The sequence below is a fragment of the Falsarthrobacter nasiphocae genome (assembly GCF_031456275.1).
GTDB classification, from domain to species: Bacteria; Actinomycetota; Actinomycetes; order Actinomycetales; family Micrococcaceae; genus Falsarthrobacter; species Falsarthrobacter nasiphocae.
The window spans coordinates 968,514-1,025,682 of record NZ_JAVDUI010000001.1 but is presented as its reverse complement, the minus strand read 5'-3'; the positions used below and the strand labels follow the sequence as shown (position 1 = coordinate 1,025,682).

Here is a 57,169-nt window from a genome sequence, read left to right as displayed (position 1 = left end):
CCATCCGCAGCACCTAAGCGGACGGTGTCGGCCTTTCTCGTCGCCTCCCGGCCACCCGAGTGATTCCACCGCTTGCGAACAACCCGCAAGAGCGCGGGGCCGGTTGCGTAGAGTCAAAGCCAACGTCAGAGCAAGGAGTGTGCCGCGTGTTTGAACGCTTTACGGACAGAGCCCGCCGGGTTGTCGTGCTGGCCCAGGAAGAGGCCCGCACCCTCAACCACAACTGCATCGGAACCGAGCACATCCTGCTCGGCCTGATCCAGGAGGGGGACAGCATTGCGGCCAAGGCCCTGGCCTCGCTGGACATCACCCTCGAGGCCGTGCGGGAGCAGGTCCAGGACATGATCGGCCCCAGCCAGCAGGGCGCGGGCGGCCACATCCCCTTCACCCCGCGTGCCAAGAAGGTCCTGGAGCTCTCGCTCCGCGAGGCCCTCCAGCTCAGCCACAACTACATCGGCACCGAGCACATCCTCCTCGGCCTCCTGCGTGAGGGCGAGGGCGTGGCCGCGCAGGTCATCGTCAAGCTCGGCCACGAGCTCGGGCAGGTCCGCCAGACCGTCGTCCAGATGATCCAGGGCTACCCGGGCGGCAAGGAGACCGCGGGCGTCGGTGCAGGCGCAGGCGGCGGCCGCGCAGAGGGCCAGCCCGCAGGCTCCACGGTGCTGGACAAGTTCGGCCGCAATCTCACCCAGGCGGCGCGGGACCACAAGCTGGACCCCGTCGTCGGCCGCGAGCACGAGATGGAGCGCGTCATGCAGGTCCTCTCGCGCCGCACCAAGAACAACCCCGTCCTCATTGGCGAGCCGGGCGTCGGAAAGACGGCCGTTGTCGAGGGCCTCGCCCAGGCGATCGTCCGCAACGACGTCCCCGAGACGCTCAAGGACAAGCACCTCTACACGCTTGACCTGGGCTCCCTCGTGGCCGGCTCGCGGTACCGCGGTGACTTCGAGGAGCGCCTCAAGGGCGTCCTCAAGGAGATCCGCACGCGCGGTGACATCATCCTCTTCATCGACGAGATCCACACCCTCGTCGGTGCCGGCGCGGCGGAGGGCGCCATCGACGCCGCCAGCATCCTCAAGCCGATGCTGGCCCGCGGCGAGCTCCAGACCATCGGAGCCACCACGCTGGACGAGTACCGCAAGCACATCGAGAAGGACCCGGCGCTTGAGCGCCGCTTCCAGCCGATCCAGGTCGCGGAGCCGAGCGTCGAGCTCACGTTCCAGATCCTCCAGGGCGTGCGTGACCAGTACGAGGCGCACCACAAGGTGACCATCACGGACGAGGCCCTCGAGGCCGCGGCCTCCCTCGCCCACCGGTACATCTCGGACCGGTTCCTCCCGGACAAGGCCATCGACTTGATCGACGAGGCCGGCGCCCGCCTGCGCATCCAGCGCATGACGCCGCCCGCCGAGCTCAAGGAGATGGACAAGGAGATTGAGGCCGTCCGCAAGAAGAAGGAAGCGGCCATCGACGAGCAGGACTTCGAGGGCGCGGCCAGCCTGCGTGACGAGGAGTCCAAGCTCACGAAGGCGCGCGCCGAGCGCGAGGAGGAGTGGAAGAACGGCGGCTCGGACCAGTCCGCGCTCGTCGACGCCGACCTCATCGCCGAGGTCCTCTCCAAGTCCACCGGCATCCCCGTGGTCAAGCTGTCCGAGGAGGAGTCCTCGCGTCTGCTCGGCATGGAGGACGAGCTGCACAAGCGCGTCATCGGCCAGGACGAGGCCATCAAGTCGATCGCCCGCGCCATCCGGCGCACGCGTGCCGGCCTCAAGGACCCCAACCGCCCCGGCGGCTCGTTCATCTTCGCGGGCCCCACGGGCGTCGGCAAGACCGAGCTCGCCAAGGCCCTCGCGGAGTTCCTCTTCGGGGACCAGGACGCGCTCATCACGCTTGACATGTCTGAGTACGCGGAGAAGCACACCGTCTCCAAGCTCTTCGGTGCCCCTCCCGGATACGTGGGCTACGAGGAGGGCGGCCAGCTGACCGAGAAGGTCCGTCGTCGCCCGTTCTCCGTGGTCCTCTTCGACGAGGTTGAGAAGGGACACCAGGACCTCTTCAACTCCCTCCTCCAGATCCTGGAGGACGGCCGCCTGACGGACTCGCAGGGCCGCGTGGTGGACTTCAAGAACACGGTGATCATCATGACCACCAACCTTGGAACGCGGGATGCCTCGCGTCCGGTCCAGACGGGCTTCCAGTCCTCGACGGACTCGACGACCAACTACGAGCGCATGAAGGCCCGCGTCAACGAGGAGCTCAAGCAGCACTTCCGGCCGGAGTTCCTCAACCGCGTGGACGACGTCGTCGTCTTCCCGCAGCTGACGGAGGAGGAGATCGTCCAGATCGTCGACCTCTTCATCCGCCGCCTGGCCCGCCGCCTCGCGGAGAAGGACATGACCATCTCGGTGACGAACGCCGCGAAGATCCGCCTCGCGAACCTCGGCTACGACCCGGCCATGGGTGCCCGGCCCCTCCGCCGCACCATCCAGACCAAGATCGAGGACCAGCTCTCCGAGAAGATCCTCTTCGGAGAGATCCTCGAGGGTCACCACATCTCCGTGGACGTCAAGGGAGAGGGCGACGACGCCGAGTTCACGTTCAGCTCCGAGCCCCGGACTGCGGAGAACGACGCCGAGTCGGTTGAGGCGCCGGAGGTCGTGGAGCCGATCGACGAGTTCGAGAAGGACACCACGCGGGTGCCGCGGTCCTCGGGCTCGTCCGCATTCCAGGCGCCGGGCGGGCTGTCCGCGCGGGCCGTGGAGAACGAGCGCGGCCCGGGCACGCTGTAGCGGTTCTGGCGCAGCGCTGCGCGGCCGGTAGCGCTCCGGTCTGCTGGGCGTCGTCGGCGCAGCGCTGAGCAAGGCGGGGTCCCCTGTGATGGGGGCCCCGCTTTTGCGTGTCCTCCCGTCCCTACTTGGCCCCCGTCGCGGGGCGGGTTTCGCACGCCTGGCGCGGGATTCTCGCTTCAAAGTCGCCGCCCAACGGGGTGGTGAGGAGGTGGGCGAGGGGGCAGGGGGTGTTGTTGTTGACAGGTTGCAAAGACGAATGATATAAGTTCTTCATCACGAACCTCTCGTGCACGTTCGAGAGGGTGTTGGTGCGAGGGTCGGGTGGCGCAGCTCGGTCGTAGGAGGGGGCTTTGATGACCTTCATGGGCCGCGGAGGCCGGAGGGGTGGCCCGGTGGCATGTGCCCTGGCCGTATTGATGCTGACTGGATGCTCACAGCCGGTGCCAGTGGAGACGAGTCAGGTGAGCAGGGATGCCGTTGTGGATCTCATGAACAGAGACCCCGAAGTGGGGGCGGCTATCAATGTTCTGACGAGCGAATGCGCCCTCAAGTATGGGTGGACTCATGGGGTTCACCTTCAGCATGGCGGCGGCCCCTCGTCAGTGACGGGCGTCCCCGACGTCTGGCGAAGCTCCAAAGAGGCTGAGAGGTGGGGCTACTCCAGTGCTGCGGATGACGATACACCGCGGCCTCAGATGAGTGAATCCCAGGAGAAATCCATTATGGGGTTCTCGTCGAGCGGGCCATCTCAGGATGATGAGCCGAAGACGAAGGTTGCGCTCCCTGGCGGGGCGGTCGTCTCGACGGCGAGTACGGGGTGTCATGCCGAAGCGCAGAAGAAAGTGTATGGCTCCCTGGAGGATGCCCTTCGCCTGACGAACTTCATAAACGAAGTTCTGCCATCCGGACAGAAGGACCTCAGCAAGTATGAAAAGGTGCTGAGAAAGGCGGCGCCAGAATATCAAAAGTGCATGTCCGAGGCAGGCTTCGACATCAAGTTCGGCCAGGCGAGGGATTGGGCCGAGAAGAACGTATCCCCGAAGCGGAAGCCTGGGGAGCGTCCCGCCGGACGTGAGCTGGAGCTGGCGCGTGCTGACGGTGGCTGCCAAGAGAAAGTTGGGCTGGCTCAGAAGCTCGATGAAGCCTACTTCGAGGTGGCCGGGGCGTGGGTTCGGGACAACGAAAAGCGCATCCTGGGCCTGAGGGAGAAGAAGCAAGCGGCGCTTGAGCGGGCCCGGACTGTCTTGGGGTCGCGGTGACGCGCGGCTCGGGTGATTTTCGCGCAGGCCATCACCTCTGCCGGAGGGGTCATCCCGGATGTGGTCCATTCGGATTCAGGCTCGGCCGTGCGCTCAAATTTGTTGACTGAGTTCCTCGCGGTCCTGGGAGTGCGGAAGAGTTTCACTCGTCCGCGAGTCAGCAATGACAACACCTTCAAGGAGTTCGAGTCCGCACGATGAAGTGCCGTCCCGGCGCTCCCGCGGTCTTCCATGGCCTTGCGGATGCCCGGGAGTTCGTGGCTGGGCACGTGAGTTGGTAAGACCGGGAGCATTGCCACCGCGGGGCAGCGCTGAGCAGGCGGGGTCCTCTGTGAAGGGGCCCCGCTTTTGCGTGCCCTCCCGTCCCCCGTTGAGGGGCGGGTTTCGCGCGCTTGGGGCGTGATTCTCGCTTCAAAGTCGTCGCGCAACGGGGTGGGGAGGAGGTGGGCGAGGGGGATGCGGGGCGTTGGTGTTGACTGGTTGCAAGAACGAATGATATAAGTTCTTCATCACGAACCTCTCGTACCTCGTCGAGAGGGGGCATGAGTCCGAGGTTGGGACATGTCGCTCGGCCTCAGGAAGGAGGCAATCGTGGCCTTCATCAACAAGGGAGTCAAGGCAGCATGTGCAGCCATGCTGGCGACCGGCCTGGCCGTTGGGGCATCCACTCCTGCATCGGCCGACTACTTCGAGGCCTTCGATCACGTGAACTACCGGGAGCTGCTGGTTCATGTCGAGGGAAATCCCACCGTGATGTGGGTTCCGCAGAACCGGACCTCCTCGATCAAGAACCAGCGTGATAATACGATCTACGGTCGGAACAACGTCATGTGGGGCGTCTCGACGATTGAGATGACTGCAAATCGCTACGCAGATTACGCGAATCTGTGGGAAGCGAGCGACAAGATCGACTACTTCACCACGTGGTGGGGCTAAGTCACATGAGAAAGAAAGCGCAGGCCGTGGTGGCCATTCTCGCAGTGACAATGTCCGCAACGGCCTGCGCGGCCTTCAAGCAGCCCCTTGATGAGCCGCTTCGTTCGCAGACACGGACCCTCCTGTTGCCTCCGCCGGAGCTCAGTGCGGCACTCGAGAAGTCCCTCAACGAGTGCGCCCGGAAGGAGGGGTGGAGCAAGAAGATTCCCTTTAGCGGTCCCGTGCTCGGTTCCATTGCTGGGTTCAGCGGCATCCTTCCCGAGGAGAAACTCGCCGTCAGGATTGGATACCCGAGCACCGTACGCGAGGAATCAAGCTCGACCGAGGGCATGACGGCTGAACAAAGACGGAGGGTCATTGGCCCCGATGATCCCGCGAAGAAAGTATCCGTGAGGCTGGAAAGATTGGAGGTGAGTGTCGATAGCGAAGGCTGTGTGGCCGAGGCACGCAAGGCCGTGTACGGAGACCTCGTAACCTCCATGCGTATCGAGAACTTCTTTAACGAGGCTCCCCGCACCGCGACAGACGCAATGAAGAGGGCGGAGAAGTCCTTGAAGTCGGCCGCCTACGGGTACGAGAAGTGCATGAAGGCAGCGGGCTACCCGGTCAAGCTCGGCGAGGCGCCCAAGCTTGCCGCTGAGAAATGGGGCCAGTACCGGGCTGATGGCGCGCCCGTCCACGAGGAAGAGAAGGCCATGATCCGTCAGGACGTCGCCTGCCAGAAGGCCGAGAACATCCGCGAGGACGTGGACAACGCCGTTCTCGACGGCCTGGGCTCGTGGGCCCGGGGCAACGAGGAGAAGATCGTCGAGCTGAGCACTCTCACGCAGGAGTCTCTTGAGCGCGCCCGGAAGATTCTGAGCGAGTAAGCCGGGCCTCCCAAGGAATGTGAGCCTCCCCGGCGAGAACAAGGAGAGAACGAGACGCCCACATGAGCACCTCCCGCACACGTACCGCCACGGTGACGCTCCTGCGGATCGTGACCGTCCTGGCCGCGCTGGCCGCCGGGATCGGGCTTGTCCTCATCGGAGTCGGTGCCGTCACGGCAGATCAGTCGGGGCAGCGCCGTGAAGACGCGGCCCCCCGTGCCATCGTGGACACGGTTCAGCGCGCCCAGGTGGTCGAGTCCGTTGCCGCGGACGCCAAGACTATCGACACAGGCGCAGAGCCCGTCCCGTCGCCCGTCGAGGGAAACGCCGTGTTCACCGCAACCGGCGCGGCGGCCGGAAGCGAGGCCAGCCTGGGCGCCGTGGTGGCCGAGGTCAACGGCAGGCCCGTCGTCGTCCTCACAGGGGAGGCGCCCCTGTACCGGACGCTCAAGCAGGGGGACCGGGGGCAGGACGTCGCGCGCGTTCAGGACTCGCTTGCGCTGCTGGGGCGCGCCTGGGGCGTGGAGAGGGGCGTCTTCGGCCCGGAGACGGCCCGCTCCCTCGGGCGCCTGTGGCGGGACATCGGGTACCTTCCCGTCCGCGCGGACGGGTCCGTTATTCCGGCCGCAGAAGGCGACGATGACGCAGCCCTCGTGCGGGGCGAGGCCTTCATGGCGGCCTCGCTGCCCATGCGCGTCCTCACCCAGTGCGGCGTGACTCGGCAGGCCGTCCAGGGCGCGCTGTGCACGGTGGCATCCGGTGGGAGGGAGCTCGTCGTGAACGTGCAGGCCTCGGAGGCGGCGCGGGTCAAGGGGACGGAGAAGGTTGTCATCACGAGCGGGTCCAAGCGCTGGGAGGGGCGTCTCAATGGGCGTGCCGGGACTGTCCCTGACGCCCCGGGCGGCGGTGCGCCGTCCCAGAGCGGCCCGGCATCGCAGAACGGCACCGGGCCTCAGGCCGGCCCGCAGTCCCGGGGCGGTGGGCCAGGGGGGAGCGGCGGAAGCGGGCAGCCCAGCACCCCGCCGGAGAGTGGCCAGCAGAACGGCGGGGGCGCGTTGCCGCAGGCGCCGTCGTCGGCCGGATCCAGCGGACCCGCAGGCCCCGCGACGTTCCGCGTGACCCTCAAGGGGACGGACGCGCCGCCGCCCGCGGGCGGGACGCTCACGGCCACAATCACCATTGCGGAGTCCCCGGCCGACTCGCTCGTCGTGCCGTCCACGGCCGTCCGCCGCGAGGGCGAGCGAGCGTGGGTGAGGACCGAAGCCGGCCAGGACGAGGAGGTCCGCGTCGGGCTGTGCACCGCAGGCCGATGCGCCGTCGAGCCGCGCCGCACGGGAGGCCTGAAGGCGGGGACCCGGATCGTCGTGGGCGAGACACTCCCGCCGGCCACCGAGCCGAAGAGCGAACGGTGACCTCCGAGATCACCCTGCGCGGCGTGTGGAAGCGGTACCCGCCCAGCACCGTGGCGCTCCGAGACGCGGACGTCGACGTGAACGCGGGGGAGGCCCTCGCCATCGTGGGGCCCAGCGGATCGGGGAAGTCCACGCTGCTCGCCATGCTGGGCCTGCTCGAGGCGCCGGATGAGGGGCAGCGCACCATCGCCGGGGTGGACACCGCGGGCGCGTCCGAGCGGGAGCTCACCCGGCTGAGGCGCGAGCACCTCGCGTTCGTCTTCCAGGCGTTTCACCTCGTGGACCACCTCTCCGCGCGGGAGAACGTCGAGCACGCCCTCGCCATCCGCGGGGTGCCGTCTCGGCTGCGGCGGGCGCGGGCCGAGCAAGCCCTGGACTCTGTGGGCCTCTCACACCGCCTGGACGCCCGGCCGCCCACCCTCTCTGGGGGCGAGCGGCAGCGAGTGGCCATCGCGCGGGCCCTCGCCGCGCAGCCGCGAGTCCTCCTCTGCGACGAGCCCACGGGCAACCTCGACACCGCCACGGCCTCCGCCGTGCTGGAGCTGCTGCTCGCGCAGGCGGGCTCGGGCCTGGCCGTCGTCATTGTGACCCACGACCCGGGGCTTGCGGCCAAGTGCAGCCGAGCCCTTCGGGTTGTGGACGGGCAGGTGGGCCATGCTTCGTGAGGCGTGGATCAACGTGTGGCGCCGGCCCGGACGGACCGTGTTCAGCGTGCTGACGGTGCTCATCGGCACCGCCACGCTCGTGACCATGCTCGCCGTGACGCGCGGGTCCGCCCACCGCTCCGCCGAGCACCTCGCCGGGCTGAGCAGCGGCTCCCTCATCGTCAGCGTCCCGGGGCACCTGGGCGGCTGGGAGGAGGACGAGTCCCGCGCCGTTGGGCGGCTGCGGCAGTTGCCCGGGCTCCGCGCGGCCGGCACCTACATGCCGATGTTCGAGGGGCAGCGCCGCGACGTCAGCACCCAGACCAGTCAGGGGCAGACCGGCCACATTGTCACGAGCGCCGAGGGCGTTCAGGCGCGCGGCGGGCGTCTCGTGGCCGGCGGGTGGCCCTCAACCGCGTCACTTCGGGCCGACGGCCGCCAGGTCCTCGTGGGGGCGGGTGCGGCGCGCACGCTCGGCGTGTGGCCGGAGCCGGGGCGGAACCGCCTGCTTGCCGAGGGGCGCTGGGTCACCGTCACGGGGGTTGTTGAGGGGCGCGGGGAGGCCGCCCTCCTCGGCGGCTCCGTCCTCTGGCCCGTGGGCAGTGAGATCATGGCGGACGTCACCACGGACCGCCCCCTCCTCATCGCTGCCGACGACGACGGGCCCGCCGATCACGACCTCGCCGTCTCCGCGTGGCCGTACGAGCCGGAGGCCGCCCGCGTGACCCGGCCCGTCTCGGCGTCGTCGCTCAAGGCGAAGCTGCTCGGGGAGAGCCGCGACATGGTCCTCATCACCGTGCTGGTTCTCTGCGTCTCGAGCGCGGTGAGCGTGTACTCCACCATGCAGTCAGCGGTGTGGGAGAGGCGGCGGCTCATTGGCCTGGACCGGGCCTTGGGGGCCTCGAGGTGGCGCGTGGGCCGGCTGTTCCTGGCCGAGTCCGCCATCACGGGCGGGCTCGGGACGGTCCTCGGGCTCGGGGTGGGGCTGCTTGCGGGGGAACTCGTGGCGCTGGTGCAGGGGTGGCCGCACTTGCAGCCCTGGTGGATCGCGCTGCTGCCGCTGGCAGGGGCGGGCCTGGGGGCGGTGTCCGGGATGCTGCCGGCGGTGGCCTCGACGCGGGTGGACCCCGCCCGCCTCCTCCGGGAGTAGCGACCCTCCACGGGTACCTCGGTGGCCATGGAATAGAACAGCCTCGCGGTCAGTTGAGTGGCGACATGAAGGCATTTGGATTCCTCAGTTTTGGCCACTACGGAACGGGCTCGGGTCCTGGCGATCCCGATGCCAAGCAAGCGTTGCTGGATGCAGTTGAGATTGCAGAGGGCGCCGACGAGATGGGCGTCAACGGCGCCTATTTCCGCGTCCATCACTTCGCCCGCCAGGCGGCGGCCCCCGTGCCGCTGTTGAGCACGATTGCTGCCCGCACGAAGAACATCGAGGTCGGCACCGGCGTCATCGACCTCCGTTACGAGAACCCCCTCTATCTGGCCGAGGAGCTGGCTGCGCTGGACCTCTTGAGCGACCAGCGTCTGGCGATTGGAGTGAGCCGTGGCTCACCCGAGCCGGCCCTGCGCGGCTGGGAAGCGTTTGGCTACACGGGATCCACCGATCCTCGCGGTGCCGACATCGCCCGCCCGAAGTTCGAGCAGCTCATGCGGGCTGTGCGCGGAGAGAGGATCGCCGATGCGGACCCGCAGCAGTACGGCCAAGGGGTGCGCCTGCGCTTGGAGCCGCATTCACCGGGGCTCGACGAGCGCATCTGGTGGGGTGCTGCCTCGAGGGAGAGTGCAGAATGGGCTGCCCGCGAAGGCGTGAATCTCATGAGCTCCACCTTGCTCACCGAGGCCACGGGCGCGGCGTTTGCGGACCTCCAGGCGGAGCAGCTCGAGCGCTACCGCCAGGCGTGGAAGGAAGCAGGCCACACGCGTACGCCGCGAACGAGCGTCAGCCGCAGCATCTTCCCCATCGTGTCCCAGGAAGACCAGCTGATGTACGGGCAGCTGCGGCGAGACACCCGCGATCAGGTGGGCGTCATCGACGGGTTCAAGAGCACGTTCGGCAAGACGTATGTCGGCGAGCCGGACGAGCTCATTGAGCAGCTCAAGGGCGACGTGGCCGTCATGTCGGCGGATACCCTCATGCTGACCATCCCCGCTCAGATGGGCCCCGAGCTGAACCTCAACCTGCTCGGCAACTTCGCCGAGCACGTTGCCCCGGCGCTCGGCTGGGAGCCGAACACCGAGGGTCCCGTGACGGGCTACCCGATCAGCTGACAGCGGCGCCAGGCACGGGGCCTGTCCTGCCCGCGGCCTCACCCTCCCCGCAGGGGCGTCGTCGTCTCCCTCCCCCGCACGGAAGACCGAGCCACCCGCGCGGGAGAGGCGCTCTATCCCCGGACGGCGGACTTGAGCGCCTCCAGGTGGCGAGTGCTGACGCGGTCCGCGTGCTCGGCGTAGTCCTCATGGCGCTTGAGCCAGGCGGCGACGTAGGGGCAGACCGGGACGATCCGGATGCCGTCGGCGATGGTCTGGTCCAGCGCTCCCTTGACGAGCACTGAGGCGAGGCCCTGTCCGCTGAACTCGTCCTTGACGGACGTGTGCGGGAAAATGCGCTGCGTCACGCTGTCGTGCTCGACGTCGACAAACTGGGTGAAACCCGCCGGCTGTCCTGAGCCGTCCACATGGATCTCAAAGGCCGGGAGGCCTTCCTGGTGGCCGACGCTGACGAGCGGATTCTCAACAGTGGGGGACATGATGTTCTCCGTTTCGGTGGGGATGAGAGACGATCAGGTGTCAATGCAGCCAGGCTGGGTTCCGGACGCCGGGGACCCGCCCTATGACTCGGACCCGCCCTATGACTCGGACCCGCCATAGGACTCGGCCGGAACCGGGTGGTGAGACAGGATCGAAATGCGGTTCGTCGCGTTCATCGTGATGGCCAGCCACTGGACGGCCCCGTACTGCTGAGGTGTGAGGAAGCTGTAGCCGAAGATCTGGGCGAAGTCCCGGTCTTCTGCGGGGTGAAGCGTGGTGACGGCCTCGGCGAGGCGCAGCGCCGCCTTCTCCACGTCCGAATAGAGGTCGGACTCCTCCCACGCGGCGAGGAGGGCGCGGCGTTGATCGCTGACCCCTGCCGCAATGGCCTTCTTCGTGTGGACGTGAAGGCAGTAGGCGCAGCCGTTGATCTGGGAGACGCGGAGGCACACGAGCTCGACGAGCTCCGGGGAGAGCCCCGCCGCCCGCGCGTCGTCCCCCGCTGCCTTCGAGAGGGCCCCGATGGCCTTCCACGCGGCCGGGTTGGACTTGTCGAGGTAATAGGACAGCGCACCAGGGGAAGACGGTTGGCTCATGCCAAGAATCCTAACGGCCGGGAAAGGGAGAATCCGCCCCCGGCAGCTCGTCAGAGTGCGGGGGCGGGTGCTTGGACTGAAAGCACTCGGCCCCCAGCGCCGAAGCGCCAGGGGCCGAGGATCCGCGTGATGACGGGGGAGAGCCCCCTGCTACCGCCGCATGATCTTCCGGGCCAGCCAGTTTCCGAAGAACTGCACGATCTGCACGAGGACGATGATGATCGCCACCGCAACCCACGTGAGCTCCGTGTTGAACTGCTGGTATCCGTACATGATGGCGAAGTTGCCGAGGCCGCCGGAGCCGATGGCGCCGGCCATCGCGGACATGTCCACGATGCCGATGAGCAGGAACGTGTACCCGAGGACGAGCGGGCCGAGCGCCTCGGGCAGGATCACCTTGCGAATGATCTGCCACGGCTTGGCGCCCATGGAGCGGGCTGCCTCGATCACGCCGGGGTCCACGCTCATGAGGTTCTGCTCAACGATGCGAGCCACCGCGAACGTCGCGCCGATGGTCATGACGAAGACCGCGGCGTTCGGGCCAATCGTCTTGCCCACCACGGCCTCCGTCAGCGGCCAGACGGCCACGAGCAGGATGATGAACGGGATGGGCCTCACCGTGTTGATGATCAGGTTGAGCACCAGGTGCAGCCCGCGGGCCACGGGGGACCCGCCCAGGATGCCCTTCGGGCGGAGGCAGTACAGCAGCAGGCCGACGATCAGGCCCAGGATGCCGGCGAAGAGGAGCGTCCGGGACACCATGTACAGGGTGTCCTGGAGCGCGTCGAGCAGCGCCGGACGCATCTTGTTCCAGTCCGTGTCATTCGCGGCCAGCGGCACCCAGGTGGAAAGCGCGGTGGTAGTCAGGGAGGCCGTCATGCGGAAAGCTCCTTCACATCGGTCTCGGAGGCGAGGTTGGCGATGAGGCGGTCAATGGCCGCATCGTTCCCCGTGAGGGCCACGGTCAGGGAGCCATAGGACCTCTCCTGCAGTGCGGAAATACCGCCGTAGACCACCTCAAAACGAACCCCGTCCGCGCCGGCGTCGGACAGGATGGTGCCCACGCGGGAGCCGTCCCGGATGGTCACGGTGACCAGACGCCCATCGAAGCGCCTGCGCAAGTGCGCGAGCTCCTCGGCGTTCGGCTCGGAGTGCTCCACGGTGGAGACGAAGGAGCGGGTCGTGGTGGTCTGCGGGTTCGAGAAGATCTCGAACGTGCTGCCGGTTTCCACGACGCGGCCCTTCTCCATGACGGCGATCCGGTCCGCGATGGTGCGCACGACGTCCATCTCGTGGGTGATGACCACGATGGTGATGCCGAGGCGCTCGTTGACGCGCTTGAGGACGCGCAGCACCTCCGCGGTCGTCTCCGGGTCGAGGGCCGAGGTGGACTCGTCCGCGAGGAGGATCGCCGGGTCATTGGCGAGGGCGCGGGCGATGCCCACGCGCTGCTTCTGGCCGCCCGAGAGCTGCTCGGGGTAGTTCTTGGCGCGGTCGGAGAGGCCTACGAACTCGAGGAGCTCGGCCACGCGGGCCTTGCGCTTGGCCTTGGGCCACCCGGCGAGCTCCAGCGGGAACTCGACGTTGCGCTCCACGGTCCGGGACGTGAGGAGGTTGAACTGCTGGAAGATCATGCCGATGTTCGGGCGGATCTTCGCCAGCTGCCCCTCGCTCAGCCCCACGACCTCCTGGCCGTTGACGAGGATGGAGCCGCTCGTGGCGGGCTCAAGACCGTTGATGAGGCGGACGATTGTGGACTTTCCCGCACCCGAGTAGCCGATGATCCCGAAGATCTCGCCCTTCTCGATGCGCAGGGACACGTTGTCCACCGCCGTGACAAGGTTCTTGCCGACCCTGAACTGCTTCGTCGCGTTGGTGAAGACAATGGCGCCCTCGGCGGCGGGCTCGGTGCCCGCCGCCGAGGAGTTGAGAACTGACGACACTGCGCCTACTTCTTCGCGTTCTTGAGCGAGTCCTCGTACTTCTTGAGGACGTCGATCATCTCGGCCTGCGAGTTCTTCGCCTCGACCGAGGTGCCCTTCGACTCCTTCTTCACGGCCTCCTGGACGCGGGAGTCGTGGTAGAGCTCGGCAATCTGCTTGTAGGTCTCGTTGTCCTTGTCTTCCGCGCGGGAGACGAAGCCGTTGACGTACGGGACGGCCGAGGGATCCTTGGGGTCGTCCTTCGCGAGGGCCTTGTTCGGGTCCAGGTTCGCGCGGCCCAGGAACGTGTTGTTCACGACGGCGGCGTCGAGCGAGCTCAGCTGGAGCACGGTCTGGGTGGCGTCAACCGGGGTGACCTTGACCTTGGACTTCGCCTTGTCCACGTCCAGGGTGCTCGGCGCCGTGGTCTCGGAGGTGAGGGTGACGAGGCCCTGGGCCTTGAGGAGGTTGAGCGCGCGCGCCTCGTTGATGGAGTCGTTGGGGATGGCCACCTCGGCGCCCTGCGGGAGGTCCTTCACGGACGTGTGCTTCTTGGAGTACAGGCCCAGCGGGACGATCTCGGTGGGGCCGATCGGCGTCAGTGTGTCGTTCGCATTGACGTTGTAGTCCGCGAGGTACGCGATGTGCTGGAACCAGTTGAGGTCAATCTGCTTCTGCTTCAGCGCCGGGTTCGGCTGCGTGTAGGTCTGGAAGGGCTTGTAGACAATGTTGATGCCCTTCTCCTTCGCGACCTCCTTGAGCACGTCCTGCTGGGGGTTGATGTCCACGATGCCGATCGTGACGGTCTTCGAGTCCTTCGAGCCGCTGGCGTCGCCCGAGGATTCGGAGGGCGAGCAGGCCGCGAGGCTGAGGGCGATGGGGGCTATAGCCGCCGCAGCGATGAGCTTCTTGAGTTTCATGATGTTCCTTGATGTGACGGTCAGCCGCCGCCTGTGTCCACAGAGACGGCTGGAAGTGAACGGTGAGCCGCATCAGTACTGTGGCGGCTCGCAGAGGAAGGGCCCTTCATGTGTGATCGAGGCTGTTCTCTGCGAGGAACCGCCGTACTTGCCGGAGCGCAATCCGCGCCGGCCGGATCTTCATCTGGGGCACCCCACTACGGGAGAGGGTTGCCGCCCGACTAGCCAGAGCTTTGCGTCGGGTCTCTTGATCCTGCTTTTCCTATATTGACCCAGAGGCGGGCGCGTTCACAAATCCGGCCGCCCGCAACCCATACTGGGAGGCATGGCCGCGAAATCCCTCACCCCACCGCACGGACCCGACGCACAGCCGGACGTGGTCATCCGCCGCGCGAGGACGGGGGACGTCGCGGGGATCCGCGCCCTCGTCGCACCGCTCGCGGCTGAGCGCGTGCTTGTGGCCAAGGAGGCCGTCTCCTATTTCGAGTCCATCCAGGAGTTCCGGGTCGCCGAGGACGCCGAGGGGCTTCTTGCCTGCGGCGCCGTCCACGTCATGTGGGAGGACCTCGCTGAGGTCCGCACGCTGGCGGTTGACGGGCGGGCTCGCGGCCAGGGCCTCGGGGGCCGCCTGCTTGAGTCTCTTCTCGACGACGCGCGCAGCCTTGGGGTCACCCGGGTTTTCTGCCTCACCTTTGAGGTGGACTTTTTCGCTCGCCATGGCTTTGAGGTCATGAGCAATCAGGACGACGTCGATCCGGCCGTTTACGCGGAGCTCCTCCGGTCTCACGACGAGGGCGTGGCCGAGTTCCTGGATCTGGCGCGGGTCAAGCCCAACACCCTGGGCAACACTCGGATGATTCGCCGCCTCTCCTGAACGGGTGCTGCGATGCGGTCCCTGGCAGTGGGCTGGCCGCACCCCGGGGATTCACCGGGGTGCTTGCGGGAATCGTCGCCACGGGTCTAGGTTGAAGAACAAGAGCGCTGACCGGACTGGCGCCGCCGGAATCATCACGGTGATTCAGGTCTTTCTTCAACAGAAGGAGACGCACATGGGTTTCGAAGACATCAAGAATGGTGCCAAGGACGCGCTCGGAAACGCCGCCAACGGCGAGGGCGGTCTCAACGGAGCTGTCGACGGTCTGCAGGAGCAGCATGGCGACAAGCTCGGTGGCCTCAACGAGAAGGTCGACGGTCTGCAGGAGCAGCACGGCGACAAGCTCAACAAGGCCGGGGACTTCCTCAAGGACAAGCTCGGCAACAACGAGTAGTACTCCGTGCCGTGAGAGCGGCGTCCCGGTGCAGGCCGCGCACAGTCACGCAGCGGCTCACCCACTTCTTTTCGTGCAGCGGCGGTTCCCGTTTGGGGGCCGCCGCTTTCACGTCCCCATGGGGTCCGGCCCTCGGCCTTGCCTGACCTCCGGCCCGGCGAGCGTTTCGGCCTTCGCAGCCCCGTTGTCACGGGGGTTCGGCGCGCAGGCACTCGCCACGCCTACAGCGTCACCCGGTCCCCGTCCTGCGTCACCATGCCCTCCCTGATGAGGTCCTCGAGGCATTCCTCCACGCGGCTTGGCTCAGGGGAGGGCTGGACCGAGCCCACAACGGCTTGGATCGTCGTCGTCCGCGCGTCCCCGTCCTCCCGCTCCCGCAGATGCCCGACGATCGCCCCGCGGATCTGCCGTTTCGTCCCCGCCCACGGCTGGCCCTTCGGGGTGTAATGCGGCTCGGGCCGCCCCGCCGCAATCCACGCGCAGTCGTCGAGGAGAGGGCAGTCCCCGCACCGCGGCGAGCGCGCCGTGCACACCAGCGCCCCCAGCTCCATGACGGCCGCGTTGTACCTCGGCGAGAGCCCGCTCTCCTCTGACGGGAGGAGCTCGGCGGCCAGCGCCATCTCCCGGCGCGTGAGGCTCGGCTCCGGCAGGGCGTGCCCCGTCTCCCAGCGGGCGTGGACGCGCCGGATGTTCGTGTCGACGACGACGGCCTGGCGGCCAAACGTGAACGCCGCGACGGCGGCGGCCGTGTACTGGCCCACGCCGGGGAGGGTGAGGAGCTCCTCCTCGGTGTCGGGGACCTCGCCGGCGTGGTCCTCGACCATGGCCACGGCCGCTGCGTGGAGGCGCCGGGCCCGCCGCGGGTAGCCGAGACGGCCCCAGGCCCGGACCGCCTCAGCCTCGGGGACGGACGCGAGGTCGGCCGGACGGGGCCAGCGCGTCATCCACTCCGCCCAGATGGGGGCCACGCGGGCGACGGGGGTCTGCTGCGACATCACTTCGCTGACGAAGACGCCCCACGCGGTGGTGCCGTCGTGGCGCCAGGGAAGGTCTCGCTCGTGGTCGTCGAACCAGTCGAGGAGGCGGCGGTGGAAGGAGTCGAGGCGGGCGGCTGTCGGGGTCACCGTTCAAGCCTATGCGGGAGGGGCTCTGAAGAGGCGGCCAGGTTGGCCGCATAGACTCGTGCGGAGAGCCGCCCGCCCGGAGGAAAGCAGATCCATGCCCCGTTTGTCGCCTGCCGTGTACCGCCGCCGACGCATCGCAGCCGTCATTGTGCTGCTCCTGCTCGTGGCCATCGTGTGGGGGATTGTTGCGGGCATTGTGGCGCTCGTTCGCGCGGCGGGGAACAGTGCGCCCTCGTCTGCGCCGGCCGCCGGGCCCACGGCCTCCGCGACTCCGTCCGCCCCGAGTTCTGCCAGCGCGGCGCCGAGCGCGAGTGGAGCCGAGTACCCCCTCTGCTACGACCAGTTCGTGCAGCTGGAGGCCAAGCCGGACAAGGAGGCGTACGGCCCCAAGGACATGCCCGTGTTCGAGCTGAAGATCACCAATATCTCGAGCGAGGCGTGCGTGGTCAACGTGGGCACCAAGGTCATGGACTTGAGCGTCCTCAACGGCTCCCAGAAGGTGTTCTCCACGACTGTCTGCCGCAAGGACGCGAAGGACCTGTACAAGAACATCCAGCCCGGGAAGTCGGAGACGGCGCGTTTCACGTGGAATCGCGGCAAGTCTTCGGGCTCGTGCTCGGCGACGGCCGCTCCCGCGGACCCCGGCACGTATCAGCTGGTGGGGACGCTCGGGAAGGTGTCCTCGGCGCCGAAGACGTTCCAGCTCAACGCCCAGTAGCCCGGGTCTGGCGGTGGCGGGCACCCCCGGGGCTCGCAGGCCGCGAGCTGGAGGGTGGCGCTCAGTTGAGGCGAGGGGCCTAGTAGTGCTCGAAGAAGTTGAGCTCTGCCATGCGGGAGAGGGTCTCCCGGACGATCCTGGCCCGTTGCTCCCCGACGCCGTCCACGCTCATGAGCTCCTCGGTGGAGGCTGCGAGGAGGCCCTGGAGGCCGTCGAACCGGGCCACGATCCGGTCTGATACGCTCCGCGGCAGGTTGCGGATCTGCCCGAGGATGCGGTGCCCCCGGGGCTGAACGAGCCTGTCGAGCGACTGCACACTGGACTCGACGCCCAGGATGGCCGCGACCTTGCTGAGGTCCACGAGCTCGGCGCTTGTGAGCTCGGCGAGTGCGGCGAGCTGATCCGCGATGACCTTGGCTGTGGCCTTGGCCGCCGCGGCCTCGGCCTTGGGCGAGGCGGGCTCCTGGGGGGCCTTCGGGGCTGCGCCGGCCGTGGTCGGCTGGGCGGAGCTTGAGCCCTCCGCCCCCGGGTGGGCGCGGTCATGAATGTCCAGGCCTGCGTAGTCCCGTAGGAGGAGCTCGGTGTTGCCCTCGGTGCCGGAGGCGAGCTCCTCGAGCTGGAGCGTCACGAGGCGGCCTTCCGCGCCGAGCTCGAGCGTGTACGTGGAGATCTCGTGGATGATGCGGCGCACCATCTCCTGGCGCTGCACGGCGGTGGCGAGCTCCCGCACCGAGACGGTGGCCTCGAGCTCCTGCTGGGTGAGGTGGTGCATGACGGACTCGAGGCGCTCGCGGTACCGCTCCAGGGTGTTGAGGGCCTGGTTGGCGCGTTCGAGGATGAGTTCGGGGCGGTCCAGTGCGTACCGGGTGCCGTCTGTGAAGAGGGAGATGATGTTCATCGACGCGGAGACGGTGATGACGGGCATGCCCGTGGCCAGGGAGGTCTGTTCCGCCGTGCGGTGCCGGGTGCCCGATTCCGTGGCCGTCGTGGCGGACTGGGGCAGGAGATGGACGGCTGCGCTGCGGATGCGGGAGCCGTCCCGGCTGAGGACGATTCCGCCGTCCATCTTGGCGAGCTCTCGGAGACGGGCGGGGGTGAATTCGGTGTCGATGACGAACCCGCCGTGGGAGATGCTGTCAATCTCCGGGCCTTCCCCCAGCACGATGAGTGCTCCAGTCCGGCCGCGCAGGATGCGTTCGAGCCCCTCCCTCAGCGGAGTTCCGGGGGCGACTCGCTTGAGGGTCTCACGGAGGAGGGAGTCTCGCTGGGTGGACTCATTCGCAGATGGCATGGGGACTTTCTTGGGGTGGTTCGTGCGAGCCGGGGCCGCTTGTCCGAGGCGCAAAGGCCTCCCCGTCATTCTAGGCTCCGGGCGGTGACGGCCAGAACAATTTGGCGGGGGCTAGAACAACAGCTGCATGGCCTCAGACAGCGTGGAGACCTCCTTGACGGCCATGCCCGGCGGCAGTGTGCCTGGTCCGTCCGGGCTGGCCGGGACAATTGCGTGTGTGAAGCCGATCCGCGCGGCCTCTTGGATGCGCCGGCTGATGCCCGGCACGGGACGCACCTCCCCGGCGAGGCCGACCTCGCCGAACGCGATCATCCGCTCGCGCAACGGCGTGTTGGTCTTGGCGGAGGCCACCGCGAGGGCCACAGCGAGGTCTGCGGCCGGCTCCGAGAGGCGCACGCCACCCACCGTGGCCACGTAGGCGTCCTCCTTGGAGAGGGACATCCCCGCCCGCTGCTGGAGCACGGCGAGGATCATGGACACGCGGGCCCCGTCCATGCCGCTCGTGGCGCGGCGCGGCTGGGCGGTGGGGCTCTCCGCCACGAGCGCCTGGACCTCCGCGACAAGTGGGCGCCGCCCCTCCAGCGTCACGCAGACGCACGTGCCCGGGACGGGCTCCCGCGTGCGGGAGACGAAGAGGCCGCTCGGGTCGGTGATCTCGACGATTCCGGTGTCCGAGAGATCGAAGCACCCGACCTCGTCCGTGGGGCCGTACCGGTTCTTGACCGCCCGGAGCAGGCGGAGGCGGGAGTGGCGCTCTCCCTCGAAGTGCAGGACAACGTCCACGAGGTGCTCCAGCAGGCGCGGGCCCGCGATGGAGCCGTCCTTGGTCACGTGGCCCACGAGGAGCGTGGTCATGTCCCGCTCCTTGGCCGCGCGAATGAGGGAGGACGCCACCTCTCTCACCTGCGAGAAGCCGCCCGCGGAGCCGTCCACCTCCGTGGACGCGAGGGTCTGGACCGAGTCCACCACGAGCAGGGAGGGCGACACCGCTTCCACGTGCCCGAGGGCCTGGGAGAGGTCTGTCTCCGCCGTGAGGTGGAGGGTGTCCGCGTGGGCAGAGATTCGCTCGGCCCGGAGCTTGACCTGGGCAGCCGACTCCTCACCCGTCACGTACAGGACTTTGCGAGGGGCGTCTCCGGAGCCGCGGGCCGCCCGCGCGGCGACATCCAGGAGCAGGGAGGACTTGCCCACCCCAGGCTCACCGGCCAGGAGGAGGACCGCGCCAGGGACGAGGCCGCCTCCCAGGACGCGGTCCAGCTCCCCGACGCCCGTGGCGACGTAGTCCGCCGCCCGGGCGTCCACCTCCGCGATGGGCAGGGCAGGGGCGCGGACCTTGGCCGCGGCCGTGGTGCGCCCGACCGTGGCGGCCGTCTCTTCAACCGTGCCCCAGGACTGGCACTCAGGACAGCGGCCCACCCACTTGACGGTGGACCAGCCGCACTCGGTGCAGGTGTAAGCAGTGGAGGGCTTGGAGCCCCGCGAGGTCTTCGATGCCATGACTCAAGCCTTCCATGAGGGGTGGACACGATCAGCGTGCACGGTGGCGGGGAGCCGAGATCCCCCGCTCAGCGCCCACGGAGCCCAGACGCGAGCCCCGCAGAATCCAGGCGCTGTCTCTGCCGGGCGGCGAGGCCCGCAGCGCAGGGCCCTACGGCGCGGGCGGCAGGTCCGGCAGGTGCTCCCGGGCCTCGTCGTGGCTCAGCCCGCTCGCCTCAAGGAGGTCCACGATCATCGGGCGCAGAATGAGCACAAGTGTCTCGCCCTCGAGGGACCGGATGCCGAGCTGCTCCGGCGAGAGGCGGCTTGCGACGTCGTTCAATCCGAGGCGAGCACGCCGCATCTGACGGTTCCGCACCCCAGCCGACGCCTCCCCGAGCCCGAGGGCGAGGGCCTCCACCGACTCGGCCGTGAGCTCGATGATGTGACTCAGCTCCCCCTCCGTCTCCGGGGGCATGGACGCGTGGGTGATGGCCGACGACAGGCGCCGTGCGAAGATCCGCGCGTTGCGGATCGCGAGGTCCAGGTAGTTCAGCGACTCCCTCAGCTCCTGGATCTCCGTACGGTGCCGGAGGTACAGGGGTGAGATCCGGGAGATCTCGCGTGCCTGGGCCACGGCCTTGTTCAGCTTGTCGAGGGTGGGCTGCATGCCCCTGGCGCGAATGAGCGCGTGCCAGGCCATCCTGGAGTCTGCGTATGCAAGCGCGCCCGCGCACTCCCGGAGCACGCCCGCGAACTCGTTGAGCGCGTCCCGGACCTCCGAATGGGACTGCTTCCGCGGGTCCTGCGGCCAGAGCGCCACGATGATGAGGGCAAACGTGCCTCCGACGACGGCGTCGAGACTCCGCGTGAACGGGCCGCCGTCGGGCGCCGGAAGCAAGATGACCAGGAGGGACTGGAGACCCATCTGCGTGGTCAGGATCGAGGAGGGGTCCAGGAATCGGGCCAGAAGAATGGAGATCATGAGGACAAGCGCCGCCACCCAGAGGCCCGTGCCGGCCACCGTGTGGAGGAGCTCGCCGATGAGGATGCCGAGCGTGCAGCCCGCGCTCACCTCGATCACCCGCGAGATGTGGGAGTCGACGCCGAACCCGAGCGCGATGAGCGAGCTCGTCGCCGCGAAGAGCGGCCCGGAGTGGCCCAGGACCATGTGCGCGAAGAAGTATGCGGAGACGGCGCAGATGGTCATCTGCACCGCGGGCATGAATCCCCTCTGCATGCGGCGGACGCCTTGCGCGGCCCATCGACGGGCGGCCTCCGGGGCGCGGTGGACGCTCGCGAGGAAGCCCTCTGATCGGGGAGCGGTGGCGTCCGCAGTGGAGGGGTGCACGGAACCAGTCTAAGAGACCCGGATGTGGAGAGGGAGGGTACCGTGCGACGGCCTCAACCCGAGGAGGCGCGAGGAGTTCACCCAACGTTCACCCGCCGCGGTTCGCCCATTCACCTGACTCCCATAGCTTCAAGAGGTAACGCTCGGGGCACATGGCGCTCCGTGTAGGTCACTCACAAAGGATGTTTTCGTGAAGGCAATTCGTTTTGGCCGTGCTGCGGCTGTTCTCTCCGTCGCCGCCGTCGCGCTGACCGCGTGTGGTTCGGACAACCCCTCGGGCACGTCCAACGGCAACACCGCCCCCTCCGGTTCCAACGTCTCCGGCCAGATCAAGGGCATCGGCGCATCCTCGCAGAAGGCCGCCATGCAGGAGTGGATGACCCAGTTCCAGTCCGCCAACTCCAGCGCCAAGGTCGACTACTCGCCCGACGGCTCCGGTGCGGGCCGCAAGGCGTTCATCGCCGGCGGCGCCCAGTTCGCGGGCACCGACTCCTCCTTCAAGGACGAGGAGCTCGCCTCCGTCAAGGCCACTTGCGCCTCGGGCATCATCGAGGTCCCCACGTACATCTCCCCGATCGCCATGGCGTTCAACGTCCCGGGTGTCAAGGAGCTCAAGCTGGACTCGGCCACCGCGGCCAAGATCCTCCGCGGCGACATCACCAAGTGGAACGACCCGGCGATCGCCAAGCTCAACTCGGATGCCAAGCTCCCGGACCTCGCCATCACGCCGGTCCACCGCTCCGATGACTCGGGCACCACCGAGAACTTCACGGACTACCTCAACAAGACGGCCCCGGATGTCTGGAAGGACGAGAAGGCCCAGGCGTGGCCCTCCTCCCTCAAGGGCGAGGCTGCCAAGGGCACGGACGGCGTCATCTCCACGGTGAAGTCCACCGAGGGCGCGGTCACCTACGCTGACGAGTCCGCTGTGGGCGACCTCGGCGTCGTCGCGTTCAAGGTCGGCGAGGAGTTCGTCAAGCCGAGCGCCGAGGCCGCCACGAAGGCCCTGGACGCCTCGAAGCCGAAGCACGAGGGCTCCAAGACTGACCTCGCGCTCAAGCTCGACCGCACGACAACCGCCTCGGGTGCCTACCCGGCGATCCTCGCCTCGTACCAGGTGTTCTGCTCCACGTACAAGGACGCCAAGACGGCTGACACCGTCAAGGCCTGGGCCAAGTACGTTGTCTCCGAGGAGGGCCAGAAGGCCGCCGCGGACGCAGCCGGCTCCGCTCCGATCTCCTCCGAGCTCTCCAAGAAGGCCACCGCCGCTATCGACACGATCAAGGCGGGCTAGCAGCCCCCTCGCAGCAGGGGAACGCCGCGGTGCACGCGATCATCGCAGGGCACCGCGGCGTTCCCCGTCTGTCGCAGCGGCCCTCGGGTGTCGCCCACTTCGACCGAAAGTTACTCCTGTGTCTTCTACGACAGCATCGACGCGCCGACAGCCCGCCTCCGGGCGGGCCGGGGACAAGGTCTTCAGCGGCCTGTCTCTCGGCGCCGGCATCCTCATCCTCATCGTTCTGGCCTGTGTCGCGATCTTCCTCGTCGTCCAGGCCTGGCCCGCCCTCATAGCCCCCGCGAGTGCGTCCACGGGCGGGGCCGGATTCCTGGCCTACGTGTGGCCGTTCGTCGTTGGCACCGTCGTGGCGTCGCTCATCGCGCTGCTCCTCGCGACGCCCATCGGCATCGGCGTGGCTCTCTTCATCACCCACTACTCCCACCGTCGCGTGGCCAACGCCCTCGGGTACGTCATCGACCTGCTGGCCGCCATCCCCTCCGTCGTCTACGGCGCGTGGGGCATCGCGTTCCTCGCACCGAACCTCAAGGGCCCCTACGAGTGGCTCGCTGAGAACATGGGGTGGATCCCGATCTTCGCGGGCCCTGCCTCTCAGACGGGCCGGACCCTCCTCACAGCGAGCATCGTCCTCGCCGTCATGGTTCTGCCGATCATCACCTCGATCTCCCGCGAGCTGTTCCTTCAGGTTCCGCGCCTCCACGAGGAGGCCGCGCTCGCGCTCGGCGCCACGCGCTGGGAGATGATCCGCATGTCGGTCCTCCCGTTCGCCCGCCCCGGCATCATCTCCGGCGTCATGCTCGGCCTCGGCCGTGCGCTTGGCGAGACGATGGCCGTGACGCTCGTCCTCTCCTCGGGCGCGCTGACGGCCAGCCTCGTCAAGGCAGGAAACCAGACGATCCCGGCCGAGATTGCGCTCAACTTCCCGGAGGCGTTCGGTCTCCGCATGAACGAGCTCATCGCGGCAGGCCTCGTCCTCTTCGTCATCACGCTCGCGGTCAACCTCGTTGCCCGCTGGATCGTGACCCGCCACAAGGAATTCTCGGGGGCTAACTGACATGTCTCACAGCATTGACCAGCGTACGGCGGCGCTTCAGTCCCGCCGTGGCAGCCTGACCCGGGGCCGCCTGGCCTCGTGGATTCCTTGGGCGGTCGCCGCCGGGGCCATCGCCGTGGCCTTTGCGGCCAAGGCGCTCCTCGGCGCGGGCCTGTTCTTCACGGGCGTCGTCGCCGGAGTCCTCTTCATCGGCGCGCTGTACTTCGTGGCTCGAGGCGTGGAGGGGCACCGCAAGGCGACTGACCGCTTCTTCCGCAGCATCATGTGGGGCGCGTTCATCGTGGCGCTCCTGCCCCTCGTCTCGGTTCTGTGGACCGTGCTCCAGAACGGCCTGCCGGGCCTCCTTGAGCCCGGGTTCCTCTCCTCCTCGATGAACGGCGTCTCGGGCGTCGCTGACAAGAAGGCCGTGGAGAACGGCGCCCCGGTCCTCGGCGGCGCCTACCACGCGCTCGTCGGCACGGTCCTCATCACCCTGTGGACCACGCTCATCTCGGTGCCGATCGGCCTCCTCACGGCCATCTACCTCGTTGAGTACGGCCAGGGCAACAAGCTCTCGCGCGGCATCACGTTCTTTGTGGACGTCATGACGGGCATCCCGTCCATCGTCGCGGGTCTCTTCGCCGCGGCGCTCTTCGCGGCGATCGTCGGCCCCGGCACCCGCATGGGCATCGTGGCCGCCGTGGCGCTCTCGGTGCTCATGATCCCCGTGGTCGTCCGCTCCACGGAGGAGATGCTCCGCGTGGTGCCCAACGAGCTGCGCGAGGCCAGCTACGCGCTCGGCGTGCGCAAGTGGCGCACCATCATGAAGGTGGTCATCCCCACGGCGATCTCTGGCATCGCGTCCGGCGTCACCCTCGCCATCGCGCGAGTCATCGGTGAGACGGCCCCGATCCTCGTGACCGCGGGCATGACGAGCCGCATCAACGCCAATGTGTTCAACGACTGGATGGCGTCCCTCCCGGTGTACATCTACCAGTTCATCCAGAACCCGCTGAACCCCTCCTACGCGGAGCCGAGCACGCAGCGCGCATGGGGAGCGGCGTTGCTGCTCATCCTGCTCGTCATGCTGCTCAACCTCCTCTCCCGCGCCATTGCCACGTTCTTCGCCCCCAAGGGCGGACGCTGACGCTCGCCGCCCCGCGAGCCAGCCGTCCTCGAGTCACAAAGGATTCACGAATGTCCAAGAGCATCGACGTCACCGACCTCAACGTCTACTACGGCAAGTTCCTTGCCGTTGAGGGCGTGACGATGAACATCGCCGCCCGCTCCGTGACGGCCTTCATCGGCCCGTCCGGCTGCGGCAAGTCCACGTTCCTCCGCACCCTGAACCGCATGCACGAGGTCATCCCGGGTGCCTACGCCGAGGGCAAGGTCCTCCTCGACGGGGAGGACCTCTACGGCCCCGGCGTCGACCCGGTCAACGTCCGCAGCCAGGTGGGCATGGTGTTCCAGCGCCCCAACCCGTTCCCCACCATGTCCATCCGCGAGAACGTCCTCGCGGGCGTGAAGCTCAACAGCAAGCGGATCTCGCGTTCGGACGCGGACTCGCTCGTCGAGGAGTCCCTCCGCGGCGCCAACCTGTGGAACGAGGTCAAGGACCGCCTCGACAAGCCGGGCTCCGGCCTCTCGGGCGGCCAGCAGCAGCGCCTCTGCATCGCCCGCACGATCGCGGTCAAGCCGGACGTCATCCTCATGGACGAGCCGGCCTCCGCGCTCGACCCGATCTCCACGCTCGCCATCGAGGACCTCATCCACGAGCTCAAGACCGAGTACACCGTGGTCATCGTGACGCACAACATGCAGCAGGCCGCCCGTGTGGCTGAGAAGACCGCGTTCTTCAACATCCAGGGCACCGGCAAGCCGGGCAAGCTCATCGAGTACGACGACACCTCGAAGATCTTCAACAACCCGTCCAACGAGCAGACCGAGGCATACGTCTCCGGCCGCTTCGGATAACGCCTCCCTGACGGCGTCGCGAACGACGTCCGCATGACACACGAAGGCCCGCCCTGAGAGCGCCCAGGGCGGGCCTTCGTGCATTCTGCCCGGCCGGAACGGTGCCGGGCGGGGCTCAGACGCCGGCGGGCTCGAGCGCCTCGGCGGGCGCGTCCGTCGTCGCCCTCTTGCGGCCCAGGGACTTGAGGACGATCACCGCGACAGCAGAGACCACGGTTCCCGCGAGGACCGACAGAAGGAACTGCAGGGCCGTCCCGTCCATGGCGAAGAACACCACAGCGCCGCCGTGCGGCGCGCGCGACATGGCACCGAGCCCCATAGACAGGGCGCCCGTGACCGCGCCGCCCAGCATGGTGGCCGGAATGACGCGCAGGGGATCGGCCGCCGCGAACGGAATGGCGCCCTCGGAAACGAAGACCGCGCCGAGGAGCCACGCGGACTTGCCGTTCTCCCGCTCAACCGGCGTGAAGAGGGCCGGGCGCACCGCCGTGGCCAGCGCCAGGGCGAGCGGAGGCACCATGCCGGACGCCATGACCGCAGCCATGATGAGCAGCGGCGCCGTCTGGCCCGGTGCCGCGGTGCCGAGGGCAGCCACAGCGAACGAGTACGCGACCTTGTTGACCGGGCCGCCGAGGTCGAAGCACATCATGAGGCCAAGAATCACGCCGAGAAGCACGGCAGACGTGCCGCTCATGCTGGAGAGCCAGTCGTTGAGGCCCTTCGTCAGTGCGGCGATGGGGCCGCCCAGGACGAGCAGCATCAGGCCCGACGCCACGATGGACGCCACGAGGGGGATGACCACAACGGGCATCAGTGAGGCCACCGCCCGCGGGAAGCGGCGCGAGCCGAGCCACGAGGCCACAGCGCCCGCGAGGAGACCGCCCACGATGCCGCCGAGGAAGCCGGCACCCATGAACCCGGCGACCGCGCCGGCGACGAAGCCCGGCGCAATGCCCGGCCGGTCCGCCATGCCGTAGGCGATGTAGCCGGCCAGCGCGGGGACGAGGAAGCCCATCGACAGGGCGCCGATCTTGAACGCGACCGCGCCCAGGTACGCCCCCAGGGCGCCGAGCGGGGCGTGCTCCGGGATCTCCGTGGGCAGGTTCCACAGCGAGTTCTCGAGGACCATCTTGTCCGCGAACGAGGTGATCTCGTAGCTGCCGAGGAGGAAGCCCAGCGCAATGAGAAGGCCGCCACCTGCCACGAACGGGATCATGTAGCTCACGCCGGTCAGGAGGACGCGCTTCATGCGCCCGCCGAGCCCCTCGGTGCGGTCGGAGGCCGCGGACTCGTCCGCTCCTCCTGCCGCGGGAACGCGCCGCGCATTCGGGTCGGTGGACGCGGCGACGGCCTCCCGGATGAGCTCGGCCGGCTCGTCGATGCCTCGCTTGACGGGGCTCTGGATGACGGGCTTGCCGGCGAAGCGGGCCCGATCGCGGACGTCGACGTCCACGGCGAAGATGACGGCGTCCGCGTCCCGGATGATCGCGGGGTCCAGCGGGGTGACGCTGCCTGAGCCCTGCGGCTCCACGTGCAGCTCCACGCCCGCGTCTTCGGCGGCCTGGGAGAGGGAGTCGGCCGCCATGAACGTGTGGGCGATGCCCGTGGGGCAGGCGGTCACGGCCACAAGCTTGGGCTTGTGCGCGGGGGCGGCATCGGCGCGCGCGTCCGTGTCCGGGGCGGCGCTGGGCGCGGCGGCCTGCGTCGTCGTCCGTGAAGAGGAGCCGACGACGCCGGCTTGCGCGGGGGAAGACCCGGGGCGTTCCCCGCTGACCACAGCCTCGACGAGCGCGACGAGCTCCTCGCGGCTGGACGCCGAGCGCAGGGACTCCCGGAAGTCCTTGCGGACGAGGCTGCGGGCGAGCGTGGAGAGGATCGCGAGGTGGGTGTTGTCGGCGCCGGCGGGGGCGGCGATGAAGAAGACGAGGTCCGCGGGGCCGTCCTTGGCGCCCCAGTCGATGCCGCGCGGAAGGCGGGCGAAGCCGAGCGTGGGCTCGAGGACGTGCTCGGAACGGCAGTGCGGGATGGCGATGCCGCCGGGCACGCCGGTGGCCGTCTTGGCCTCGCGGGCGAGTGCGTCGGCGTACAGGCCCTCCGCGTCGCTGGCGCGGCCCGAGGCGGCGATCCGGTCAGCGAGGGCGCGGATGACGTCGGGGCGGTCGGGGCCGAGGTCCTCGTCAAGGGAGACGAGGTCTGGGGTGATGAGGGTGCTCACTGGGTCGTCCTTCGTTCAGGCGTGCCGGTCCGCCGGGGCGGGGGCGACGGGTCGGGTGGTGAGTTCGTGGGTCATGACGGCGTGCTCAGCGACGTCGCCGGGGGAGGGGATGGTGGTTCCGGGGAGGCTGGCCGCCGCGGAGCCGTAGGCCACGGCCCGTCGCAGGCGCGCCTCCGGGCTCGCCCCCTCAAGGGAGGCGAGGAGGTAGCCGGCGAGGCTCGAATCCCCGGCGCCGACGGTGGAGCGGACGGTGACGGGGGCGTGGACCGCGTGGATGGCGCCGTGTCCCGTGACGAGGAGAGCCCCGTTGCCGCCGAGGGTTGCGAGGACCTCCGGGATGCCCCGGCGCACGAGGTCCGCGGCGAGCTCAGCGGCTGCGGGGGGCGCGTCCTCGACCCCGTCCGAGGGCACGCCCGCGAGGAGGGCGAGCTCTTCCCCGTTGGGCTTGATGAGGTCCGGAAGCTCCTCGGCGGCCCGGCCGGGATCGAGGGCCGCGCGCAGGGGCTCGTCGGACGTGTCGAGGGCGATGCGGGGGGCCGCGTCCCCGAGTGCCGCCCGCACTGCCCGGATGATGCGGGGGTAGGTGTCTGCGGGGGCACCGGGCGGGAGGGACCCCGCGAGGACCAGCCAGGACGCGCGGCCGGAGTGCTTGACGACGAGCGCCGTCAGGGCCGCGAGGTCCTGCGGGCCGAAGTCGGGGCCGGGCTCGTTGACCTTGGTCGTGACGCCGGAGGGGTCCACGAGTGCGGTGTTGGTGCGGACCGCGGACGCCGCCGGGACCGGGGCCACGGGGAGCCCCGCGGCCTCCAGCGCCGTGAGCAGCGGGTCCCCGTCCGGGGCAGGGAAGATCGCGAGGCTCGACTGGCCGGCGGCGTGAACGCCCATCGAGACGTTGATGCCCTTGCCGCCCGGGTGCTGCACCGCGGAGACGGCCCGCTGGACGCGGCCGGCCTCGAGCGGGGCGGGCAGTTCAACAGTCCGGTCCAGGCTCGGATTGGGGGTCACTGTGAGGATCACGGGGCCGCTTTCGCTGTGCTTCGCCGCCTGGTTCCGGGCGACGTGGGGATGGTGGACATCGTACGCGCCGATGCGGCACAGCGGGAGCAGCGTCACATTCAGCGCCGAGGGAAGGGACTAAATATGCTTAAAGAACAACATCCGTTATACGTCTCACAGGGAGGCAGTCATGAAGGCACTCGTCTACCACGGCCCCGGTCAGAAGGCGTGGGAGGAAGTTCCGGATCCCGTCATTCAGGACCCCACGGACGTCATCGCGAAGGTCGACACGACCACGGTCTGCGGCACCGATCTCCACATCCTCAAGGGCGACGTCCCCGCGGTGGAGGACGGCCGCATCCTCGGCCATGAGGCGGTCGGCACCATCACCGAGGTCGGCTCCGCGGTCACGGACCTCAAGGTGGGGGACCGCATCATCATCCCCGCCGTCACCAACTGCGGAAAGTGCTCCTACTGCAAGAAGAACCAGGCCTCGCACTGCCAGACGGTCGGCGGCATCGGCTGGATCTTCGGGCACCTGATCGACGGCACCCAGGCCGAATACGTCCGTGTTCCCTTCGCCGAGACGAGCGTCCACAAGGTCCCCGAGGGCGTCACCGACGAGCAGGTTCTCTTCCTCACGGACGCGCTCCCGACGGGCTTCGAGATCGGCATCCTCAACGGCAACACGAAGCCGGGGGACACGGTCGCGGTCGTCGGCGCCGGCCCGGTGGGCCTCTCCGCGATCATGACGGCGAGCCTCTGCGGCGCCGGGCGCATCATCTCCGTGGACATGGACGAGAACCGCCTGGCCAAAGCCCGCGAGCTCGGCGCCACGGACACGGTCAACGCGGGGGACGCGGACGCGATCGAGCAGGTCAGGGCCCTCTCGAACGACGGCCTCGGCGTGGACGTCGCGGTCGAGGCCGTGGGCATCCCTGCCACGTTCGAGACCGCCCTCAAGATCGTCCGCCCCTACGGCACGGTCGCCAACGTCGGGGTCCACGGCAAGCCCGTGGAGCTGCCGCTCAACGACCTCTGGATCTCCAACGTCCGGCTCAACATGGGTCTCGTTGACTGCAGCACGGTCGGCAACCTGCTCAACATGGTCCGCTCCGGCCGGCTCAACGCGGCGGCCATGGCCACGCACCGGTTCACCATGGACCAGATGCTCGAGGCCTACGACCTCTTCGCCAACGCCGCCGAGCACCAGGCGGTCAAGGTGGTCATCTCCGCGGCGTAGGCGCCGGGTGCGCCTCGGATGACGACGACGGCGGTGGCTCGCGCGGGCGGGCCGCCGTCGTCGTTCTCTGTCAGAAGACCAGGGCGCTGGCCGTGAGGTAGAAGAACCCGCCCAGGAACGCGGCCCCCACGGGGGTGATGAGCCAGAACAGGAGAATGGTCAGCACGGTCCGCCACGACGTGTGGTGGAACGGGGTGGCCTCGGCGGCGCCGAGCAGGGAGGCCGTGGAGACCTGTGCGGAGGACAGGGGCAGGTTGACCATCATGCCCGCGGCGAGGAGCGCCGCCGCAGTGGCCGAGCCGACGGAGCCGGAGGCCGGGTCCAGCCGGGTCATGCGGTGCGTCAGCGTGCGCGCCACCCGCCACGAGCCAAGGCTGGCGCCGCCGCCGAGAAGGGCCGCCGCCGTCAAGGTCAGGGCCCAATGGCCCGCGGGGGTGATCGCGGCGCCCGAGGCAATGAACGCGCCGGTGAAGAGGAGATAAGCGCGCTGGCCGTCCTGCAGCCCGTGGGCCATCGCGAAGAGACCCGACATGACGGACTGGTTCAGGCGCGAATTCCGGTTCACCGTCCCGGCCGCGGCCCCACGGCGCACGAACGTCACGGCGTTGGCCACGAGCCACGCGAGCGCAAACCCCAGCCACGGGCCCACGAGAAGCGGCACGATGATGGACACGAGCAGCAGCCCCGGCTTTGCCCACAGGGTGGGGTGGCCGATCACCCCCGCCGCGAGTGACGCGCCGAGCACGCTCGAGAGAAGCGCGTGGGTGGACGACGACGGCATGCGCCGCCAGTGCGCCACCGCGCCCCAGGCTGCGGCCCCGAGTGCGGCCGCGAGGATGAGGACGAGGCCCGAGCGGCCAGGCGGCACCTCGAACGAGACGAGCACGGCAGGCATGAGCCCCGTGGCCATGAGCACGCCAGCGGCCGTCAGGGCGGCGCTCAGAGTCACCGCGGCCCGGGGCGTCAGGGCCCGAGTGCGGACGGGCGGCGCGAACGCGTGGGGCGCGTCCAGCATCCCGTTGATCAGGACGAACCCGGCGGAGGCCACGAGCGCCGCCAGGAGGAGGGCCGCGTCCACGTCAGGACTCTCGGATGACGATCTCGCCCACGTGCATGGACAGCGCGCGCAGGTGCGTCACGACGGCCATGAGGCGCTCGGCCATGAGCTTCTGCTTGTTGACGGTCAGGGGGGACCCGGAGTCGATCATCTCCTTGAGCCAGGCGATGCGCGTGTGCTCGGCGCGCTTGGCGAGGCGGAGGCTGTCCACCCAGACGTCCTCGAGGTCGTCGAGGCTCTCGAACGAGGTGAAGACCTTGATGCAGTTGTCCGACATGCGCTGGATGATCTCAAGGAGTTCGGCGGCGCGCGGTGACTGGTGGGTCAGGGAGAAGGCGACGACGACGTCGGCCGCGGTGGCCAGGGCCTCGACCGCTCCGTTGAGCGAGCCGCCGAGGATGTAGAGGTCCTCCCGGGGGAGGCGGTTGATGATCGAGGAGCGCATCGTGGCAAGGAGGCGGAAGAAGAGCTCGTTGCTGCGGCCCTCGCTCGCGTGCATGGCCTCGACGAGGCGCGCGTCCTCATCTCTGGACGAGCCGAGCATCTCGGAGAGCGTCTGCACTGCGGAGACGAGCTCCCGGGACAGGTCCGCCAAGAGCTCGATCCCCGCCGATTCCCGCGGTACCCGGAAACGGATCTTGATCAAGAGCTGCTCCTCGCTGACATGGCTGACAGGTGAAGCATATCGAAGGCCGGCCCACTGGTGGTTTCAGACCGGTCCACTCTTCCGGCGTTCTCCCGCTCTGTTCCGCGGTATGTCCCATCCCGTTGAGCGGCGCCCCCATCCCGTTCCGTGGCGATTTTCAACCACAAAATGGGCCCAAAACGTGCGAAAACCGCCCCGCAACGGGAGGGAATGGTGTGGGGCTGGGTGGCAGGAGTTGGGAGGGGGCGTGCCGGACCGGGAGCGCCTCTCGGCGGAAGGCCGCTCGAAGCGGCTGATATTGGAGCCCGGGGCTGCCGCGGCCCGGCACGCCCTACACCTTACGCCTGACCTCGGGGGGCGGTGCAACCTGGGCCCCTCCCCGCAGACTGACACGGTGCCTGTGACGTTGTCGGTCACGCTGTCAGTGACGTTGACACTGACGAGATCCAGCGACGAGTCCGCGAGTGCCCGGCTAGTGGAGCTCGCCGGCGCGCCAGAGGTCGGCGGCCTCCTCGAGCTCCTCGGCCGTGCGGATGAGGCGCGCCGAGCCCGTGGTCAGGGCTGCCCCCGCGCGCTCGCTCGCCCGATCGGCCCGGTCCGCGTCCAGGGCCTGCCCCAGCGCCACGGTGCGGGCGAAGGCTGCGGCTCGGCGCAGCGCGATGTCGAACTCGCCCGTGAACACGCCCTCGAGGATCTCATCCGCCATGGCCTTGACCTCCTCGGCCCCGGGCGGCTGGGCCACGCCCGCCAGCACGGTGGACAGCCGGTGCGAGTCCGCCCCCTCCCTGAAGAGGAGTGCCATGCGGGTGGGCTGCCGACGGATCGCATCCCGCAGCGCGTACAGCCGCCACAGGGCGCCGGGCAGGGTGTCCGGGCCGGCGCCGGCCCACAGCCCCGCGATGGCCTCGATCCCCTCGGTGTCCGTGATGGAGACGAGGCGGGCGGTCAGCTCCGGGTCAGTGTTGGCGCGGCCTCGGGCCAGGACGATTCGGGCCGTGGCGTGCGCGGCCTCCTCGAGCTGGGCTGGGTCTGCCCCGCCGATCTGCGCCGAGAAGTGCGCGGGCGGCAGAACGACCGGCTTGTGATGCTCGCGCGGGGTCATCGGCTGCCGCAGGCGTCGTCGTCGTCATCTCCGGGAAGGGGCCGCGCGTGCGCGAGCACCGGCAGCGCGCGCCGGGCGCGCTCAACCTCCCCGAGGTCAAGGTCCGCAATGAGGAGCTCGGCGTCCTCGCCCGCCTCGGCCAGCACCTTCCCCCAGGGGTCGACGACGACGGAGCCGCCGACGCCCGTGGGCCCCGCCGGCGCGTCGGGGTCGCGGGTGACGGCCTGGTCGCACGCGAGGACGAACTGCCCGGAGTCCAGGGCGCGGGCCTGGGCGAGCAGCCGCCACTGCTCGGCCTTGCCCGGCCCCGGCTGCCAGGACGCGGGCACGAGGCTGATGGAGCACCCCGCGCGGCCGTAGTGGGCGAAGAGGTGGGGGAAGCGGATGTCGTAGCAGGTGGCGAGGCCGAGGCGGACGTCGCCGAGCTCGTGGACGGCGGGGCGGGTGCCGGGCTGGACCGTCTCGGACTCGGTGAAGCCGAACGCGTCGTAGACGTGGATCTTGACGTAGGCGGTCTCGTGACCGCGGCCGTCCGTGACGAAGAGCGTGTTGCGGACGCGGCGGCGCGCGGGGGCGGTGCCGGGGTCTGCGGCGGCACCGGGGTCTGTGGGGGCGGGGGCGGGGTCTGCCGGGCCCGCGCCGGTCTCCGCGCTCGCGGCACCGGGCTCATCCTCGGCGGGGGTGAAGAGGCCCACGGCGATGGTCAGGTTGGCGTCTCGGGCCGCGGCGCGAACGCCCTCGGCGAACGGCCCGTCCAGGGGCTCCGCGTGGGTGTCCAGCCGGTGCCCGAAGGCGCGCATGCTTGCCTCGGGGAAGACGACGAGGCTCGCGCCCGCCGCGGCGGCGGCCTCCGCCTGCTCGCGGATGACGCGCAGGTTCTCCTGGGGCTCGGGGCCGGCGGAGATTTGAGCGAGAGCAACCTTCACAGCGATCCTTCCGTGGGGCCGTCCCCGGCGCGGCGCGGCAGCCGGGGGAGAGGTAAGATGGCACGGAAGACTCTACGCGCGCGCCCTGTGGCCGCCCTGAGTCTCACGGGCCTTTAGCTCAGCTGGTAGAGCATCGGACTTTTAATCCGCGGGTCGCGGGTTCGATCCCCGCAGGGCCCACGAAGGCCCCGGAATCTCGCCGAATCCGGGGCCTTCGCTTCTTTTCTGGGGCCGCGGGCCCCGTGCCTCTGGAGCGCCTGGCGCCGCGCAAGCTGGGCCTTGTCCGCGCGAGGGCTACTCCTTGTCTGCGGAGTCCTCGCTCTTCGCCGCGGCCTCGATCTCATCCTGGCTGGGCACAAGCTCGCCCGGGATGGTCTCAGGGGCAGGCCCGAACGCCTCGCGGGCCGCCTTGATGATGGACTTGCCCATGATGCGGTTGCCCGCGCCGCCGATGACCGCGCCGATGCCGAACGGCACCGTGCGGCCGATGAACCCGGCCCCCTGGCGCGTCACGAAGCGCGTGAAGAACCGACGGCGGATCGAGGCCATGACCTGCCCCGAGATGCCCGCCTGGCCGGAGGTGCCGACGAGCTTGCCCCAGTAGTCCTGGGTTCCGCCGCCGCGGCCCGTGGCCTGGGCACCGAGCATCGCGAGCATCGCGCTGGACTCCTCACCGAGCATGACGGCCATGACGAGGGCCTTGGCTCGCTCCGGGTCCTTGAGCTGAATGCCGTGGACCTCGGCAACGGCCTGGGCGAACACGGCGGAGGCCTCCATGAAGCCGATCGTCGCCGCGGCCGAGAACCCGAGGGACGCGACGGTGCCGACGCCGGGGACGAACGCCGTGGCGCCGACGGCCGCGCCGCCCGCGGTCACGGCCGTCATGTAGCGGCGTTCCAGGCGCTCGATGAACTGCTCGGGCGTCTCATCCGGGTGCTTAGCCCGCAGCTCACGCACCTTCTTGATGACAAACGGGCGCTGGATGTCAATGGCCTTTTCAATGGCCTTCTGGAAGTTCTCCTTGGGGCGGCCCTCGTCGTCGATCACCGAGTTGCGGGCCCAGTCCTTGGGGTTGAGAGAGAAGTTCATGGGGATAGTCCTTTGCTCAGATGGCGCTCTTGATGCCCTGAGCGCGCGGGCGCTCGGGGCGTTGGCTCCAGCCTAGACGGGCCTGCCTGGGTATTGGCCGGAGAATCCGGGCCGCCGAGCCCCGTTTGACGCCCCGGGAGCGCTACGCGCCGAATGCCGCGTGGGCCACCGCGAAGATGACCAGCCCGGCCAGCGCGCCCACGACGGTGCCGTTGATGCGAATGAACTGGAGGTCCCGCCCCACCTGGAGCTCGATCTTCTCGCTGGCTTCGCGCGCGTCCCACGCGGCCACCGTCTCGCTGACGATGCTCGCGATCTCGTGCCCGTACGCGCCCACGAGGGATGCGGCGGCGTTCGCGGCCGTGGTCTCCACGGTGCGGGCCAGGTCCCGGTCCTCGGCCAGGCGGCGGCCCAGGGTCTCGACGGCGCCGACGGCCGCCACGCGCAGGTCCGAGCGGGGGTCCTCGGCCGAGGAGATGAGGAAGTCCTTGATCGTGGCCCAGCCTCGCCCGGCGAGCTGCCGCACAAGCGGGTCGTCGATGGCGCCCTTCTTGAACCCCTCGAACGCGGCGATGACCTTGGGGTCCCCCTGGAGGTCCCGCCCCAGCTTGATCAGGTACTCGTTGAGGGATCGCCGCACGCTGTGGTCCGGGTCCTGCCGCACGGCGCCCAGGAACCCCACGAGCTCCGCATGGACCCGGTCCGCCACGAGCACGTTGACAATCCCCGGCACCCAGGCCGGCGCCCGCTCTCCCACGAGGCGGTCCACCACGCCCGGGTGCTCCCGGACGTACTCTTCCGCTCGGGTGACGACGACGTCGACCAGCGCGGTGTGGTGCCCCGCGGCCACGACGTCCTCGAGCAGCAGCCCCACCGTGGGGGCCCACGCCGGCTCGACGATGTGGTCGCGGGCCAGGGCCGCGATGAGCCGCTGGACGTCGTCGTCATCCAGGGTGGCCAGGCCAGCCCGCACGCCCGGCGCGAGGCGGGCCACGACGTCACTCGCGTGCTCCGGCTCCGCGAGCCAGCGCCCCAGGCGCGGAGCGAAGCCCCACCGGGCGATCTTCTCCCGCACCAGGTCCGGCGAGAGGAAGTTCTCCGCGATGAACTCCGAGAGGCTCTCGCCGATGGTGTCCTTCTTCTTCTCGATGATCGCCGTGTGGGGGACCGGGATGCCCATGGGGTGACGGAAGAGGGCCGTCACCGCGAACCAGTCGGCCAGGCCGCCCACGAGCGCGCCCTCGGAGGCCGCCCGGACGTACGCGAGCCACGGGTGAGCGCCCTGGAGCGCGAAAGACACGCAGAAGACCACCGCGGAGACGATGAGCAGTGCCAGGGCCACGCGCTGCATCCGGCGCAGACCGGCCCGGCGCGCCTCATCAGAGGTGGAGGAAGTAAAGCTGATGGACACGGTGCTCCCAGCGGTAGTGCGGCAAGAGACTTCACGTTTCGTTCACCGAAAGGCGCGCGGGCGTTCCCGCAGGGGGCAACCCGAGGGGCCTATGGTTGAGCCGTGATGACTCGACCCTATCGCCCCCGCATCTTCGCGCACAGGGGATCGAGTGCGCGCTTCGCCGAGCACACTCGCGCCGCCTACCTCCAGGCGCTCGCGGACGGCGCGGACGGCGTGGAGTGCGACGTCCACCTGACGAAGGACGAGCGGATCGTTCTCCTGCACGATCCAACGCTTGAGCGGACGTCCAACGGCACCGGGCCCGTGGCCGCCAAGACCCTGGCGGAGCTGCGGGACCTGGACTTCGCCAGCTGGAAGGGCACCGAGATTCCGGCGGAGTACGGCACCGTCGAAGAGCAGCTCCTGACGCTCGAGGAGCTCATGGAGATTCTCGCCTCCGCGGGGCGCCCCGTCCGGCTGGCCCTGGAGCTCAAGCACCCCAGCCCCTTCGGGCTGCGGCTTGAGGAGAGGGTCCTCGAATGCCTCATGGGACTCGGCTGGGACCCGGAGACGAGCACCCTCGGCAACGTCACGATCAGCTTCATGAGCTTCGACCCGGACAGCGTGCAGCACCTCGCCGAGACCGTCCCCGAGGAGCACCTGTGCATGCTCATCCAGCAGGTGGACAGCGCGAGCCTCCAGGAGATCGCGGACGTCGAGGGCATCCGGGCCCAGGCCGTCAGCCGCATTCTGCGCCGAGCCGCGAGCCTCGGGGAGCGGCTCATCACTACGGGGCGGGCCGGCGTGGCGGGCCCCGGTGTGGACTACGTCCTGGCCCACGAGCCGCGGGTCTCCAGGTGGATTCAGGGCGGCATCACGCTGCGCGTCTGGACGGTCGACCACCCCGGCCACGTGGCCCTCATGCGGCAGCTCGGGGTGCAGGAGATCACCACCAACATGCCCGCAGAGGTGCGCCAGCAGCTCCTCGCCTCATGACGTTCATCTCACGGGCGATGTATGAAATCGACGCCCCGGGGAATCGTGTGATGAGCTGTGTACATGTCGACTCCCATTGAGGACTATGCACTCCTTTCTGATCAGCAGACTGGTGCCCTCGTCTCCCGCTACGGATCCATTGACTGGCTCTGCTTCCCGCGGTTTGATTCCGCGTCCGTTTTCGCGTCCCTCCTCGGCAACGAGGACCACGGGCGCTGGCTCATCGCGCCCTCGCACCCCGAGGCGTCCACATCTGAGTGGGCCTACATTCCGGGCACCTTTGTCGCCCAGACGCGGTGGTCCACGCCCACCGGCGAGGTGCTCGTCACCGACTTCATGCCCGTAGGGGACGCGCGCCCCTCGCTCGTGCGCCGCATCGAGGGCCTGAGCGGAAGCGTCGAGATGTCCCAGGACCTCCGCTTGCGCTTCGGCTACGGCGACGTGGTCCCGTGGGTCTCCCGGGCCACCCTCTCCGGCGCGTACGCCGCAGACGAGGCCGCGGCGGCCGCCGGAAGCGCCGTCCGCAACTCCGCCTGGTACATGGCCAACGGCTCCGGGGACGACGCCAACGCGGTCATCCTCGCCATCGCCGGACCCGATGCGATCATCCTCCGTGGCGACTGCCTCCCCACCGCCGAGGGCAAGACCCACAAGGGCGAGTTCACGGTGAACGCGGGCGACGTCGTCGACCTCGAACTCGTCTGGTTCCCCTCCCACGAAGCGGTCCCGGACCCCGTGGACATCAACGAGGCGCTCGACTCCACCATCACCTACTGGAAGCAGTGGGTGTCCCGCGCCCGCGTCGAGGGCGACTACGGCCGGTACGTCCGCCGCTCCCTCCTCACCCTGCGCGCGCTCACGCACGAGCAGACCGGCGGAATCGTCGCCGCCCTGACCACGAGCCTGCCCGAGGAGTTCGGCGGCGGCCGCAACTGGGACTACCGCTACTGCTGGCTCCGGGACGCGGCCCTCACCCTCGAGGCCATGATGAAGCACGGCTACGAGGAAGAGGCCATGGCCTGGCGGCAGTGGCTCCTGCGCGCCGTGGCCGGCGATCCGGACGACCTCCAGATCATGTACGGGATCGGCGGTGAGCGCGAGCTCCCCGAGCGAGAGCTGCCCTTCCTCCCCGGGTACGAGGACTCCAAGCCCGTTCGCATCGGCAACGGAGCGGTGACCCAGTACCAGGCGGACGTCGTCGGCGAAGTCCTTGTGGTGCTCGAGAAGCTGCGCGGCATGGGCGTGGAGGAGGACGCGTTCTCCTGGCCGCTCCAGCTGGCGCTCCTCGAGTTCGCCGAGAAGCACCTCAACGACCCCGACCACGGCATCTGGGAGATGCGCGGCGAGAAGAAGCACTTCACGCACTCGCGCGTCATGCAGTGGGCCGCGTTTGACCGCGGTGTCCGCGCCGTCCGCGAGCACGGCCTCCCCGGCCCCGCGGATCGCTGGGAGCAGCTGCGGGACCAGCTCAAGGCCGAGATCTGGGAGAAGGGCTTCAACCGGGAGATCAACTCCTTCACCCAGACGTACGAGAACACCGAGGTGGACGCCTCGCTCCTCGTCATCGCGCAGGTCGGCTTCGTGGCGCACGATTCCCCCGAGATGCTCGGGACCGTGGCGCGCCTCGAGCGTGACCTCGTCAACGAGGACGGCCTCATCCTCCGGTACCGCACCGAGTCCGGCCTGGACGGGCTTGAGCCCGGCGAGCACCCGTTCCTCGCCTGCTGCTTCTGGCTCGTGGAGCAGTACGCGTACTCCGGCCGGGTCGATGACGCCAAGGCGCTCATGGACAAGCTCTGCGGGTACGCCAACGACATGCGCCTCATGGCCGAGGAGTACGCCTCCGACCGCCAGCGCATGGCCGGCAACTTCCCCCAGGCGTTCAGTCACCTGGGTCTCGTCCGCGCTGCGGACGCCTTGGTCGACGTCGGCGCCACCACGCTGGAGAAGACCGCCGCCGGGCTCGGCGACTGAGGTGGGGGCCGCCGGTCCTGGGGGCGTGGGTGCTGCCGGGCTTGGCGTCGAGGGCCGTGGCGGTGACTCCGCCGCGCCCGTGACGCCGTGGCACAAGACCGGGGCATTCAAGACCGGCGCGGCCCTGTCCGTGGCCACGGGCCTCTACGCCATCTCGTTCGGCGCCCTTAGCGTTGCCGCGGGCCTCAGCGTCCTCCAGACGATGGTGCTCAGCGTCTTCCTCCTCTCCGGCGGGTCCCAGTTCGCGTTCATCGGCGTTCTTGCCGGCGGCGGGGCTGGGGCCTCGGCCTTTGGCGCGTCCACGCTGTTGGGCGTCCGCAACGCCGTCTACGGCATGCAGGTCAACGCCCTGGTGCGCCCGAGCAGGCGGCTGCGCCCGCTGGCCGCGCACGTCACCATTGACGAGTCCGCCGCCGTGTCCTCCGCCCAGCCCACCGCGCGCGAGCGCTCCATCGGCTTCTGGGTCACGGGCGTGGGCGTGTGGATCCTGTGGAGCCTCCTCACGCTTGTGGGGGCTCTGGCTGGGTCCCGCATCGGGGATCCGGCGGCGTGGGGGCTCGACGGCGCTGCCGTTGCCGCCTTCCTCGGCCTCCTCTGGCCGCGGCTGCGCCAGCGGGACTCTGCGGGCGTGGCCGTGGTCAGCGCTTTGGCCACCGCGCTGGCCGTGCCGTTCGTGCCGCCGGGCATCCCCATCATCGTGGCCGCCGTGGTGGCCGGGTTCCTGGGCTGGCGCTCGGTGCGCGGGGGTGGGGCCTCGGGGGCGTCCGGGGGAGGCTTCTCGGAGGCGCCTGCGGGTGCCGGCTCTCCTGCCTCTGGAGCCGACGACGACGGGGCCGCCGGGCGTCCGACCGGGCCCTCCGGGGCTCGCGGGCCCGCTGGCCCGTCTCATGAGGGGAGCGGCTCGTGAGCCAGTGGATCTGGATCATCGCGGCCTGCGCGGCCGCCTTCGCCACGAAGTTCGTGGGCTACCTCGTCCCGGAGCGCTTCCTTGAGGACGACCGCGTCCTGCGCATCAGCCAGTTCATGACCGCCGGGCTCCTCGCGGCGCTCGTGGTGACCAACGCGTTCGCCAGCGGGCCGCACCTCGTCATCGATGCCCGCGTGGTGGCGCTGGCCGCGGCGGCTATTGCCCTCTGGCTTCGGGCCCCGTTCATCGTGGTGGTCATCATCGGTGCCCTCGCGGCGGCCGGTGCCCGGGCGCTGGGGATGGGTTAGGGAGCCGGGGCGCTATGTAAGGGGAGGCGTGTCGGATGCCGTGCGCTCCGGTCGAAGGAGATGAAGTGGATCTAGAAACTGTAGATGTCATGTTGAAGGATCGCATCTACGGGGGTACAATCTAGAGCTGCTAGTTCTCTCTACATCGAAGAGGTCTCCGTGGCTCTGCCCAATCCCGTTCTGCGTTCTCTGCTCCCTGCCCTGCTCCAGCTGTCCTTCCCTGCGGACGATGTGCAGGAGGATGCGCCGTACCACTTGGTCATCGGGGCGGCCCAGGATGTTGCTTATCTCGTGGTTGCCGTCACTCGTAGTGCGGAGGGGGCCTCGGCTCCGTTGCCCGTGAGCTCGTCAGCCGTGGAAAAGATACAGATGGCAGCCGCAGACATCGCCATCGGCATCCCTGTGGAGCCAGCGCTGGCATGGGTGATTAGCCAGGCCGAGGGGCACGTTGACTTCGTCATGGCTCCACTGTCTGTCGTTCAAGAGAATGCCACTCGCGGGGGGACATTCTCCATTGGCGAAAAGAATGGCGGGCACTACTACCGGCATGACTCCTTCGCCAAGGTGAAAGAGGTTCCAGGGGTCTTGGCGGCGACCCAATTGAAAGTGTCGCCGTTCTTGAGGTCCTCGGTGTCCGCTGCTGGTGAGGCGATCTGACGTCCGGCCTGGATTATTCTGCCTACTGTGATGAGTCTTCTATCCTGTGGTCCCCCGAGGATCAGGCATATCTCGTTGGGGCAGCGCTTCTCGGTGATGAACGATCGGAGGAGATCCGAGGTGTCATGAGAGAGCTCAGGCTCAAGGGGCAGATCAAGCTTCACTGGAGCGATGAGAGTGCGTCTCGAAGACGAAAAATTGTTCACGCGGTTGCCGAGCTTGAGCCCATCACCATGCTGGTCGCTCACTTGTCCGACCCGGCGAAAAAAACGGAGCGGTTTCGCCGATTATGTTTGGAGCGCATCTATAGCGAGTTGCATGCGATGAAGGTGTGTCGTGCAACGCTTGAGACCCGCACGGATTCTCAAGACAAGCGAGATGTGGCCCACTTGGTGAGCCTGCAGAACAAGGGCGTTTTTCAAGGTTTGCGGATCGAGCACAAGCGAGGTGGCGACGAGCCGCTGTTGTGGATCGCCGACACCCTCCTCGGCGCGTTCAATGCTCGGAAGAGGGATGGCGACTCAAGCTATTGGTCGATACTCGAAAAAACTCTCGACACGAACGTGGTCACAGCGCAGTCTAAGTCCGCATCAGGTGGGGGGTTAGCGGCCAAAAAGTGTGTGTGGCAGGGGCCTGCTTCCCAGTCGGCAGTAGGGCTATACGCCCGTTGACTTACTCTGCAAGCATGATGAATGCCCCTTCCCGCGAATCGGCCCCGTTGTGGTGTATGCGCCCAGCCCCTGATCAAGAACGGCACGACCAGCGCAGGACGCCCGCGCTACCGATGCTCATCCTGCGGAGCGTCCACCACCCCAGCCCGCCGGGATGACCTGACACGGGCCCACCAGATCCACCGCTTCGAGGACTGGCTCCTTGGACGTACGACCCAGGGCGAGCACGGGCCCGCTCGCACATTCCGCCGCCAACATGCCTGGTGCTGGAACGTGGCCCCGGAACCAGTACTGACCGGGGAAGTCCACCGGGTGCTGATGCTGGATGGGACGTACTTCAACACCTGGTGCGCGCTCGTGGCCTACACCGGTGAGCATGTCGTGGCGTGGCAGTTCTGCGACCGGGAGAAGCGCGCGTCATGGGCCGCGCTGCTGGAGATGATCCCGGCCCCGGAGATCGTCATCGTCGATGGGAACGCCGCGGCTCTGACCGTGGTCGGCGAGCTGTGGCCCGCCACCCGGGTTCAACGGTGTCTCTTTCATCTGCTTCACCGGGTGGATGAGCATCTCACTCGTCGGCCCGTGCTACAGGCAGGGCGGCAACTGCGGTCGCTGGCCCGGGCGTTGCCGAAGGTCTCCTCCCTGGACCAGGCGGCCTCGTGGGAGGCTTCGTTGGCCGCGTGGCATGGGGCCTGGCGGGCGCTTCTGACGGAGCGCACGTACGCCCGTGCTGGCCTGGTGAGGCCCTCGAGCGTGCCTGTGAGCGCGGCGTGGTGGTACACGCATCAGCGTCTTCGGCGGGCGTATTTCACCCTGGAACGCGTTCGCAAAGCCGGGCATCTCTTCACCTGGTTGGAACAAGCCAGGCCCGGGGAAGTGCTGCCGCGTACGACAAGCCCGCTCGAGGGTGGGGTCAATGCCGGGCTCAAGGAACTCTTCCGACTGCATCGCGGGATCCCCAGGCACCGGGCCCCCGTGGCGGCGGCCTGGTATTTCCGGTCCTTGAGCGTGGACACTCGACCAGCAAGCGAGCTCATCCGCCCTGAGCACTACCAGGCCCGGGAGGACACCATCGCGGGGGTCGAGGACGTGATCGGGCCCGAGCTGTGGGGCACCGGGTTCAGCTGGGAGGACGGGAACGGAACCCAGCGAGGGTGGGCAGGACGGCCATGACACGCCCGAGAAAAACACACTTTTTGGCCGCTAACCCCAGGTGGGGGGGGAGGGTCTGAAAAAACGTTGGCCTTAGATCCAGTCGTCCGGCTGGGGTTCTAAGGCCTTCTTCTCCTCCGTCGTAACGGTGAGCATCTCCAGGTTACCACAAGGGGTCGCCCGTAGGGTAGTGCGGCCCCTTCGGTCGCAGGTCTGTTCCCGCTCTGTCGACTGGCATCGACGTCATGGCTGGGCGGGATGACTTCGCTAGGGTTGGCGAGGCCGACGATCTTGACCGTTACGGAGGATCGCCCAGACGATCCACAGGATCGCACCAATGATCGCCGGAATGATCGGTCTTCCACCCGTCGAGAGCGAGACCGTGCAAACAAGTGTGAAGACAATAGCAAGGCCCAAAAAGACATCATATTTCCTTTTCATGATGACATTCTACAGAGACCCTGGGGTCGGGGGTGTCTCAGTCAGGCAGGGCATCGACGTCTACATCTATACAGGTGTCGGCAGGTCTATGAAATCCTGCGCCCGCGCCTCCGGGGCCGCGCCAGGCCGGGAGGGGGTGTGTTCGCCGCGGATATCGGGCGCGGATTTTGTGATCACTTGCCATGGCACTCGAGTGCAGTGTGGGCAAAGGTGGCCGGCGTTTTTTTGGGCAGTCAAGCACCAGGTGCGTGTTCTATTTTCCGTCAAGACTGGGCATCGGGCCCTGAAGATCATCCGCACCACGGAGTGGGAGTTTGTGAGGTAGGCGGCGGGGAGGGCTCCCCTGGCCACTCCGAGCCTGATGCGCCCTCGGAGTGCCTGTCCCTCTTGGCAGCAACGCAGATGAGGCAGCCTGCGGTGACCGCCTGCGCGGCGTTGATGGGCATCAGCGTCATGTTGCCGTCGGCGGCGCTCATTGCCGCCAGGGCCACAGCAAATAGGAGCATGGCAACTCCGAAGAACCTCATGGCCGAATCCTTTCCGGGTGTCCTTCGTTGGATGGTGGTGCGTGTCAGCATGAGGGGATCGGCCGGGCGTGGCGCGGTGCGACGGGGCCCAGTGTCAGCACGTTTGTTCTATTTTATTCCGATGACTCCGAGCGGGCAAGAGCGCAGAGCGCCACCGGTGCCCCAGCCAATAGGCCTCCTGCCCATCCCGGGATACCCTTTGCTCATGAGCACATGGCCCGCTGAGGCACCCATCCCCAACGCCGCGTCCGTGGAGAATCGTCTCCATTCCGGAGAGTCGCTCCTCTGGTCAGGGCGGCCCGATCCTTCCAAGCACTTCACCGCCAAAGACGCCTTCCTGATCCCGTTCACGGTCCTCTGGGCCGGCTTCGCGATCTTCTGGGAGGCCTCGGTCTTCGGTATGACCCGCGGAGGGCGTGGGCCGGGAATCGTCTTCATTCTCTTCGGCGCGGTGTTCGTGGCAGTCGGCCTCTACATGGTCATCGGCCGCTTCTTCGTCAAGGCCGCCCAGAAGCGCAAGACGTATTACTGGATCACCACAGAGCGAGCCATCATCACCAAAGACAACGGCTCGTGGGAGGACGTCATCCTGGGCCAGTCGCCCGTTCGGACTCGCGCCCGGGGCACCCACGGTGACGTCTCCTTCGTGGCCGGCGGCGGGCCGCTCGGCATAGACATCTGGGAGAACACGGGCATGCCGTCCTTCGCGAGCCGAGGTGGCTTCGGCTTCTACGACGTCAAGGACCCCCAGCCCATGTTTGACGCCCTCCGCCGCCGCTGACCATCCCCGCGCCCTCCCCATTTCGGGGCGAGTTTGAGCCAAAAATCGCACTGCCACGTGCGAAACCCGCCGCCAAACGGGAGAAGGAAGAAACCCGCTAAACCCCCCGGATCACGCGCCGGATGATCTCGGCCACCTGCAGCGGGTGCTCCTTCTGCACCAGGTGCCCGGACGGCCGCACCACGGTCAGCCGCGCCCGGGTGGCCCCCGTGTCGTGGAGGAGCCGCACGTAGTCGCGCTGCTGCCGGATCCAGAACCCGGTGAACGGCACCCCGCGGTGAGCCACAACCACCTCAACCGGCACGTCCGGCATGGGCTTCGCGTTGCGGACCTGCGTGGCCTCCTCGATGTACCAGGGGTACGCGGCGTTCTCCACATCCACGTTCGGCAGTCGGTCCGGGTGCCCTGACGCCCGCGAAATGAGCCGGGTCAGCCCGGACCGCGCCCAGGCCCGCCGGACCGAGCGTGCAACCCGGTCCCGCCGCACGCCCTTGCTCCGGCCGCCGGACGGGGGAATGCTCGCGTCGAGGAACACGAGCCCCGCCACCCGCTCCGGGTACAGCCGAGCGAACGTCTCAATGACGGGCCCCGACATCGAGTGCCCCACAAGAATCGCGCGCCCCACCGGCCGCCCCCCGGGCCCGGCGTGGTCCAGCACCTCCAGCAGCGCCTTCGCGTCCACCACCGAACCGGGCATGTCGCCCTCCTCGCGCGACGGCGCCCCGTCCATCCCCGGCCGCGCCCACGTCACCTGATGGTGCTCGCTGAGGGCGGCCCGAACGTCGTCGAACGAATCCATGGCGACCCCAAGCCCCGGGTGGAACACCAGCGAAGGCCGCTCAGGCGCGCGCCGGCGCGCGTCCGGCGAGAGCGGACCCGGCGCCAGAAGCGTCAGGAGCGTCAGGGACGAGAGCGCGAGGCTCGCCCGCTGCGTCACCCCCAGCGGCAGCGGCCCCTCCCCGAATGCGTCCTGCACGGGCGGGGCCATGCAAATGGACACGATGACCATCGCGAGGGCGGCCAGCGCCAGCACCGCGCCCACCCACACGCGGGCCTTCAGCCCGCGGGCGGGGGTCCCGTGCGTCTGGTGTCTGAGGGCGACGACGCCGGCTGCCGCCAAGGAGACCATCGCCACCGAGAGTCCGAGGCCCACGCCCGTGGAGGTAGTGGTGTGGGCATAGTGGGTCCAGGGAAGCGAGCCGTCGACCTGCATGGCGTAGCAGGCGGGGGACTGGCTCGGCGTGCAGGCCATGGTCCAGGCGGCGTCCAGGACGGTGCAGATCCCGAAGAGGATCAGGCCGGCGAGGGCCGTGTGCCCGAGCCAGCGCGCCTTGTCGGGGAGCGCGTCCATGGTGCGAAGAGGCCACTGGGCAATGGCGAGGCCTGCCACGATGAGCCCGGCCAGGGCGTCCGTGCTGCGGAAGGCGTTCCGGCGCGGCTGCCCCGCGGCGGCCAGCTCGGAGACGTAGCTCGTGGCGGGGTCCACGAAGCCTTGAGAGGCCCCTCCGAGTGCCAGCACCCAGGCAGAGTACAGCGCCATCGCTGCGATGAGGATCCCCCACGAGGCACGGGTCAGCTGCATGAACTCATTGTATTCCGGGCTCACCCCTCGGGCGCTGTTCACATGTTGAGACGAATGTCCGAAATTGCCCGTCTAATCCGGACCTCCGTGCTACTTTTGGGGCTGCTCGGGGCCAAGCCTCCGTGCCGTTGCGGCCGCTGCCGCCCCGTATACCAAGGAAGTAACCCATGAATCTCATGCGCACAAAGTCGATCGAGGAATCGCTCGCAAACGCAGAAGAGCCAGGCCGAACGCTCAAGCGATCCCTCAACGCGTGGGATCTCGCCATTATGGGTGTCGCCGTCGCCGTCGGCGCGGGCATCTTCTCCGTCGGCGCCAAGACGGCCGCCGTCGCCGCAGGCCCCGCCGTCACCATCTCCTTCATCATCGCCGCCATCACGTGCGCATTCGCCATCATGTGCTACGCCGAATTCGCCACGGCCATCCCCGTGGCCGGCTCCGCCTACGTCTTCACGTACGCGACCATCGGTGAGATCGCCGCGTGGATCATCGGCTGGAACCTCATCCTCGAGCTGTTCACGGCCGGGGCCGTCATCGCCAAGTACTGGGGCATCTACCTGTCCGTGGTGCTCGAGGGCTTTGGGCTCTCCGTCCCGGCAACGCTGCCGATGGGCGCAGGCTTCGAGTTCACGTGGGGCCCGTTCCTCATCGTGGCCATCTTCACCACGCTCCTCGTGCTCGGCACCAAGATGTCCGCCCGCGTCGGCAACGTCTTCACGATCATCAAGGTCGCGGTCGTCCTCTTCGTCATCGTCGTCGGCCTCTCGTACTTCAAGGCTGAGAACCTGCGCCCGTTCATCCCCGAGTCCGTCCCGGGCCAGGGCGTGGCAGGCGAGGTCAAGCAGCAGGCGTTCATCTCGTTCCTCACCGGCCAGGCGCCGGCGCAGTACGGCTTCGCAGGCATCATCACGGGTGCGGCCATCGTGTTCTTCGCGTTCGTCGGCTTCGACGTTGTGGCCACGAGTGCAGAAGAGGTCAAGAACCCCGGCAAGACGCTGCCCCGCGGCATCTTCGGCGGCCTGATCCTCACCACCGCGCTGTACCTCGGCGTCTCCCTCGCCATCACGGGCATGGTCTCCTACAAGGACCTCGCCAAGACGAAGACCCCCAACCTCGCGACGGCCTTCGACATGGTCGGCGCAGGCTGGGCCGCGCAGATCATCGCGCTGGGCTCGCTCATCGGCCTGACCACCGTCATCATGGTTCTCCTCATGGGCCTGGCCCGCGTTGTCCTCGCCATGAGCCGCGACGGCCTCCTGCCCCGTGCGCTCTCCGTCACGAGCGCGACGCGCGCCACCCCGGCCCGCCTGCAGATCATCTGCGGCGCCCTCGTGGCCCTTGTCGCTGGCTTCACCAAGGTCGACCTGCTGGAGGAGCTCATCAACATCGGCACGCTCTCTGCGTTCGTCATGGTGTCCATCGGCGTGATCGTCCTGCGCCGCAAGCGCCCGGACCTCACGCCGGCGTACCGCGTCCCGGGCGGCCCGGTCATCCCCGTGGCGTCCGCGCTGCTGTGCTTCTACCTGATGCTGAACCTCAAGGTCGAGTCCTGGATCTTCTTCGCGATCTGGCTCGCCATCGGCTTCGCCATCTACTTCGCCTACGGACGCACGCACGCCGTCCTGGGGAAGCCGGGCTACGAGGCTCCGGCCATGGGCTCCGTCGACAACCCCGCGTCTGCGGATAACGCGCACCACGGTGCGGACGTCGACCGTTCCGCCGCCACGCCGCGCCGCGCAGCAGAGTAGTCCTCTGGTCGGCAGAAGGGCCGGGATCCGCCACCGCGGGTCCCGGCCCTTTCGCATGCCTGGCGCAGGCCGCGTGTGGCTGCCCCTGACCGGCCTGGCGCTCGCGGCGCTCCCGGTCTAAATTTGCCCCGAAAGAGTGGATAGAAGCTGATCTCTCTCTTGGCCCCACTGAGTTTCTCGAGGCCGTAAAGACGCGAACGACGCGGGTGGGCAGTCAGATCGCCCGAATCGGCGGCCGAGGTCAGATTGGGCTGGAACTGCGAGTAGGGCTGCTTGCTCTTTCGCGCGGCCGAAGGCGGCAAGATGAAGGCTGGCGCGGCGCGCATCCTCGCCTACGAGGCGCTGAGGCCACCACAGCGCGGCTCAACGACGGCGTGCCATCAAGAGACGCTATGACGTCCGTGGTCGACTGCCAAAGACGTGGATTCGGTCTTCTTCTTGCCGTGCCGAACCAGCGCGACCAGCAGGACGACCGGAATGATGCACAAAATGAACATGAGAGCGGAGACAGCGAGCTCATAAGGTGCTGGAACGAGTGGGTTTGAAGTCAGTATGAGTTGCATTACATCCCCCTGTGCGTGCCTATGATGCCCCCACTGTACGCCGACGTCCACTGCGTGTCCACGGATTTGTGGAAGCAGTTTAATCGCATGTGCATGACACGTCTCAGGAGAATAAATTGTGCCTCTGGGCTCTGGGCTCTGGGCTCTGGGCTCCGGGCTGGCGGGGATCCGGGTCCGGCGTCATCCCGGAATGGAATTCCCGCGCGGTTGCGCTGCCGATCCGCCTCGTGTTCAATTCAAGCCCGGCATCTTCGGAGCGTGTTCTTGCGGAAGAAAACCCTCGACGCCGGCGCCGTTCGGTTAATGGTGGCGTAGTTCGGCAGGCCGCGCGTGCGTGGACACGAAAGCGGCCCAGGCCGAACCCGGTTCTGAACCGGGCCCGGCCTGGGCCGTCTCTGCGCGGGGTCGGTGCCCCGAGCTCGTGCTGAGCGGTGCGGGAAACCTCGCGCTTGCTCGTGCGGGGCGAGCCCCCCGCCCGTCCGCCTACTCGCGCGGCGTGAGGATCAGGCGCTCGCGCCCATGGCCCTTGACGAAGAGCGCGTAGCCGATCGCCAGGATCACCAGTGCGGACACGCCGACGATGAACGCGCTGCGCCCACCCTCGGTCAGGGCCAGCAGGACGATGACGAAGACGATGAAGGCAATGGCGATCGCGTTGAGCACAGGGAACAGCGGGGACCGGAACGAGCCGGGCGCCGCGCCCTCGCGCTTGATGAGCGAGCGCATCCGCCAGTGGGCCAGGAGGATCATGAGCCACGTGAAGACCGTCGCGAAGGTCGCGATGGCCGCCACGTAGAAGAACAGCCGCTTCTCAATGGCGATGAAGAGGAACAGGCCCACAACAGCCACGCCGAACATGGCCATGACCGGCAGCACGGGAATGTTGCTGCGGCGGGACAGGCGCAGGAAGGACTTCGGCGCGTGCCCCTGTTCCGCGAGCCCGTACAGGGTGCGGGAGCCGGCGTAGAAGATCGCGTTCATGGCGGACAGGGCCGCCGTGAGGACCACGAAGTTCATGATGTGCTGCGCCGCCGGCACCTTGAGCGCCGCGAAGACCTCGACGAACGGGGAGGACTCGCCGGTGACCTGGTTCCACGGGAAGATCGCCATGATGACCGCGAGGGCAGCCACGTAGAAGAGGAGGATGCGGAACGGCACGGAGTTGACGGCGCGCGCGATGGAGCGCTCCGGGTTTCCGGCCTCGCCCGCGGTCATGCCGAGCGTCTCGACGCCGCCGAAGGAGAAGACGACGATGCTGAAGCTCATGATGATGCCCCAGAGGCCGAACGGCGCGAAACCGCCGTGCTGCCACAGGTTGGCGATGTCAGGGGTCGTGCCGCCCACGTTGGCGCCCCAGAGAATGAGGCCGATGCCGCCGACCACGAGCGCCAGAATAGCCACAACCTTGATGAGGGAGAACCAGAATTCAAGCTCGCCGAACACCTGGACGGCCAGCAGATTGAGCCCGCCGATGATGGCCACGGCCAGCACCATCCAGAGCCAGCCGGGGACGCCGGGGAACCAGAGGCCCATGTAGGTCGCCACAGCGGTCATGTCGGCAATGGCGACGACGGCCAGCTCGAGCCAGAAGATCCAGCCCGTCAGGAAGCCCGCGAACGGGCCGAGGAAGGTGTTCGAGTACTGCGCGAACGACCCGGCGACGGGGTAGCGGACGGCCATCTCGCCCAGGGCGCGCATGACGATGAAGACCATGAAGCCCGCGATCAGGTATGCGACCAAAACGGCGGGGCCTGCGGCCTGGATCGTTTCCGACGACCCGTAGAAAAGGCCCGTGCCAATGGCGGTGCCGAGCGCGATGAACTGAACGTGGCGCGAGGAGAGATTGCGCGAGAGCTCGTCATGCGAGCGTGGTGCTGAGGCAGTGGATGCCTGAGTGCTCATGTCTGTATCTCCAACGAGGAATGGAGGGCGGCCATGAACCGCCCTGAGAGACTGCATCGTCTCCACCCGAAGGAGGAGCAGAATGAGCGTTATTCTACAAGAACGGCGAGCTTGAGACGCAAGTCACTTCCTGGGAGTGATTTCGGCGCCTGCACTCCCGGCGGCGGTCACGCGCGTGCAACGGCCACCGCGCTGCGGCGGTCACGCCCCGGCGGGGTGACGCCCGGGCCCCGCCGAGGGGCCTGCGGCGCTACGCCAGGGCCCGGACGACGTCGTCGATGAGGCGTGCGGCCGTCCGCGCGGTGCGGCTGTCCGTGTCGAAGCGCGGGTTGAGCTCGACGACGTCGAAGCCCGCGAGCTTCCCGGACCGCGCGGCCTCCAGCATCACGGCGCGGATGATGTCGAGGTTGACGCCGTATCCGGCCGGCGCGCTGACCCCGGGGGCCACAGAGGCGGGGAGAACGTCGAGGTCGAGCGTCATGTAGAGCGCATCCACGGAGTCGATCAGCTCACGGGCGAACCGCACGGCCGCCTGCACGGTGCAGTCCACATCGAGGAGGACGCGCACCCCGAGGGCCTCGGCCGTCTCGAAGCCCGCGGTCGTGTTGTTGACCTCGCTCAGGCCCACCACGCCGTAGACGAAGTCCTCGCCCGCGGCCTTGAGGAGCTCGGCGATCTGCCGGAACGGCGTGCCGGACGTGGGCCGGTCCTCCTCGCGGAGGTCGAAATGCTGGTCCAGGTTGAGGATGCCGAGCCGCGGCGTCCGCGTTCCGGCCTGCTCGGCCTTCGCGGCGAGCTCGGCGCGGAGCCCGCGGAACGTGCCCCAGGCGGTCTCGTGCCCGCCGCCGAGCACGCACGGAACGGCGCCGCGGCGCACCGAGCCCGCAACGGCGTCCGAGAGGCGGTCCTGGCCCGGCTCGAGCCCGGCGTCGTCCGCCACCACGATGGTGCCGAAGTCCGTGAGGGTCCGCGGCTCGCGGATGGCGAGGCTCGCGAGCCCCGTCCGGAGCGCGTCCGGGCCCTCGGCGGCGCCCACGCGCCCCTTGTTCCGGGCCACGCCGGCGTCTGAGGAGAAGCCAATGAGGTCGACGGCGGGGCGCTCCGCCGCCGCGCCAGACCCCGCCGTGCCCCCAGCCGGGGCGGGGGAGGCGTCCGTGCCCTGCGCGTTCGCATCCCGGCCCGGAACCTGGCCTGCGGCCGGCGCGGCGCCATCGAGGAGCTGCTCAAGCGGCGCGGTCTGGACCGTGGAGTGCCAGCGGGCGTGCTCGGGGCCGGGGCCGTCCGTGCGGCCGGTCCACTCGAATGTGCGGGTCTGGGGCGTGGTCTCGGTCATGGCGTGTCCTCCGTCTCGAGCGTGGGTCGGCGGTTGGTCCGATCGTATCCCCGCGCCGCTCGGCCCGCCCCAAGCCCGCGCGAGCGCTGTCCGGGGTCTCGGACATAGGCTGGGGGCATGAGCACGCCCGGAACCACCCCGCCCCCAGGGCCTGACGCAGGCCCGGGCCTGACGAGCGCCACAGAGCCAGCGCGCTCTGACACACCGCCGAAGTCCCCGGCCGCGGAGCGCGTCCTCGACGTCCTCGGCTATGTCTCTCGCCGCCGCTCGCCCGTGGGGGCCCAGACCGTGGCCGCCGCGCTCGGCCTGCCGCGCTCCACGGTGTATCAGCTCCTGACGGCGCTCGTCCGCCGCGGCTACCTGGTCCACTTTCCGGAGGAGAAGACGTTCGGCCTGGGCCTCGCGGCGTTCGAGCTGTCCATGGCGTACGCCCGCCAGGAGCCCATCGCCCGCGCCTCCCGTCCCATCCTTGAGCGGCTCGTGGACGCCGTGGGGGAGTCGGGTCACGTGGCCGTCCTCCGCGGCTCGGACGTCGTCTATGTCAACGAGGAGCGCGCCAAGGGCCGTCCCTCTCTGGTCACGGACGTCGGGGTTCGGCTCCCGGCACACCTCACCGCCACGGGCCGGTCTATGCTGGCCGCCCTGCCTGCGGCGCAGATCCGGGCGGTGTTTCCGTCGTCGTCATCCTTTGAGCGCCGCATTCCCGGCGCCGGACCCGAGAGCCTCCGCGAGCTCCGCGCCCTCCTCTCCGAGGCGGCGGAGCGCGGCTGTGCGGTCGAGGAGGGGGAGGTCACGGAGGGTTTCGCGTCCATCGCGGCGGCGGCCCTGGACAGGGTGGGCATGCCGGTCGCGTCCTTCGCGGTCACCTTCGTGGCGCACCGCTATGACGACGACGCCCGCGAGCGCCTTGCCACCCGGGTCCAGGCGGCGGCCCGGGAGCTCGAGTCCCGGATGTAGGCCTCACGGGCGTCACCCCTTGGGTCAGCCGAGGCTGGACTCCACGCGCACGGGGACCTCGGCGTTGCTGAAGGCGCGCGCGGAGAGGTTGGTCACGACGGCCGCGATGCGCTCGCGGTCCGCCTGCTCCACGGGCTCGTCCCGCATGACGCGGAGCGCGAGGGTGCGCGCGTGCGCCTGGCCCTCGTCCGTCTCGGTGACGGACTCCTGCGGCGGGACGATGAAGATGTCGCTCTCGGTGATCTTCGAGGCGACGAGCATCCCTACCGTGGCCACGAGCTCGGTGCCGAGTTCGAGAACCGCGGAGGCCTCGGGGGCGGTCACGGTGAAGGCGATGTCGCCGGAGGTCAGATCGACTCCGGTGTTTGGTGCCTGGGTGAACACGGGTACTCCTTTCGTGAGGGTGATGTTGATTATATCACATGTTTGTGAACGTGGGGCAGGGGCCATGTGGAGCGGGGTGGAGGCGCGCCAGCCCCGTGGTCGTCCGAAATCCCGGACACAACGTCCAGGCGAGGCGGGCGCACCCCAGGTGGGCTGGGTCACACTGAAGGAAGACGCGGCCGCCCCCGCGCAGACCGGGCGGCACTCAACGCCGCACGATTCAGCACCACAAGGAGCCGACATGACGCAGAACGCACCCAGCGGACCCCGCCCCGTCCGCGCAGACCGAGGCACCGACCTCTCCGCCAAGTCCTGGCAGACCGAGGCCCCCCTCCGCATGCTCATGAACAACCTCGACCCCGAGGTTGCCGAGCGCCCCGACGACCTCGTCGTCTACGGCGGCACCGGCCGCGCCGCCCGCAGCTGGGAGGCGTTCGACGCGATCGTCGCGTCCCTCAAGGACCTCGAGAAGGACGAGACGCTCCTCGTCCAGTCCGGCAAGCCCGTCGGCATCCTCCGCACCCACGAGTGGGCCCCGCGCGTCCTCCTCGCCAACTCCAACCTCGTCGGCGACTGGGCGACGTGGCCCGAGTTCCGCCGCCTCGAGGCCGAGGGCCTCATGATGTACGGCCAGATGACGGCCGGCTCGTGGATCTACATCGCCACCCAGGGCATCCTTCAGGGGACCTTCGAGACCTTCGCGGCCGTGGCCAAGAAGCGCTTCAACGGCACCCTCGCGGGCACCATCACCCTCACGGGCGGCTGCGGCGGCATGGGCGGCGCCCAGCCCCTCGCCGTCACGCTCAACGGCGGCGTCTGCATCATCGTGGACGTGGACCGCACGCGCCTCGAGCGGCGCGTCTCCAAGCGGTACCTTGACACTGTCGCGGACAGCCTGGCCGACGCCGTTGCCCAGGCCAACGAGGCGAAGGCTGCCAAGAAGGCGCTGTCCATCGGCGTGGTCGGCAACGCCGCCGAGCTCTTCCCCGAGCTCCTCGAGCTGCACAAGAAGGGCGAGATCACCGTGGACGTGGTCACCGACCAGACGTCCGCGCACGACCCCCTCTCCTACCTGCCCACTGAGTACACGGTGGAGCAGTGGCAGGCCGAGGCCGCTGCAGACGAGACCGGCTTCACGAAGAAGTCCCAGAACGCCATGGCCCGCCACGTCCAGGCGATGGTCGAGTTCCAGGACGCCGGCGCCGAGGTCTTCGACTACGGCAACTCCATCCGCGACGAGGCCCGCCAGGCCGGGTACGACCGCGCGTTCGAGTTCCCCGGCTTCGTCCCCGCCTACATCCGCCCGCTCTTCTGCGAGGGCCTCGGCCCGTTCCGCTGGGTGGCCCTCTCCGGCGACCCCGAGGACATCCGCGTCACCGACGAGGCCATCAAGGAGCTCTTCCCCGAGAACGAGCACTTGCACCGCTGGATCGACGCCGCCGGCGAGTACGTCGAGTTCGAGGGCCTCCCTGCCCGCATCTGCTGGCTCGGCTACGGCGAGCGCGCCAAGGCGGGGCAGCTGTTCAACGAGCTCGTCCGCGACGGCAAGGTCAAGGCGCCGATCGTCATCGGCCGCGACCACCTCGACTCCGGCTCCGTGGCCTCCCCGTACCGCGAGACCGAGGCCATGAAGGACGGCTCCGACGCGATTGCCGACTGGCCGCTCCTCAACGCCCTCGTCAACACGTCCTCCGGCGCCACGTGGGTCTCGATCCACCATGGCGGCGGCGTCGGCATCGGCCGCTCCATCCACGCGGGCCAGGTTGGCGTGGCGGACGGCACGGACCTCGCGGCGCAGAAGCTCGAGCGGCTTCTCACGAACGACCCTGCGATGGGCGTCATCCGCCACGTCGACGCGGGCTACGAGCGTGCCCAGGACGTCGCGGCCGAGCGCGGCGTCCGCGTCCCCATGACGGAGTTCGGCTCCTAAGCGGGTTCGCCCTGGGAGGGGCCCCGGCGCTGCGGCGCCGGGGCCCCTCGTGCTGTTGCCGGGGGCCGCCGAAGCGCGGCATGTTCGGATGAATCACGTCTGGAATGAAGCGAATTCTCGCGGAGGAAACCTCCCGAAGCAGACGTGCTCCGGTTGATGACGGCGTGAATCGGCGGGCGGGTGCGGCCGCGGGCGCCAGAGTTGCTGTGGGCACCGTGAATCCGTCCGGGATTTCGGACAGAACCCCGCTCCGCCCGGGACTCGAAAATGTGACCTGCCACATACTGGGAGGGATACCTGCCACAGCTGCTAGGAGGATTCATGGCCGCGAACACCGAGCCGTCCGAGACGCTCGATGCCCTGACGGGCACGGGAACTGTCCTCGTGGAGGGCGTGTCCGAGTTGTGGACGCTCGACGCCGAGCGCCGCGTCCTCCGCGACGCCGCCGTCCTCATCGAGGGGGACGTCATCGCCTGGGCGGGGCCCCGCTCCGAGGCCCCCGCCGCAGACCGCCGTGTGGATCTCGAGGGCCGCGCCGTCCTGCCCGGCTGGGTGGACTCCCACTCCCACATGGTCTTCGACGGGGACCGCTCCGCCGAGTTCCAGGCGCGCATGGCCGGAGAGTCATATTCCGCCGGCGGCATCGGGGTGACGACCGGGGCCACGCGCGAAGCCTCGGACGAGCGCCTCGCCGCGCTGCTCGCCTCCCGCGTGGAGGAGGCCCGCCGCGGCGGCACCACGTGCATGGAGACCAAGACGGGCTACGGCCTCAACGTGGAGGACGAGGCTCGCAGCGCCCGGATTGCCGCCGAGCACATGGACGAGGTGACCTTCCTCGGCGCCCACCTCGTGCCTGCCGAGTACAAGAACCGCGCGGACGAGTACGTGGACCTCGTCACCGGCGAGATGCTCCAGGCCGTCCTCGCCTCAGGCGGCGAGCGCCTCCGCTGGGCGGACGTCTTCTGCGAGGAGGGCGCCTTCACCCCCGAGCAGTCCCGCCGGGTCCTCGAGGCGTGCCGTGCCGCTGGCCTCACCCCGCGCCTCCACGGCAACCAGCTCGGGGAGACCGGAGGCGTGGCCCTCGCCCTTGAGCTCGGAGCCGCGAGCGTGGACCACATCAACTACCTCTCCTCCGAGGACATCGAGGGCCTGGGCGCCTCCGGGCGCGCCTTCCGCGCCAACGGAGGGGTCGACGGCGCCCCGCCCGCCGCGGACCCCGCCGGCATCGACTGGCCGACCGTCGCGACGATCCTGCCTGCGTGCGACCTCTCCACGCGAGCCCCCTTGGCCCCCGCACGGGAGCTGGCGGACGCGGGCGCCACGCTCGCCATCGCCTCCAATTGCAACCCCGGGACGAGCTACACGTCCTCCATGAACTTCTGCGTCGGCACCGCCGTCCTGCAGATGAGGCTGACCCTCGAGGAGGCTCTCGAGGCAGCCACGCTCGGCGGGGCCACGGCCCTGCGCCGCACGGACGTGGGCCGGATTGTGCCCGGCGCCCGCGCGGACCTCCATGTCCTCAACGCCCCGGCGGCGATCCACCTTGCCTACCGCCCGGGGATGCCCATGACCGCAGCGACCATCAGAAAGGGGGTGCGAGTCGCATGAGCTCCCGCGCCGCCGCATCCGACCCGGCTCAGAACGCCGCCACCCCGAGCGGCCCCGCCGCGCAGGCTGGGACTCCCGGCTCCCGCGCCTCGCTCTGGCAGTTCTATCTCTTCAGCGCCATTGGGGCGTTCATGTTCTTCGTGCCCATCACGATCGGCGGGCGAAACACCATTCCGCTCGACCACATCGTCACGTGGCTGACGAGCAGCCTGCACCCGATGGCTGTCGACCTCTTCCTCCTGGCCCTCGCGGCGTACGGCACGGCCCGGCCCTTCGTCACTGGCTCGTGGCGGAAGTCCTTCACAACGAAGCTCTTCGCCGCGGCCAACGTCGTCGGACTCATCGTGGCGGTCTCCCTTGTCCTCGGTTTTGCACCAAAGATCATCGCAGCCAAGGGCATGGGCCCGTTCCTGTGGGACAAGATCGTCACGCCCGTCGGATTCATCGT

The 57,169-nt window shown here is 68.8% G+C and carries 50 protein-coding genes, 1 tRNA gene and 1 riboswitch (1 of these 52 running past the window's edge); of the genes, 30 read left to right on the top strand and 21 right to left on the bottom strand.

The window, feature by feature from the left end:
- Positions 1–146: 146 nt before the first annotated feature.
- The 8 genes from J2S35_RS04635 to J2S35_RS04600 all read left to right on the top strand — a co-directional run bounded on the left by J2S35_RS04635 (position 147) and on the right by J2S35_RS04600 (position 10,180).
- On the top strand, positions 147–2,789 hold the full coding sequence (locus J2S35_RS04635) for an ATP-dependent Clp protease ATP-binding subunit (RefSeq protein WP_309850336.1): 2,643 nt from the start codon (positions 147–149) through the stop codon (positions 2,787–2,789).
- Positions 2,790–3,268: 479 nt separating this feature from the next.
- The gene (locus tag J2S35_RS04630) at positions 3,269–4,048 is read left to right on the top strand and encodes a hypothetical protein (protein WP_309850333.1); all 780 of its coding nucleotides are present in this window, start codon (positions 3,269–3,271) and stop codon (positions 4,046–4,048) included.
- Between the two features lie 591 nt (positions 4,049–4,639).
- Positions 4,640–4,984, top strand: a complete 345-nt coding sequence (locus J2S35_RS04625; protein WP_309850331.1) for a hypothetical protein — start codon at positions 4,640–4,642, stop codon at positions 4,982–4,984.
- Positions 4,985–5,010: 26 nt separating this feature from the next.
- Entirely contained in the window at positions 5,011–5,853 is an 843-nt protein-coding gene (locus tag J2S35_RS04620; protein ID WP_309850328.1) for a hypothetical protein, read from the top strand.
- 62 nt (positions 5,854–5,915) lie between these two features.
- On the top strand, positions 5,916–7,265 hold the full coding sequence (locus J2S35_RS04615) for a hypothetical protein (protein WP_309850325.1): 1,350 nt from the start codon (positions 5,916–5,918) through the stop codon (positions 7,263–7,265).
- Positions 7,262–7,930 (top strand): ABC transporter ATP-binding protein, encoded by a 669-nt coding sequence (locus J2S35_RS04610; RefSeq protein ID WP_309850322.1) that lies wholly within the window; start codon positions 7,262–7,264, stop codon positions 7,928–7,930. The genes J2S35_RS04615 and J2S35_RS04610 overlap by 4 nt, the downstream gene beginning before the upstream one ends.
- Positions 7,920–9,059, top strand: coding sequence for an ABC transporter permease (locus J2S35_RS04605; protein ID WP_309850321.1), 1,140 nt, complete (start codon positions 7,920–7,922; stop codon positions 9,057–9,059). The genes J2S35_RS04610 and J2S35_RS04605 overlap by 11 nt, the downstream gene beginning before the upstream one ends.
- 65 nt (positions 9,060–9,124) lie before the next feature.
- Positions 9,125–10,180, top strand: coding sequence for an LLM class flavin-dependent oxidoreductase (locus J2S35_RS04600; RefSeq protein WP_309850318.1), 1,056 nt, complete (start codon positions 9,125–9,127; stop codon positions 10,178–10,180).
- Positions 10,181–10,293: 113 nt separating this feature from the next.
- On the opposite strand, the gene J2S35_RS04595 is transcribed toward J2S35_RS04600, so the two are convergent.
- The 5 genes from J2S35_RS04595 to J2S35_RS04575 all read right to left on the bottom strand — a co-directional run bounded on the left by J2S35_RS04595 (position 10,294) and on the right by J2S35_RS04575 (position 14,098).
- Positions 10,294–10,659 carry a GNAT family N-acetyltransferase gene (locus tag J2S35_RS04595; protein ID WP_309850316.1) on the bottom strand — a complete coding sequence of 122 codons (366 nt, stop codon included), beginning with the start codon at positions 10,657–10,659 and terminating at the stop codon, positions 10,294–10,296.
- A 99-nt stretch (positions 10,660–10,758) separates the two neighbouring features.
- A complete protein-coding gene (locus J2S35_RS04590; protein ID WP_309850314.1) occupies positions 10,759–11,256 on the bottom strand; it encodes a carboxymuconolactone decarboxylase family protein in 498 nt (165 codons plus the stop codon).
- A 150-nt stretch (positions 11,257–11,406) separates the two neighbouring features.
- Positions 11,407–12,060: a methionine ABC transporter permease gene (locus J2S35_RS04585; RefSeq protein WP_309853041.1), complete on the bottom strand. Its 654-nt coding sequence runs from the start codon at positions 12,058–12,060 to the stop codon at positions 11,407–11,409.
- A gap of 71 nt (positions 12,061–12,131) precedes the next feature.
- Positions 12,132–13,199, bottom strand: coding sequence for a methionine ABC transporter ATP-binding protein (locus J2S35_RS04580; protein WP_380084143.1), 1,068 nt, complete (start codon positions 13,197–13,199; stop codon positions 12,132–12,134).
- Positions 13,200–13,204: 5 nt separating this feature from the next.
- Positions 13,205–14,098 carry a MetQ/NlpA family ABC transporter substrate-binding protein gene (locus J2S35_RS04575; protein WP_309850313.1) on the bottom strand — a complete coding sequence of 298 codons (894 nt, stop codon included), beginning with the start codon at positions 14,096–14,098 and terminating at the stop codon, positions 13,205–13,207.
- A gap of 139 nt (positions 14,099–14,237) precedes the next feature.
- Positions 14,238–14,351: riboswitch (SAM riboswitch) on the bottom strand.
- Between the two features lie 72 nt (positions 14,352–14,423).
- On the opposite strand from J2S35_RS04575, the gene J2S35_RS04570 reads away from it, so the two are divergent.
- Both J2S35_RS04570 and J2S35_RS04565 read left to right on the top strand, forming a co-directional pair.
- Positions 14,424–14,972, top strand: a complete 549-nt coding sequence (locus J2S35_RS04570) for an amino-acid N-acetyltransferase (protein WP_309850311.1) — start codon at positions 14,424–14,426, stop codon at positions 14,970–14,972.
- 175 nt (positions 14,973–15,147) lie between these two features.
- A complete protein-coding gene (locus J2S35_RS04565; RefSeq protein WP_309850308.1) occupies positions 15,148–15,366 on the top strand; it encodes a hypothetical protein in 219 nt (72 codons plus the stop codon).
- Between the two features lie 221 nt (positions 15,367–15,587).
- On the opposite strand, the gene J2S35_RS04560 is transcribed toward J2S35_RS04565, so the two are convergent.
- Positions 15,588–16,490 (bottom strand): HhH-GPD family protein, encoded by a 903-nt coding sequence (locus J2S35_RS04560; RefSeq protein ID WP_309850305.1) that lies wholly within the window; start codon positions 16,488–16,490, stop codon positions 15,588–15,590.
- 94 nt (positions 16,491–16,584) lie between these two features.
- Between J2S35_RS04560 and J2S35_RS04555 the strand changes: the two genes are divergently transcribed.
- A complete protein-coding gene (locus tag J2S35_RS04555) occupies positions 16,585–17,208 on the top strand; it encodes a hypothetical protein (protein ID WP_309850303.1) in 624 nt (207 codons plus the stop codon).
- 79 nt (positions 17,209–17,287) lie between these two features.
- On the opposite strand, the gene disA is transcribed toward J2S35_RS04555, so the two are convergent.
- The 3 genes from disA to J2S35_RS04540 form a co-directional block, all read right to left on the bottom strand.
- Entirely contained in the window at positions 17,288–18,499 is a 1,212-nt protein-coding gene (gene disA / locus J2S35_RS04550) for a DNA integrity scanning diadenylate cyclase DisA (RefSeq protein ID WP_309850301.1), read from the bottom strand.
- A 111-nt stretch (positions 18,500–18,610) separates the two neighbouring features.
- Positions 18,611–19,996: a DNA repair protein RadA gene (gene radA, locus J2S35_RS04545; RefSeq protein WP_309850299.1), complete on the bottom strand. Its 1,386-nt coding sequence runs from the start codon at positions 19,994–19,996 to the stop codon at positions 18,611–18,613.
- 151 nt (positions 19,997–20,147) lie between these two features.
- Positions 20,148–21,326 (bottom strand): FUSC family protein, encoded by a 1,179-nt coding sequence (locus tag J2S35_RS04540; RefSeq protein ID WP_309850296.1) that lies wholly within the window; start codon positions 21,324–21,326, stop codon positions 20,148–20,150.
- A 190-nt stretch (positions 21,327–21,516) separates the two neighbouring features.
- On the opposite strand from J2S35_RS04540, the gene pstS reads away from it, so the two are divergent.
- The 4 genes from pstS (at position 21,517) to pstB (ending at position 25,633) form a co-directional block, all read left to right on the top strand.
- Complete coding sequence (gene pstS / locus J2S35_RS04535; protein WP_309850294.1) at positions 21,517–22,620, top strand: phosphate ABC transporter substrate-binding protein PstS; 1,104 nt, start codon at positions 21,517–21,519, stop codon at positions 22,618–22,620.
- Positions 22,621–22,738: 118 nt separating this feature from the next.
- Positions 22,739–23,677: a phosphate ABC transporter permease subunit PstC gene (pstC, locus tag J2S35_RS04530; protein ID WP_309850293.1), complete on the top strand. Its 939-nt coding sequence runs from the start codon at positions 22,739–22,741 to the stop codon at positions 23,675–23,677.
- Position 23,678: 1 nt separating this feature from the next.
- On the top strand, positions 23,679–24,803 hold the full coding sequence (pstA, locus tag J2S35_RS04525) for a phosphate ABC transporter permease PstA (protein ID WP_309850291.1): 1,125 nt from the start codon (positions 23,679–23,681) through the stop codon (positions 24,801–24,803).
- A 50-nt stretch (positions 24,804–24,853) separates the two neighbouring features.
- Complete coding sequence (pstB, locus tag J2S35_RS04520; RefSeq protein WP_309850290.1) at positions 24,854–25,633, top strand: phosphate ABC transporter ATP-binding protein PstB; 780 nt, start codon at positions 24,854–24,856, stop codon at positions 25,631–25,633.
- 115 nt (positions 25,634–25,748) lie between these two features.
- Here pstB and J2S35_RS04515 read toward each other — a convergent pair whose 3' ends face one another.
- Both J2S35_RS04515 and J2S35_RS04510 read right to left on the bottom strand, forming a co-directional pair.
- Positions 25,749–27,848, bottom strand: coding sequence for a PTS fructose transporter subunit IIABC (locus J2S35_RS04515; RefSeq protein WP_309850289.1), 2,100 nt, complete (start codon positions 27,846–27,848; stop codon positions 25,749–25,751).
- 15 nt (positions 27,849–27,863) lie between these two features.
- Entirely contained in the window at positions 27,864–28,961 is a 1,098-nt protein-coding gene (locus J2S35_RS04510; RefSeq protein ID WP_309850286.1) for a 1-phosphofructokinase family hexose kinase, read from the bottom strand.
- Positions 28,962–29,034: 73 nt separating this feature from the next.
- Here J2S35_RS04510 and J2S35_RS04505 point away from each other — a divergent pair, with 73 nt between their 5' ends.
- Positions 29,035–30,087: a zinc-dependent alcohol dehydrogenase family protein gene (locus J2S35_RS04505; RefSeq protein WP_309850284.1), complete on the top strand. Its 1,053-nt coding sequence runs from the start codon at positions 29,035–29,037 to the stop codon at positions 30,085–30,087.
- A gap of 70 nt (positions 30,088–30,157) precedes the next feature.
- On the opposite strand, the gene J2S35_RS04500 is transcribed toward J2S35_RS04505, so the two are convergent.
- From J2S35_RS04500 to J2S35_RS04485, 4 genes are all read right to left on the bottom strand, one after another.
- Entirely contained in the window at positions 30,158–31,165 is a 1,008-nt protein-coding gene (locus J2S35_RS04500; protein WP_309850281.1) for an inorganic phosphate transporter, read from the bottom strand.
- Between the two features lies 1 nt (position 31,166).
- Positions 31,167–31,790, bottom strand: a complete 624-nt coding sequence (locus J2S35_RS04495) for a nuclease PIN (RefSeq protein WP_309850279.1) — start codon at positions 31,788–31,790, stop codon at positions 31,167–31,169.
- Between the two features lie 472 nt (positions 31,791–32,262).
- Positions 32,263–32,892, bottom strand: a complete 630-nt coding sequence (locus J2S35_RS04490; RefSeq protein ID WP_309850277.1) for a hypothetical protein — start codon at positions 32,890–32,892, stop codon at positions 32,263–32,265.
- The gene (locus J2S35_RS04485) at positions 32,889–33,818 is read right to left on the bottom strand and encodes a carbon-nitrogen hydrolase family protein (RefSeq protein WP_309850274.1); all 930 of its coding nucleotides are present in this window, start codon (positions 33,816–33,818) and stop codon (positions 32,889–32,891) included. The genes J2S35_RS04490 and J2S35_RS04485 overlap by 4 nt, the downstream gene beginning before the upstream one ends.
- Before the next feature lie 107 nt (positions 33,819–33,925).
- Here J2S35_RS04485 and J2S35_RS04480 point away from each other — a divergent pair.
- Positions 33,926–33,998 (top strand) — tRNA-Lys (locus J2S35_RS04480).
- A gap of 114 nt (positions 33,999–34,112) precedes the next feature.
- Here J2S35_RS04480 and J2S35_RS04475 read toward each other — a convergent pair.
- Together J2S35_RS04475 and J2S35_RS04470 are read right to left on the bottom strand one after the other, a co-directional pair.
- Positions 34,113–34,907 (bottom strand): hypothetical protein, encoded by a 795-nt coding sequence (locus tag J2S35_RS04475; RefSeq protein ID WP_309850271.1) that lies wholly within the window; start codon positions 34,905–34,907, stop codon positions 34,113–34,115.
- 142 nt (positions 34,908–35,049) lie between these two features.
- Positions 35,050–36,312 (bottom strand): DUF445 domain-containing protein, encoded by a 1,263-nt coding sequence (locus tag J2S35_RS04470; protein WP_425545662.1) that lies wholly within the window; start codon positions 36,310–36,312, stop codon positions 35,050–35,052.
- A gap of 111 nt (positions 36,313–36,423) precedes the next feature.
- Between J2S35_RS04470 and J2S35_RS04465 the strand changes: the two genes are divergently transcribed.
- From J2S35_RS04465 to J2S35_RS04430, 8 genes are all read left to right on the top strand, one after another.
- Positions 36,424–37,296 carry a glycerophosphodiester phosphodiesterase gene (locus J2S35_RS04465; RefSeq protein WP_309850267.1) on the top strand — a complete coding sequence of 291 codons (873 nt, stop codon included), beginning with the start codon at positions 36,424–36,426 and terminating at the stop codon, positions 37,294–37,296.
- 63 nt (positions 37,297–37,359) lie between these two features.
- A complete protein-coding gene (locus tag J2S35_RS04460; protein WP_309850266.1) occupies positions 37,360–39,270 on the top strand; it encodes a glycoside hydrolase family 15 protein in 1,911 nt (636 codons plus the stop codon).
- Between the two features lie 25 nt (positions 39,271–39,295).
- Complete coding sequence (locus tag J2S35_RS04455; RefSeq protein ID WP_407649783.1) at positions 39,296–40,177, top strand: AzlC family ABC transporter permease; 882 nt, start codon at positions 39,296–39,298, stop codon at positions 40,175–40,177.
- Entirely contained in the window at positions 40,174–40,485 is a 312-nt protein-coding gene (locus J2S35_RS04450; protein ID WP_309850263.1) for an AzlD domain-containing protein, read from the top strand. Before J2S35_RS04455 ends, J2S35_RS04450 begins: the two co-directional genes overlap by 4 nt.
- Before the next feature lie 159 nt (positions 40,486–40,644).
- A complete protein-coding gene (locus J2S35_RS04445; protein ID WP_309850261.1) occupies positions 40,645–41,142 on the top strand; it encodes a hypothetical protein in 498 nt (165 codons plus the stop codon).
- A gap of 125 nt (positions 41,143–41,267) precedes the next feature.
- On the top strand, positions 41,268–41,813 hold the full coding sequence (locus tag J2S35_RS04440; protein WP_309850258.1) for a hypothetical protein: 546 nt from the start codon (positions 41,268–41,270) through the stop codon (positions 41,811–41,813).
- 21 nt (positions 41,814–41,834) lie between these two features.
- On the top strand, positions 41,835–42,986 hold the full coding sequence (locus J2S35_RS04435; RefSeq protein ID WP_309850256.1) for an IS1249 family transposase: 1,152 nt from the start codon (positions 41,835–41,837) through the stop codon (positions 42,984–42,986).
- A 1,152-nt stretch (positions 42,987–44,138) separates the two neighbouring features.
- The gene (locus J2S35_RS04430) at positions 44,139–44,714 is read left to right on the top strand and encodes a hypothetical protein (RefSeq protein WP_309850254.1); all 576 of its coding nucleotides are present in this window, start codon (positions 44,139–44,141) and stop codon (positions 44,712–44,714) included.
- Between the two features lie 97 nt (positions 44,715–44,811).
- Here J2S35_RS04430 and J2S35_RS04425 read toward each other — a convergent pair whose 3' ends face one another.
- The gene (locus J2S35_RS04425; RefSeq protein WP_309850251.1) at positions 44,812–46,296 is read right to left on the bottom strand and encodes a DUF998 domain-containing protein; all 1,485 of its coding nucleotides are present in this window, start codon (positions 46,294–46,296) and stop codon (positions 44,812–44,814) included.
- Between the two features lie 167 nt (positions 46,297–46,463).
- On the opposite strand from J2S35_RS04425, the gene J2S35_RS04420 reads away from it, so the two are divergent.
- A complete protein-coding gene (locus J2S35_RS04420; RefSeq protein ID WP_309850248.1) occupies positions 46,464–48,044 on the top strand; it encodes an APC family permease in 1,581 nt (526 codons plus the stop codon).
- A gap of 1,046 nt (positions 48,045–49,090) precedes the next feature.
- On the opposite strand, the gene J2S35_RS04415 is transcribed toward J2S35_RS04420, so the two are convergent.
- Both J2S35_RS04415 and hutG read right to left on the bottom strand, forming a co-directional pair.
- A complete protein-coding gene (locus J2S35_RS04415; protein ID WP_303128562.1) occupies positions 49,091–50,509 on the bottom strand; it encodes an amino acid permease in 1,419 nt (472 codons plus the stop codon).
- A gap of 250 nt (positions 50,510–50,759) precedes the next feature.
- A complete protein-coding gene (gene hutG, locus J2S35_RS04410) occupies positions 50,760–51,842 on the bottom strand; it encodes a formimidoylglutamase (RefSeq protein ID WP_309850244.1) in 1,083 nt (360 codons plus the stop codon).
- A 117-nt stretch (positions 51,843–51,959) separates the two neighbouring features.
- Here hutG and J2S35_RS04405 point away from each other — a divergent pair, with 117 nt between their 5' ends.
- Positions 51,960–52,799: an IclR family transcriptional regulator gene (locus J2S35_RS04405; RefSeq protein WP_309850242.1), complete on the top strand. Its 840-nt coding sequence runs from the start codon at positions 51,960–51,962 to the stop codon at positions 52,797–52,799.
- A gap of 24 nt (positions 52,800–52,823) precedes the next feature.
- Here J2S35_RS04405 and J2S35_RS04400 read toward each other — a convergent pair whose 3' ends face one another.
- Positions 52,824–53,183 carry a hypothetical protein gene (locus J2S35_RS04400; RefSeq protein ID WP_309850240.1) on the bottom strand — a complete coding sequence of 120 codons (360 nt, stop codon included), beginning with the start codon at positions 53,181–53,183 and terminating at the stop codon, positions 52,824–52,826.
- A gap of 241 nt (positions 53,184–53,424) precedes the next feature.
- On the opposite strand from J2S35_RS04400, the gene hutU reads away from it, so the two are divergent.
- From hutU to J2S35_RS04385, 3 genes are all read left to right on the top strand, one after another.
- Positions 53,425–55,113 carry a urocanate hydratase gene (hutU, locus tag J2S35_RS04395; RefSeq protein WP_309850238.1) on the top strand — a complete coding sequence of 563 codons (1,689 nt, stop codon included), beginning with the start codon at positions 53,425–53,427 and terminating at the stop codon, positions 55,111–55,113.
- A gap of 321 nt (positions 55,114–55,434) precedes the next feature.
- Positions 55,435–56,721, top strand: a complete 1,287-nt coding sequence (locus tag J2S35_RS04390; protein ID WP_309850237.1) for an amidohydrolase family protein — start codon at positions 55,435–55,437, stop codon at positions 56,719–56,721.
- Positions 56,718–57,169, top strand: partial view of a YjiH family protein gene (locus J2S35_RS04385; RefSeq protein ID WP_309850236.1) — the 5' end (the start) only. 919 nt of this gene lie beyond the right edge of the window; the window shows 452 of its 1,371 coding nt (coding positions 1–452); the start codon lies at positions 56,718–56,720; the stop codon falls past the right edge of the window. Before J2S35_RS04390 ends, J2S35_RS04385 begins: the two co-directional genes overlap by 4 nt.

Excerpts from the sequence above, each read along its gene's own strand:
- J2S35_RS04615 (WP_309850325.1), top strand. The coding sequence starts at position 5,916 with ATGAGCACCTCCCGCACACGTACCGCCACGGTGACGCTCCTGCGGATC.
- J2S35_RS04605 (WP_309850321.1), top strand. The coding sequence starts at position 7,920 with ATGCTTCGTGAGGCGTGGATCAACGTGTGGCGCCGGCCCGGACGGACC.
- J2S35_RS04600 (WP_309850318.1), top strand. The coding sequence starts at position 9,125 with ATGAAGGCATTTGGATTCCTCAGTTTTGGCCACTACGGAACGGGCTCG.
- J2S35_RS04595 (WP_309850316.1), bottom strand. The coding sequence starts at position 10,659 with ATGTCCCCCACTGTTGAGAATCCGCTCGTCAGCGTCGGCCACCAGGAA.
- J2S35_RS04590 (WP_309850314.1), bottom strand. The coding sequence starts at position 11,256 with ATGAGCCAACCGTCTTCCCCTGGTGCGCTGTCCTATTACCTCGACAAG.
- J2S35_RS04585 (WP_309853041.1), bottom strand. The coding sequence starts at position 12,060 with ATGCGTCCGGCGCTGCTCGACGCGCTCCAGGACACCCTGTACATGGTG.
- J2S35_RS04575 (WP_309850313.1), bottom strand. The coding sequence starts at position 14,098 with ATGAAACTCAAGAAGCTCATCGCTGCGGCGGCTATAGCCCCCATCGCC.
- J2S35_RS04570 (WP_309850311.1), top strand. The coding sequence starts at position 14,424 with ATGGCCGCGAAATCCCTCACCCCACCGCACGGACCCGACGCACAGCCG.
- J2S35_RS04565 (WP_309850308.1), top strand. The coding sequence starts at position 15,148 with ATGGGTTTCGAAGACATCAAGAATGGTGCCAAGGACGCGCTCGGAAAC.
- J2S35_RS04555 (WP_309850303.1), top strand. The coding sequence starts at position 16,585 with ATGCCCCGTTTGTCGCCTGCCGTGTACCGCCGCCGACGCATCGCAGCC.
- disA (WP_309850301.1), bottom strand. The coding sequence starts at position 18,499 with ATGCCATCTGCGAATGAGTCCACCCAGCGAGACTCCCTCCTCCGTGAG.
- radA (WP_309850299.1), bottom strand. The coding sequence starts at position 19,996 with ATGGCATCGAAGACCTCGCGGGGCTCCAAGCCCTCCACTGCTTACACC.
- pstA (WP_309850291.1), top strand. The coding sequence starts at position 23,679 with ATGTCTCACAGCATTGACCAGCGTACGGCGGCGCTTCAGTCCCGCCGT.
- pstB (WP_309850290.1), top strand. The coding sequence starts at position 24,854 with ATGTCCAAGAGCATCGACGTCACCGACCTCAACGTCTACTACGGCAAG.
- J2S35_RS04505 (WP_309850284.1), top strand. The coding sequence starts at position 29,035 with ATGAAGGCACTCGTCTACCACGGCCCCGGTCAGAAGGCGTGGGAGGAA.
- J2S35_RS04490 (WP_309850277.1), bottom strand. The coding sequence starts at position 32,892 with ATGACCCCGCGCGAGCATCACAAGCCGGTCGTTCTGCCGCCCGCGCAC.
- J2S35_RS04475 (WP_309850271.1), bottom strand. The coding sequence starts at position 34,907 with ATGAACTTCTCTCTCAACCCCAAGGACTGGGCCCGCAACTCGGTGATC.
- J2S35_RS04465 (WP_309850267.1), top strand. The coding sequence starts at position 36,424 with ATGACTCGACCCTATCGCCCCCGCATCTTCGCGCACAGGGGATCGAGT.
- J2S35_RS04460 (WP_309850266.1), top strand. The coding sequence starts at position 37,360 with ATGTCGACTCCCATTGAGGACTATGCACTCCTTTCTGATCAGCAGACT.
- J2S35_RS04440 (WP_309850258.1), top strand. The coding sequence starts at position 41,268 with ATGAGAGAGCTCAGGCTCAAGGGGCAGATCAAGCTTCACTGGAGCGAT.
- J2S35_RS04435 (WP_309850256.1), top strand. The coding sequence starts at position 41,835 with ATGCCCCTTCCCGCGAATCGGCCCCGTTGTGGTGTATGCGCCCAGCCC.
- J2S35_RS04430 (WP_309850254.1), top strand. The coding sequence starts at position 44,139 with ATGAGCACATGGCCCGCTGAGGCACCCATCCCCAACGCCGCGTCCGTG.
- J2S35_RS04425 (WP_309850251.1), bottom strand. The coding sequence starts at position 46,296 with ATGCAGCTGACCCGTGCCTCGTGGGGGATCCTCATCGCAGCGATGGCG.
- J2S35_RS04420 (WP_309850248.1), top strand. The coding sequence starts at position 46,464 with ATGAATCTCATGCGCACAAAGTCGATCGAGGAATCGCTCGCAAACGCA.
- J2S35_RS04415 (WP_303128562.1), bottom strand. The coding sequence starts at position 50,509 with ATGAGCACTCAGGCATCCACTGCCTCAGCACCACGCTCGCATGACGAG.
- hutG (WP_309850244.1), bottom strand. The coding sequence starts at position 51,842 with ATGACCGAGACCACGCCCCAGACCCGCACATTCGAGTGGACCGGCCGC.
- J2S35_RS04405 (WP_309850242.1), top strand. The coding sequence starts at position 51,960 with ATGAGCACGCCCGGAACCACCCCGCCCCCAGGGCCTGACGCAGGCCCG.
- hutU (WP_309850238.1), top strand. The coding sequence starts at position 53,425 with ATGACGCAGAACGCACCCAGCGGACCCCGCCCCGTCCGCGCAGACCGA.
- J2S35_RS04390 (WP_309850237.1), top strand. The coding sequence starts at position 55,435 with ATGGCCGCGAACACCGAGCCGTCCGAGACGCTCGATGCCCTGACGGGC.